This window comes from Prevotella sp. P4-51, assembly GCF_002251455.1.
In the GTDB taxonomy this organism is placed as follows: Bacteria; Bacteroidota; Bacteroidia; order Bacteroidales; family Bacteroidaceae; genus Prevotella.
This window is the reverse complement of record NZ_NPJM01000056.1, coordinates 1-57,230: the sequence shown is the minus strand read 5'-3', so window position 1 is coordinate 57,230 and position 57,230 is coordinate 1. Positions and strand designations below refer to the sequence as shown.

52 protein-coding genes, 3 tRNA genes and 2 pseudogenes are annotated in these 57,230 nt (G+C 47.9%); 29 read left to right on the top strand and 28 right to left on the bottom strand.

Annotated elements, in window-relative coordinates; genetic code table 11:
* The 3 genes from nrdD to CIK94_RS09010 all read left to right on the top strand — a co-directional run.
* Nucleotides 1–2,082 (top strand): anaerobic ribonucleoside-triphosphate reductase (nrdD, locus tag CIK94_RS09020; RefSeq protein ID WP_254046181.1); only part of this gene is annotated, 2,082 nt, incomplete at its 5' end.
* Nucleotides 2,066–2,533 carry an anaerobic ribonucleoside-triphosphate reductase activating protein gene (gene nrdG, locus CIK94_RS09015; RefSeq protein WP_094386927.1) on the top strand — a complete coding sequence of 156 codons (468 nt, stop codon included), beginning with the start codon at nucleotides 2,066–2,068 and terminating at the stop codon, nucleotides 2,531–2,533. The genes nrdD and nrdG, both read left to right, overlap by 17 nt.
* Nucleotides 2,530–3,126, top strand: a complete 597-nt coding sequence (locus CIK94_RS09010; RefSeq protein WP_371591382.1) for a response regulator transcription factor — start codon at nucleotides 2,530–2,532, stop codon at nucleotides 3,124–3,126. Before nrdG ends, CIK94_RS09010 begins: the two co-directional genes overlap by 4 nt.
* Nucleotides 3,127–3,143: 17 nt before the next feature.
* Here CIK94_RS09010 and cls read toward each other — a convergent pair whose 3' ends face one another.
* From cls to CIK94_RS08990, 4 genes are read right to left on the bottom strand one after another with little or no spacing between them, the layout of a single operon-like run.
* The gene (gene cls, locus CIK94_RS09005; RefSeq protein ID WP_094422724.1) at nucleotides 3,144–4,409 is read right to left on the bottom strand and encodes a cardiolipin synthase; all 1,266 of its coding nucleotides are present in this window, start codon (nucleotides 4,407–4,409) and stop codon (nucleotides 3,144–3,146) included.
* 18 nt (nucleotides 4,410–4,427) lie between these two features.
* Complete coding sequence (locus tag CIK94_RS09000) at nucleotides 4,428–5,390, bottom strand: SIS domain-containing protein (protein WP_094422722.1); 963 nt, start codon at nucleotides 5,388–5,390, stop codon at nucleotides 4,428–4,430.
* Nucleotides 5,387–6,139, bottom strand: coding sequence for a 3-deoxy-8-phosphooctulonate synthase (gene kdsA, locus CIK94_RS08995; RefSeq protein WP_094422720.1), 753 nt, complete (start codon nucleotides 6,137–6,139; stop codon nucleotides 5,387–5,389). Before kdsA ends, CIK94_RS09000 begins: the two co-directional genes overlap by 4 nt.
* Before the next feature lie 57 nt (nucleotides 6,140–6,196).
* Nucleotides 6,197–8,599: a mechanosensitive ion channel family protein gene (locus CIK94_RS08990; RefSeq protein ID WP_094422718.1), complete on the bottom strand. Its 2,403-nt coding sequence runs from the start codon at nucleotides 8,597–8,599 to the stop codon at nucleotides 6,197–6,199.
* Nucleotides 8,600–8,697: 98 nt separating this feature from the next.
* Here CIK94_RS08990 and CIK94_RS08985 point away from each other — a divergent pair, with 98 nt between their 5' ends.
* Nucleotides 8,698–9,561, top strand: coding sequence for a hypothetical protein (locus CIK94_RS08985; protein ID WP_094386932.1), 864 nt, complete (start codon nucleotides 8,698–8,700; stop codon nucleotides 9,559–9,561).
* 8 nt (nucleotides 9,562–9,569) lie between these two features.
* On the opposite strand, the gene CIK94_RS08980 is transcribed toward CIK94_RS08985, so the two are convergent.
* From CIK94_RS08980 to CIK94_RS08960, 5 genes are read right to left on the bottom strand one after another with little or no spacing between them, the layout of a single operon-like run.
* Complete coding sequence (locus CIK94_RS08980; protein WP_094422716.1) at nucleotides 9,570–9,803, bottom strand: hypothetical protein; 234 nt, start codon at nucleotides 9,801–9,803, stop codon at nucleotides 9,570–9,572.
* Between the two features lie 27 nt (nucleotides 9,804–9,830).
* A complete protein-coding gene (locus CIK94_RS08975) occupies nucleotides 9,831–11,396 on the bottom strand; it encodes a peptide chain release factor 3 (protein WP_022310185.1) in 1,566 nt (521 codons plus the stop codon).
* Nucleotides 11,397–11,400: 4 nt separating this feature from the next.
* Nucleotides 11,401–12,258, bottom strand: coding sequence for a dTDP-4-dehydrorhamnose reductase (gene rfbD, locus CIK94_RS08970; RefSeq protein ID WP_094422714.1), 858 nt, complete (start codon nucleotides 12,256–12,258; stop codon nucleotides 11,401–11,403).
* A 2-nt stretch (nucleotides 12,259–12,260) separates the two neighbouring features.
* Nucleotides 12,261–12,809 carry a DUF4924 family protein gene (locus tag CIK94_RS08965; RefSeq protein ID WP_022310183.1) on the bottom strand — a complete coding sequence of 183 codons (549 nt, stop codon included), beginning with the start codon at nucleotides 12,807–12,809 and terminating at the stop codon, nucleotides 12,261–12,263.
* A 4-nt stretch (nucleotides 12,810–12,813) separates the two neighbouring features.
* Nucleotides 12,814–13,482: a LysE family translocator gene (locus CIK94_RS08960; RefSeq protein WP_022310182.1), complete on the bottom strand. Its 669-nt coding sequence runs from the start codon at nucleotides 13,480–13,482 to the stop codon at nucleotides 12,814–12,816.
* A gap of 157 nt (nucleotides 13,483–13,639) precedes the next feature.
* Here CIK94_RS08960 and CIK94_RS08955 point away from each other — a divergent pair, with 157 nt between their 5' ends.
* Nucleotides 13,640–14,617, top strand: coding sequence for an ROK family protein (locus CIK94_RS08955; RefSeq protein WP_022310181.1), 978 nt, complete (start codon nucleotides 13,640–13,642; stop codon nucleotides 14,615–14,617).
* Between the two features lie 94 nt (nucleotides 14,618–14,711).
* On the opposite strand, the gene CIK94_RS08950 is transcribed toward CIK94_RS08955, so the two are convergent.
* The 4 genes from CIK94_RS08950 to fmt form a co-directional block, all read right to left on the bottom strand.
* Entirely contained in the window at nucleotides 14,712–16,322 is a 1,611-nt protein-coding gene (locus CIK94_RS08950) for an endonuclease (RefSeq protein WP_094422711.1), read from the bottom strand.
* A gap of 188 nt (nucleotides 16,323–16,510) precedes the next feature.
* Nucleotides 16,511–18,316, bottom strand: coding sequence for a chloride channel protein (locus CIK94_RS08945; protein ID WP_022310179.1), 1,806 nt, complete (start codon nucleotides 18,314–18,316; stop codon nucleotides 16,511–16,513).
* 13 nt (nucleotides 18,317–18,329) lie between these two features.
* Nucleotides 18,330–18,899, bottom strand: a complete 570-nt coding sequence (locus tag CIK94_RS08940) for an L-threonylcarbamoyladenylate synthase (protein ID WP_022310178.1) — start codon at nucleotides 18,897–18,899, stop codon at nucleotides 18,330–18,332.
* A gap of 7 nt (nucleotides 18,900–18,906) precedes the next feature.
* Nucleotides 18,907–19,887, bottom strand: a complete 981-nt coding sequence (fmt, locus tag CIK94_RS08935) for a methionyl-tRNA formyltransferase (RefSeq protein WP_094422709.1) — start codon at nucleotides 19,885–19,887, stop codon at nucleotides 18,907–18,909.
* Nucleotides 19,888–20,160: 273 nt separating this feature from the next.
* Between fmt and CIK94_RS08930 the strand changes: the two genes are divergently transcribed.
* From CIK94_RS08930 to CIK94_RS08905, 6 genes are read left to right on the top strand one after another with little or no spacing between them, the layout of a single operon-like run.
* Nucleotides 20,161–21,642: an MATE family efflux transporter gene (locus CIK94_RS08930; RefSeq protein ID WP_158216553.1), complete on the top strand. Its 1,482-nt coding sequence runs from the start codon at nucleotides 20,161–20,163 to the stop codon at nucleotides 21,640–21,642.
* On the top strand, nucleotides 21,639–22,925 hold the full coding sequence (locus CIK94_RS08925; RefSeq protein WP_022310175.1) for a hypothetical protein: 1,287 nt from the start codon (nucleotides 21,639–21,641) through the stop codon (nucleotides 22,923–22,925). The genes CIK94_RS08930 and CIK94_RS08925 overlap by 4 nt, the downstream gene beginning before the upstream one ends.
* Before the next feature lie 5 nt (nucleotides 22,926–22,930).
* A complete protein-coding gene (locus CIK94_RS08920; RefSeq protein WP_094387012.1) occupies nucleotides 22,931–23,485 on the top strand; it encodes a putative colanic acid biosynthesis acetyltransferase in 555 nt (184 codons plus the stop codon).
* Between the two features lie 4 nt (nucleotides 23,486–23,489).
* Complete coding sequence (locus tag CIK94_RS08915; protein WP_094422704.1) at nucleotides 23,490–24,386, top strand: glycosyltransferase family 2 protein; 897 nt, start codon at nucleotides 23,490–23,492, stop codon at nucleotides 24,384–24,386.
* A gap of 20 nt (nucleotides 24,387–24,406) precedes the next feature.
* Entirely contained in the window at nucleotides 24,407–25,150 is a 744-nt protein-coding gene (locus CIK94_RS08910) for a glycosyltransferase family 2 protein (protein WP_094422702.1), read from the top strand.
* Between the two features lie 8 nt (nucleotides 25,151–25,158).
* A complete protein-coding gene (locus CIK94_RS08905) occupies nucleotides 25,159–26,247 on the top strand; it encodes a nucleotidyltransferase family protein (protein ID WP_094422699.1) in 1,089 nt (362 codons plus the stop codon).
* A gap of 1 nt (nucleotide 26,248) precedes the next feature.
* Here the strand turns inward: CIK94_RS08905 and CIK94_RS08900 are convergent, their stop codons facing one another.
* Nucleotides 26,249–27,031, bottom strand: coding sequence for an EFR1 family ferrodoxin (locus CIK94_RS08900; RefSeq protein ID WP_094386944.1), 783 nt, complete (start codon nucleotides 27,029–27,031; stop codon nucleotides 26,249–26,251).
* 107 nt (nucleotides 27,032–27,138) lie between these two features.
* On the opposite strand from CIK94_RS08900, the gene CIK94_RS08895 reads away from it, so the two are divergent.
* Complete coding sequence (locus CIK94_RS08895) at nucleotides 27,139–28,281, top strand: protein kinase (protein WP_094422697.1); 1,143 nt, start codon at nucleotides 27,139–27,141, stop codon at nucleotides 28,279–28,281.
* Between the two features lie 794 nt (nucleotides 28,282–29,075).
* Here the strand turns inward: CIK94_RS08895 and CIK94_RS08885 are convergent.
* From CIK94_RS08885 to CIK94_RS08875, 3 genes are read right to left on the bottom strand one after another with little or no spacing between them, the layout of a single operon-like run.
* Entirely contained in the window at nucleotides 29,076–29,951 is an 876-nt protein-coding gene (locus CIK94_RS08885) for a hypothetical protein (protein ID WP_144008165.1), read from the bottom strand.
* Nucleotide 29,952: 1 nt separating this feature from the next.
* Complete coding sequence (locus CIK94_RS08880) at nucleotides 29,953–30,918, bottom strand: hypothetical protein (protein WP_094422693.1); 966 nt, start codon at nucleotides 30,916–30,918, stop codon at nucleotides 29,953–29,955.
* A 9-nt stretch (nucleotides 30,919–30,927) separates the two neighbouring features.
* Nucleotides 30,928–31,395, bottom strand: a complete 468-nt coding sequence (locus CIK94_RS08875) for a hypothetical protein (protein WP_144008361.1) — start codon at nucleotides 31,393–31,395, stop codon at nucleotides 30,928–30,930.
* Nucleotides 31,396–31,762: 367 nt separating this feature from the next.
* Between CIK94_RS08875 and CIK94_RS14950 the strand changes: the two are divergent.
* Nucleotides 31,763–31,858 (top strand): annotated as a pseudogene (locus tag CIK94_RS14950) (transposase); the annotation flags it as partial.
* A 112-nt stretch (nucleotides 31,859–31,970) separates the two neighbouring features.
* Here CIK94_RS14950 and CIK94_RS08865 read toward each other — a convergent pair.
* The 4 genes from CIK94_RS08865 to sppA form a co-directional block, all read right to left on the bottom strand.
* Nucleotides 31,971–32,043: transfer RNA gene (locus tag CIK94_RS08865), tRNA-Phe, on the bottom strand.
* A gap of 138 nt (nucleotides 32,044–32,181) precedes the next feature.
* Nucleotides 32,182–33,294 (bottom strand): thiamine-phosphate kinase, encoded by a 1,113-nt coding sequence (thiL, locus tag CIK94_RS08860; RefSeq protein ID WP_022310168.1) that lies wholly within the window; start codon nucleotides 33,292–33,294, stop codon nucleotides 32,182–32,184.
* Nucleotides 33,295–33,363: 69 nt separating this feature from the next.
* Nucleotides 33,364–34,539, bottom strand: coding sequence for a tetraacyldisaccharide 4'-kinase (lpxK, locus tag CIK94_RS08855; RefSeq protein WP_094388781.1), 1,176 nt, complete (start codon nucleotides 34,537–34,539; stop codon nucleotides 33,364–33,366).
* Between the two features lie 2 nt (nucleotides 34,540–34,541).
* Nucleotides 34,542–36,320, bottom strand: coding sequence for a signal peptide peptidase SppA (gene sppA / locus CIK94_RS08850; protein WP_094388782.1), 1,779 nt, complete (start codon nucleotides 36,318–36,320; stop codon nucleotides 34,542–34,544).
* 124 nt (nucleotides 36,321–36,444) lie between these two features.
* Here sppA and CIK94_RS08845 point away from each other — a divergent pair, with 124 nt between their 5' ends.
* Nucleotides 36,445–37,176: an SDR family oxidoreductase gene (locus tag CIK94_RS08845; RefSeq protein ID WP_094422689.1), complete on the top strand. Its 732-nt coding sequence runs from the start codon at nucleotides 36,445–36,447 to the stop codon at nucleotides 37,174–37,176.
* 107 nt (nucleotides 37,177–37,283) lie between these two features.
* Nucleotides 37,284–38,645, top strand: coding sequence for an acetylxylan esterase AxeA1 (axeA1, locus tag CIK94_RS08840; protein ID WP_254046180.1), 1,362 nt, complete (start codon nucleotides 37,284–37,286; stop codon nucleotides 38,643–38,645).
* A 118-nt stretch (nucleotides 38,646–38,763) separates the two neighbouring features.
* Here the strand turns inward: axeA1 and CIK94_RS08835 are convergent, their stop codons facing one another.
* From CIK94_RS08835 to CIK94_RS08825, 3 genes are read right to left on the bottom strand one after another with little or no spacing between them, the layout of a single operon-like run.
* Nucleotides 38,764–39,282 carry a TlpA disulfide reductase family protein gene (locus CIK94_RS08835; protein ID WP_254046179.1) on the bottom strand — a complete coding sequence of 173 codons (519 nt, stop codon included), beginning with the start codon at nucleotides 39,280–39,282 and terminating at the stop codon, nucleotides 38,764–38,766.
* Nucleotides 39,282–40,220: a ribose-phosphate pyrophosphokinase gene (locus CIK94_RS08830; RefSeq protein WP_022310162.1), complete on the bottom strand. Its 939-nt coding sequence runs from the start codon at nucleotides 40,218–40,220 to the stop codon at nucleotides 39,282–39,284. The genes CIK94_RS08835 and CIK94_RS08830 overlap by 1 nt, the downstream gene beginning before the upstream one ends.
* A 36-nt stretch (nucleotides 40,221–40,256) precedes the next feature.
* A complete protein-coding gene (locus tag CIK94_RS08825) occupies nucleotides 40,257–40,865 on the bottom strand; it encodes a thiamine-phosphate pyrophosphorylase (RefSeq protein ID WP_022310161.1) in 609 nt (202 codons plus the stop codon).
* Between the two features lie 109 nt (nucleotides 40,866–40,974).
* Between CIK94_RS08825 and nspC the strand changes: the two genes are divergently transcribed.
* Nucleotides 40,975–42,141, top strand: a complete 1,167-nt coding sequence (gene nspC / locus CIK94_RS08820) for a carboxynorspermidine decarboxylase (protein ID WP_094422685.1) — start codon at nucleotides 40,975–40,977, stop codon at nucleotides 42,139–42,141.
* 58 nt (nucleotides 42,142–42,199) lie between these two features.
* On the opposite strand, the gene CIK94_RS08815 is transcribed toward nspC, so the two are convergent.
* Together CIK94_RS08815 and CIK94_RS08810 are read right to left on the bottom strand one after the other, a co-directional pair.
* Nucleotides 42,200–43,105: a LysR family transcriptional regulator gene (locus CIK94_RS08815; protein ID WP_094422683.1), complete on the bottom strand. Its 906-nt coding sequence runs from the start codon at nucleotides 43,103–43,105 to the stop codon at nucleotides 42,200–42,202.
* Between the two features lie 96 nt (nucleotides 43,106–43,201).
* Entirely contained in the window at nucleotides 43,202–47,200 is a 3,999-nt protein-coding gene (locus CIK94_RS08810) for a DUF4062 domain-containing protein (protein ID WP_158216552.1), read from the bottom strand.
* A gap of 304 nt (nucleotides 47,201–47,504) precedes the next feature.
* Here CIK94_RS08810 and CIK94_RS08805 point away from each other — a divergent pair, with 304 nt between their 5' ends.
* Both CIK94_RS08805 and groL read left to right on the top strand, forming a co-directional pair.
* Nucleotides 47,505–47,777 carry a co-chaperone GroES gene (locus tag CIK94_RS08805; RefSeq protein ID WP_022310156.1) on the top strand — a complete coding sequence of 91 codons (273 nt, stop codon included), beginning with the start codon at nucleotides 47,505–47,507 and terminating at the stop codon, nucleotides 47,775–47,777.
* Nucleotides 47,778–47,825: 48 nt separating this feature from the next.
* Complete coding sequence (gene groL / locus CIK94_RS08800) at nucleotides 47,826–49,445, top strand: chaperonin GroEL (RefSeq protein WP_022310155.1); 1,620 nt, start codon at nucleotides 47,826–47,828, stop codon at nucleotides 49,443–49,445.
* Between the two features lie 409 nt (nucleotides 49,446–49,854).
* Here the strand turns inward: groL and CIK94_RS08795 are convergent, their stop codons facing one another.
* On the bottom strand, nucleotides 49,855–51,075 hold the full coding sequence (locus CIK94_RS08795) for a site-specific integrase (RefSeq protein WP_094422679.1): 1,221 nt from the start codon (nucleotides 51,073–51,075) through the stop codon (nucleotides 49,855–49,857).
* A 45-nt stretch (nucleotides 51,076–51,120) separates the two neighbouring features.
* Nucleotides 51,121–51,282 carry a hypothetical protein gene (locus CIK94_RS14655; protein WP_216821940.1) on the bottom strand — a complete coding sequence of 54 codons (162 nt, stop codon included), beginning with the start codon at nucleotides 51,280–51,282 and terminating at the stop codon, nucleotides 51,121–51,123.
* Between the two features lie 399 nt (nucleotides 51,283–51,681).
* Here CIK94_RS14655 and CIK94_RS08785 point away from each other — a divergent pair.
* The 11 genes and pseudogenes from CIK94_RS08785 (at nucleotide 51,682) to CIK94_RS14940 (ending at nucleotide 56,676) form a co-directional block, all read left to right on the top strand.
* A tRNA-Ser gene (locus tag CIK94_RS08785) sits at nucleotides 51,682–51,769 on the top strand.
* 30 nt (nucleotides 51,770–51,799) lie between these two features.
* Nucleotides 51,800–51,871, top strand: a tRNA-Glu gene (locus CIK94_RS08780).
* Between the two features lie 683 nt (nucleotides 51,872–52,554).
* Nucleotides 52,555–52,827 (top strand): hypothetical protein, encoded by a 273-nt coding sequence (locus CIK94_RS08770; protein WP_094422673.1) that lies wholly within the window; start codon nucleotides 52,555–52,557, stop codon nucleotides 52,825–52,827.
* Nucleotides 52,828–52,836: 9 nt separating this feature from the next.
* On the top strand, nucleotides 52,837–53,550 hold the full coding sequence (locus CIK94_RS08765) for a hypothetical protein (protein ID WP_144008359.1): 714 nt from the start codon (nucleotides 52,837–52,839) through the stop codon (nucleotides 53,548–53,550).
* 140 nt (nucleotides 53,551–53,690) lie between these two features.
* A complete protein-coding gene (locus CIK94_RS08760) occupies nucleotides 53,691–54,083 on the top strand; it encodes a hypothetical protein (protein ID WP_216821939.1) in 393 nt (130 codons plus the stop codon).
* Between the two features lie 40 nt (nucleotides 54,084–54,123).
* The gene (locus tag CIK94_RS14425; protein ID WP_158216551.1) at nucleotides 54,124–54,261 is read left to right on the top strand and encodes a hypothetical protein; all 138 of its coding nucleotides are present in this window, start codon (nucleotides 54,124–54,126) and stop codon (nucleotides 54,259–54,261) included.
* A gap of 239 nt (nucleotides 54,262–54,500) precedes the next feature.
* Nucleotides 54,501–54,779 carry an IS66 family insertion sequence element accessory protein TnpB gene (gene tnpB, locus CIK94_RS08755; protein ID WP_094422726.1) on the top strand — a complete coding sequence of 93 codons (279 nt, stop codon included), beginning with the start codon at nucleotides 54,501–54,503 and terminating at the stop codon, nucleotides 54,777–54,779.
* A 270-nt stretch (nucleotides 54,780–55,049) separates the two neighbouring features.
* Nucleotides 55,050–55,220, top strand: coding sequence for a hypothetical protein (locus CIK94_RS14420; protein WP_158216549.1), 171 nt, complete (start codon nucleotides 55,050–55,052; stop codon nucleotides 55,218–55,220).
* Between the two features lie 180 nt (nucleotides 55,221–55,400).
* Nucleotides 55,401–56,369, top strand: a pseudogene (locus CIK94_RS14755) (transposase).
* Nucleotides 56,330–56,542: a transposase gene (locus CIK94_RS14945; RefSeq protein ID WP_371591650.1), complete on the top strand. Its 213-nt coding sequence runs from the start codon at nucleotides 56,330–56,332 to the stop codon at nucleotides 56,540–56,542. The pseudogene CIK94_RS14755 and the gene CIK94_RS14945 overlap by 40 nt, the downstream one beginning before the upstream one ends.
* Nucleotides 56,539–56,676 carry a transposase domain-containing protein gene (locus tag CIK94_RS14940; protein WP_094422667.1) on the top strand — a complete coding sequence of 46 codons (138 nt, stop codon included), beginning with the start codon at nucleotides 56,539–56,541 and terminating at the stop codon, nucleotides 56,674–56,676. Before CIK94_RS14945 ends, CIK94_RS14940 begins: the two co-directional genes overlap by 4 nt.
* Nucleotides 56,677–57,230 lie beyond the last annotated feature (554 nt).

The window sequence follows — 57,230 nt, the reverse complement described above, 5'->3', positions numbered from 1 at the left end:
AACATCACCATCACCAAGAGAGACGAGTGTAAAGACCGTTTCTCCATGGACAAAATTATGAACGCTATCATCAAGGCATTTGACTCCGTGAATGAGCCAATCGACCTTGGTAATGTTTCAAAACTTATCAGCCGTCTTAATATCTATAATAATATTAAGGTGGAAGATATTCAGAACCAGGTAGAAGAGGCTCTGATGGCAGAAGGTTTCTTCAAGGTAGCCAAGTCGTTTATGCTTTATCGTCAGCAGCATACTGAAGACCGCGAAACCTTGGAGCGCCTGAAGTTCTTGACCGATTATATGCAGGCTTCCAATGCCGCTACAGGTTCCAAGTATGATGCCAATGCCAATGTGGAGCACAAGAATATCGCTACACTTATCGGCGAATTGCCCAAGTCAAGTTTTATCAGACTTAATCGTAAACTTCTTACCGACCGCATCAAAAAGATGTACGGAAAGGAACTGTCGGACGAATATATAGACAAACTCACACACCACTTTATATATAAGAATGATGAGACATCGCTTGCCAACTATTGCGCATCCATCACCATGTACCCTTGGCTGATAGGTGGCACGTCGTCAATAGGCGGCAACTCTACCGCTCCCACCAACCTCAAGTCTTTCTGTGGTGGTTTCATCAATATGGTGTTTATGGTCAGCTCTATGCTCTCTGGCGCATGCGCTACACCGGAGTTCTTGATGTATATGAACTATTTCGTTGGACTGGAGTTCGGCCAGGACTACTACAAGCGAGCTGATGAGGTGGTTGATTTGTCGTTGAAGAAGCGCACTATTGACAAGGTGATAACCGACAGCTTTGAGCAGATAGTTTATTCTCTTAACCAGCCCACCGGCGCACGTAACTATCAGGCTGTTTTCTGGAATATTTCCTATTATGACAGGTACTATTTCGATAGTCTTTTTGGCAATTTCTATTTCCCCGATGGAAGCCTGCCCGATTGGGAAGGACTGTCATGGTTGCAGAAACGATTCATGAAGTGGTTCAACGAGGAGCGCACCAAGACGGTGCTTACCTTCCCTGTTGAGACCATGGCCATGCTTACCGAGAATGGTGAATGTAAGGACAAGGAGTGGGGAGAGTTTGCAGCTGAGATGTACTCCGAGGGTCACAGCTTCTTCACATATCTTAGCGACAATGCCGACAGCCTCAGTTCTTGCTGTCGTCTGCGTAACGAGATACAAGACAATGGGTTCAGCTATACGCTGGGAGCCGGTGGAGTTTCGACCGGTTCGAAGAGCGTGCTCACTATCAACCTGAATCGTTGCATACAGTATGCTGTCAATCACAATCTCGACTATAAGGAATACCTCTCTCATGTCATTGACCTCTGCCACAAGGTGCAGTTGGCTTATAACGAGAACCTCAAGGAACTTCAGAAGAATGGAATGCTTCCGCTGTTTGATGCAGGTTACATCAACTTGAGCCGTCAGTATCTCACCATCGGTGTCAATGGTCTGGTAGAGGCTGCCGAGTTTATGGGACTGAAGATTAATGACAATCCCCAGTATCTGGAGTTCGTTCAGACAGTCTTGGGACTGGTTGAGAAGTACAACAAGCAATACCGCAGCAAGGAAGTCATGTTCAACTGCGAGATGATACCTGCCGAGAATGTGGGTGTTAAGCATGCCAAGTGGGATAGGGAGGATGGCTATTTCGTTCCCCGTGATTGCTACAACTCTTATTTCTATGCGGTGGAAGATGATTCGCTGACTGTGATTGATAAGTTCAAACTCCATGGCGCTCCTTACATCGAACATCTTACTGGAGGTTCGGCTCTGCACATGAATCTTGAAGAGCATTTGAGCAAAGACCAATACCTGCAGTTGTTTAAGGTAGCTGCCAAGGAAGGCTGTAACTATTTCACCTTCAATATCCCCAATACCGTTTGTAATGACTGTGGACACATCGACAAGAGATACCTCAAAGAGTGTCCTGTCTGCAAGAGCAAGAATGTAGATTATCTTACGCGCATCATAGGTTATCTCAAGCGCGTAAGCAATTTCTCACAGGCCCGACAGGCTGAGGCAGAAAGAAGATACTATGCTAAAGTACGTTAATACAGGCATCGTTTTCCAAGAGATACCCGACGAGGTGACACTGGCAATTAATATCAGTAATTGCCCGTGCCACTGTCCTGGGTGTCACAGCAAGTTCCTTTGGGAGGATGTAGGTGCTCCATTGACGACAGAAGTGCTGGATGAGTTCATTGCCAGGTTCGGCAGCAACATTACCTGCATCTGTTTCATGGGTGGAGATTCTGACCCTTCCTATCTTAGCCAGCTTGCTGCCTATATCCACGCCAAATACCCTCATTACAGAGTAGCGTGGTATAGTGGGCGACTCCGTATCTCTTCCCAGGCATCCAAGAACGTCTTTGATTATATCAAGGTGGGCCCATACATAGCCCATCTTGGTTCTCTCAAGTGCAAGACCACCAACCAGCGTCTCTACAAACTGGATGCTGCGGGTGACATGCAGGATATAACCTATCGCTTCTGGTCACGATGATGATGGAGAAAGGACATAGACCGGCCATTGCCGTAATAGATGGTAATACGTTGGCAGCAATAGGATTGAAGACTATTCTCCAGCGTATTATGCCTATTATGGATGTCGAACTCTATGGCTCCTTCAATGAGTTTGAGGCTTCTGTCCCAGACAGGTATTTCCACTTCTTTGTTTCGGTCAATATCGTCCTTGCCCACCGCATGTTCTTCCTGGAGCATAGCCGCAAGACGATAGTGCTTACCACTTCCAGTGAAAGCCTTACGGGTTTTCATAGTATTAATGTCAATGTGTCAGAGGATATTCTGGTCAAGTCGCTGCTTATGCTGGAGCAGCATGCCCATTCTCGCGGACGCAACTTGCCTATGGATGTTCCTGCCGGTAATGCCGGAATACTTACCGATAGGGAGATAGAAGTTTTGGTATTGATTGTTGAGGGGTATATCAACAAGGAGATTGCCGACAAGTTGCATATTGGTTTGACCACAGTCATCTCTCATCGCAAGAACATCATGGACAAACTTGATGCGCGAAGCGTATCGGCCCTTACTATCTATGCTGTCACGCATGGATATGTAGATATCGCAAATATCTGATATTCCTTACTTTTTTCTTATAAGAATGGCGACAAGAGATGTCCTACCCATCCCCTGAACTTTTGCCACGGGGTGCGCCATTCATCCCATTTCTGTTCGTCCAGGAGAAAACAGTCCTTCTTGTTGTCTTCGAAGAGATTGTCCAATTCGCGGGTAGTATGGCTGTCCACGATTACAGCATTGGCTTCATAGTCCCAGCTCAGACTGCGTGCATTCAGATTGGCACTTCCCACGGTGCACACTTTCCCATCGACCATGATAATCTTGGTGTGATGGAACCCAGGCGTGTACATCCATATCCTGCAACCGTGTTTCATCAGTTTGTGGGCATTGTAGAAGCCACAATCTGGCGTCAGAGGGATGTCGCTGTGGGTAGAGAGCATTATCTCTACCTTTACACCACGCTTGATAGCATTCTTGAACGCTTTCTTGAGTTTCCTGTTCAATGTGAAGTAGGGGTTGATGAGCTTGATGCTGTCTTGGGCACAGTTGATGGCGTTCTCGTAGAAATATCTGATTATATCATTGCTTGTGCGAGGCTCGCGATTGATAATGCCCACAACCTTTTTCCCCCGACTCTCTGTGGTGTCTGGTTTCAGCCCTGTAAAGTAAGAGGTGTCGGTATAGTCACCGCGATAATACTGGGCACCATGGACATTCTGGCCAGTAGTCTTGTTCCACATCTTCAGGAAGATACGTTGCAGCGTATTTACCTCGTTGCCATCCAGACGGCAGTGCATGTCATGCCATGAGCCAACCTTTTCCGTTCCCTTGATGTAGTAGTCTGCCACATTCATACCGCCGATATACGCTATGCGTCCGTCGATGACCACAATTTTGCGGTGGTCGCGTGTCAAGACGTGGTTTATCCAGGGGAAGACGATGGGGTCAAACTTGTATATCTCTACACCTTTGGCGCGTATGGTGTCCAGATGGCGCTGCTTGAGTGGACGGTTGTTGGAAGAATTGCCAAAAGCGTCGAAAAGCGCTCTGACCTCAACACCGTGTTGGGCCTTCTCTTCGAGCAGATGGAACAGCTCGCGGGCAATCGAGTCATTTCTGAAGTTGAAATACTCCAGATGTATGGAGTGGCGGGCGTTCCTGATGGCTTGAAACATATCCTCAAACTTTTCCCGACCCGTAGCAAGCAAGGTTACGGAATTGTTGTGAGAGAAACTTACGCCCCTCTCCTTCAGTTTGTTTACGATAACAGAGTCTGATGTCTGTGCGTTGGCACAGACACAGACTAACAATACTATGATTGTTGTTATGATATGTTTCACCTTTGGTTTTGTAATGTATTAAATCATGCAACTGTAGTGGTCCACCACGCCCAGTAGTTTGTTTTCTTCGTTTACTACCAATACTGTATGCACCTTGTATTGATGCATGATGCGTTGTATCTCGGTTATCTTGGTTGATGGCAATACCGATTTGGGTGTTGTCGTCATGATGTCTTTCACCTTCTTGTCAAAGAACTTCTCACGCCATTTCTCCATAGCCCTGCGTATGTCTCCGTCGGTAATCAGACCGATAACCTTGTCGTTCTCTGTCGATACACCCAGACCCAATTTGCCTTTGCTCACCAGTATGATGGCGTCGCCAAGGTTCATGTCCTTGTCGATTACCGGCAAGTCGTGGCTTATCATGACGTCTTCAGCTGTGGTCAGCAGGCGTTTTCCCAACTCGCCACCTGGGTGGAACTGGGCGAAATCGCGAGGTTCGAAATGTCTTACCTCCATCAGAGCTACTGCCAGAGCGTCGCCCATTGCCAGTGCGGCGGTGGTGCTGCTTGTCGGGGCGAGGTTGAGCGGGCAAGCCTCCTTCTTCACCCACACCTTGATGTGGGCATTGCTGTATTTTGCGAGCAGCGAGTTCTCGTTGCCCGTCATCGAGATGATGGGTATGTTCATGTGCAGTACCATGGGGATGAAGCGGAGCAGTTCGTCGGTCTGTCCCGAGTTGCTCAGCGCCAGCACGATATCATCCGAAGTCATCACTCCCAAGTCGCCATGGAAAACATCCAATGGGTTGATGAAGAATGCGGGTGTTCCCGTTGACGACAGCGTTGCGGCAATCTTGGCTCCGATATGTCCGCTTTTGCCTACACCTGTCACGATGATTTTACCCTTGCAGTTGTAAATCATGTTGACAGCCTTGTCGAAATTCTCGTCCAGCTGTGGAATCAGTTCCAGCAGAGCCTGTGCCTCGTCTTCGAGACACTGCTTGGCGTATTGGCGTATTTGTGTGAGTTGTGTTGTCATAAGAGTTCTGTGATTAAGTTTTCCAGTTTGTCCAATGGTAACATGTTCGGTCCATCGCTGAGTCCCTTGTCCGGATTTGGGTGTACCTCAAAGAAGTAGCCATTGGCGCCGAAGGCCTTGGCTGCCTTGGCCATGGCGGGTATGAACTGTCGGTCGCCGCCCGTTGTGCCATTGGCAGCGCCTGGGCGCTGCACGCTGTGTGTGCAGTCCATGACCACCGTGGGCACTATCTCCTTCATGTCGGGGATGTTTCTGAAGTCTACCACAAGGTTGTTGTAGCCAAAGCAGTTTCCTCTTTCGGTGAGCCATACCTCGGTGGCTCCCGAATCCAGCGCCTTCTCCACGGGGTAGCGCATGTCCTTTCCGCTCAGGAATTGTGCTTTCTTGATGTTTATGATCTTACCTGTCTTGGCGGCAGATGTCAGCAGGTCGGTCTGGCGGCAGAGAAAAGCCGGTATCTGTATGACGTCCACTACTTCGCCTACAGGTTGCGCTTGCCAGCTTTCGTGTATGTCGGTGAGGATTCGCAGTCCGTATTTGGTCTTGATGTCATTGAGCATGGTCAGCCCCTTCTCCAGTCCCGGCCCTCTGAACGAGCGGATGGAGGTGCGGTTGGCCTTGTCAAATGATGCCTTGAAGATAATCTCTGTCGAGAGTCTCTTGTTGATACTTACTAACTTCTCTGCTACTGTTTCCAATAGTTCCATGTTCTCGATGACGCATGGACCGGCAATGAATAGTGGTTGCATAGCTTGCTTATGTTTAGTTGACTATATTCTTTTATAATTGTTGGGAGAGATACCGCATCAGGCATCGTCTCCGTTGGATATGATATGTATGTCGCGCTGTGGGAACGGAATTTCTATGTTGTGCTCAGTCAGTACATTATAGATAGTTTCCATGATTTCGCCCTTGGCGTAGGTGGTGGTCAGCACGGGAACCCACACGATGAGCTTGAAGTCGATGCTGTTGTCGCCGAAGTTGGCAAATACCATCTTGGCAGGTCTTGTGGCATCCTTGCACTTCAGCTTGTTCACCGCGTTGCATACCAGGTCGCGCACCGTATTGACATTGGTGCCATAGGCCACTCCGAATGGTATGCTTGCCACCTCATAGCCGTGGTTTCTTGTCAGGTTCTTGTAGTTCTTGGTAAAGAGCTGGGAGTTCTGGAAGGCAATCACGCTGCCGTCGGTTGTGTCCATGAGTGTAGAGGTGTAGGATATCGAACTCACCGTGCCTCTTATGCCGTCACATTCGATGAGGTCGCCCACCTTGATGCGTCCCGCCATGAGAGATATGCCGTAGTAGATGTTCTCAATGATGTCCTTCATCGCGAAACCGATACCGGTAGACAGACCTCCTGAGATGACCACGAGCCAGGTGCTGTTCACGTGGAAGATACTCAATACCAGCATCAGCCATACGCCCCATACCACAACCTGCAGCACGTTCTTTGCCATGACGTTCTTGCTCGCGGCGGTCGTGGGGTCGGTCTTCTCGAAGTGGAGCTTTAGGAAATCCTTGCTTGTCTTGTTGACATACGCGAAGACAATATACAGGATGGACGCCATGAAGATGCCGAGGATGCTTATTCTTATGTTGTCGGAGTCTATGAAGTTGTTGGTATAGATACGCATGGTCGTATCACTCAGATTGAAGATGTCGGCAGCCCAATAGATGGAGAATATCACCGACACCACGCCCATTACCGGCAGGAGTACCGTATAGACAAGCCTATAAGCCCATTTCTGCGTGATGGGTTTGGCCAGGATGCCGTTGCGTTCGGCGTACGCCTTGATGATGCCCTTCAGACAGGTGATGGTCAGGATGCAGGTAAGCTGCATTATCCACCATATCAGCATCTCAACGCTCAACAGGGTGTAGCCTATCCATGAACAGATGGTAGCACCCACGAATACGATGAGCGAAAGATAGGTATAATAGACATCGGTCTTGGGGATGTTGTGACCATGTCGCTTGATGACATTCCACTGCCACAGGGTGCAGGCCAGCAGAACGGGTGGGAAGATAAGATTGGTGAATATGTTGGGAATCAGTACTATGCGGAAGCTGATGATGATGAAGTCGATGACAATCAGAGGAGCATAGATGCGGAAACCGCTCTTTATCTGCTTGGTGCTCAGACGGATAAGCAGCGAGATGAGTATCACGCCCAACAGCCAGGCATATTCTACCAGCAGATTGCAGGCCATAATCAGGAAGTTCTGGTCGGCTGCCAGTCTGATGATGGCCAGCACGATGGCAAAGGTTACTACCGTTGCAGCCATGGTGATACACGTGCGCTTGCCGATAAACGTTTCGTGTGTGGCACTGATGTTGTCTGTCTTCAGCAGACGTGTCACCCTCTGCATGAGGCGTTGTGATCTGAACAGGCGGGTTATCGCTACCCTGAACAGCAGCACGTTGAGCGAGATGGAAATGATACCGCCAAACAGGATGATTACCAGCAGACCAAACATAAGCCTGCTGTCCCATTGCGACTTGCGCTTGGCCTGCGGCTTGTATTTCTCCGAGAGCGTTTCGGTTGTCTCGCTCACGTTGGTACTGATATGCCTGAGTATGGTGAAGTAGTTGTCACCGGCATTGTTGAATATGCTGGCCTGTATGTCACCATAACGCTTGATGGCGTAGTCGTTCAGACTGCTCAGCTGTCTCTCAGTGTTGTGATAATACTTGATGTACATACTCATCTGTTCGTTGTTGCTTTTCAGCGTTCTGAGTATGTTGATAGACAGGGTGAGGCAGACATTGCGGTCTATGGCGGCGTGCTCGCTCAGCGTGCGGTCGCTCATCTGGCTCAGTACATTTACCAAGGAGTCAAACCGCGCTATCTCGCTCGTGGAGCGCTGCAAATAGTTTTCAAAGGGAATAACCGACTTCTTGAACGCATGATACATCTCTGTAGCTTCATGACAGGCGTAGGTCAAGTCAAATAAATATCCCGACTTCTGCGAGTATAGCATCAGCGAATTCTGGCTGCACTGGTTGATGATTGAATACATGTTCATAGTCATCTGGTCCTGCTGCTCTTTCAGGTATCCCGTCTGGCGTTCCAGTTCTATTCTGTAGCCAGTGAGCTCCTGACGTAGGATGGCCAGAGTGTGCGACAGGTCCTTTTCCTTTAAGACGGCCATTGAGGGCATTGCCACTGTGAGCAGCAGTAGCAGCATGAATATCTTTGTTTTCATATTATCTCTCATTATACATGCAAATTTACTCAAAAGAATCGAATTGTGTAAGGATATTTTTATTAATTTTGTACTATTAAACCAAAAATAGGATAGTAATGATAATTATTGCTGATTGCGGAGGTACAAAGAGTGATTGGGCGCTTGTCTGCGACGACAGAACGGTCGTACGTATGCAGACTGGGGGCATCAATCCCATCCATCAGAGTGAGGATGATATCGTAAAGCAGCTTGATGCTGTGGCTCAAGAGGTTACCCGCAGACGGGCCGTCGTTTCCACGCTCGATATCTACTTCTATGGTGCTGGCTGCAATGCCGTGGGCACAGGCATCGTCAGTGCTATCCTTGCCCGGGTCTTTGCCCCGTTTGCTCCTGGGCTCCACGTGTGGTCCGACCTTCTTGGCGCCGCCCGTTCCCTGTGCCAGCACGCCGAGGGTATTGCCTGTATTCTCGGTACCGGCTCCAATTCGTGTCTCTATGATGGCGAGAGCATCGCTGCCAATACCCCTCCTTTGGGTTACATCTTGGGCGACGAAGGCAGTGGGGCCGATTTGGGCAAACATTTCCTGCACGACTTGCTTAAAGGCCAGCTTCCCGAGCAGCTTCGTGACGAGTTCTACTCCTCTTGCCAGCTTTCCTATCCCCAGGTTATCCAGCGCATCTACCAGCAGCCGCGAGCCAACAGTTTCTTGGCATCTCTTGCTCCGCTTATCCATCGTCACCTGGACAATCAGCATGTGTACGACATGGTTCTTGAGCGTTTCCGCTCGTTTGTGCGTTACAACCTGAAGCCCTACCGTCGCCCCGACCTTCCCGTGAGTTTTGTGGGTAGCGTGGCTTATTATTTCCGCGACCTGTTGGCTGAGGCCATAGAGCGCGAGGGGCTGAAGATGGGTACCGTGGCCCGTACGCCTATGGCAGGATTGCTGGCCTATCACGGGGTGGATGCGGCAGATGTATAGGCATCTCTTTACATCTTCTTTTTCAGTGCATATAAGTTGACTTCAAAGTTTGATTTGTGGAGTTCAAGGTTTGATTTCATGGTTTCATACTGCGAATTACCTATTTCCAACTTCGCAATTACTCTCAGGCAGGTCAGGGCTAAGTATGGCCAGCAGGCTGTGTATGCCACCCTCATGGCCGGAAGAGTGAAGATGGGCTTGGGGGAATAAAAAACAATCGCAATGCCCATGGGGATGAACATTGCGATTGGCTGTTGGTATCTAAGGGATTAGAACTCGCTGGTGAAGTGGAACTTGATGTGCTCGAAGTCCTGCTGGGCCATTGACAGCACGTAGCCGCTGTCTGCCAAGAACACGTCGCGACCCTCAGAGTCTTTGGCCATATACTGGTATTTGCGCTTCTTGAAGTTCTCATACTCCTTCTCGTCATCGCTTTCTATCCAGCAGGCCTTGTAGAGATGCACGGGCTCCCAACGGCACTTGGCATTGTACTCGTTTTCCAGTCGATACTGGATTACCTCAAACTGCAGCTGACCTACGGTTCCCACAATGCGGCGGTTGTTGAACTGATTGACAAACAACTGGGCCACACCTTCGTCCATGAGCTGCTCCAGACCTTTGTAGAACTGCTTGGACTTCATGGGGTCGTCGTTCTCGATGTATTTGAACAGTTCGGGAGAGAAGCTGGGGAGTCCTCTGAAGTGGATAAGCTCGCCCTCGGTCAGCGTGTCGCCTATCTTGAAGATTCCGTTGTCGGGGAGTCCGACGATATCGCCTGGGTAGGCCTCGTCGATTGTCGACTTGCGCTGTGCCATGAACTGCGTAGGTGATGAGAACCTCACGGTCTTTCCCAGACGTACGTGGGTATAGGGCTGGTTGCGCTGGAACTTGCCCGAACAGACCTTGCAGAAGGCGATACACGAACGGTGGTTGGGGTCGATGTTGGCTGTAATCTTGAAGATGAAGCCTGTGAATTTGGGCTCGGTGGGCTCGACCATACGTTCTTCGGCCTTGGTGGGGCGTGGGCTCGGTGCTATCTGTACAAAGCAGTCGAGCAGCTCCTGTACACCGAAGTTGTTTAAGGCACTGCCGAAGAAGACGGGTGCAACATCGCCGCTACGGTAGGTCTCAACATCGAACTCGGGATATACGCCATCGACGAGGTCAAGGTCGTCGCGCAGCTGGCTTGCTCCGCGTTCGCCGACATGCTGGTCGAGTTCGCTGCTGGCCACATCTACGGCAATCTTCTCTGTAACCCTCTGCTTGTTGGGGGTAAACAGGTTGAGCTGCTGCTCAAAGATATTGTATACACCCTTGAATCTCAGTCCCTGGCCAATGGGCCATGACAGTGGGCGCACATGTATCTGCAGTTCCTTCTCCAACTCGTCGAGCAGGTCGAAGGGGTCGCGGCCCTCACGGTCCATCTTGTTGACAAAGATGATAACCGGCGTGTTGCGCATGCGACACACCTCCATCAGCTTGCGTGTCTGGGTCTCCACACCTTTGGCAGAGTCGACCACGATAATGGCAGAGTCTACGGCTGTAAGCGTGCGGTAGGTATCTTCGGCAAAGTCCTGGTGACCAGGGGTGTCAAGGATATTTACCTTGTAGTCCTGATAGTCAAACTCCATGACCGATGTAGAGACCGAGATTCCTCTCTGCTTCTCTATATCCATCCAGTCTGATGTGGCAGTCTTTCTTATCTTGTTGCTTTTTACAGCTCCAGCCACCTGAATCTGTCCTCCGAAGAGCAGGAACTTCTCTGTCAGCGTGGTCTTACCGGCATCCGGGTGTGAGATGATGGCAAAGGTCCTTCTACGTTCTATTTCGTTCATTCTATTATGTTGTTTGCTGTTTTTTGATACATTCCTCCAGGCTTTCCTCCCAGTAGGGTATGTCTATATTGTAAGTATTCTTAATCTTGGTCTTGTCCAGCACGCTGTAGTGCGGACGGTGGGCTGGGGTGGGGTATTCCTCGGTGTGCAGCGGGCTTACCTTGCATCCCTGGATGCCGGCTATGCGGTGGATGGCTTTGGTAAAGTCGTACCAGCTGATGACTCCCTCGTTGCTGAAGTGGTAGATGCCCGGGATGATGCCCTGGTTGATGGCTGTCATGATGGTGGCTGCCAAATCGCGGGCGTAGGTGGGAGTGCCTATCTGGTCGAAGATTACGCCAAGACGGTCTTTGGTCTGTCCCAGTTTAATCATTGTCTTGACAAAATTGTTGCCAAAGGTGGAGTAGAGCCAGGCGGTGCGGATAATCATCGTGCGGTGGCAACGGGTCATGCATGCCTCTTCGCCGGCGAGCTTGGTGCGTCCATACACGCTGTCCGGGCAAGTCGTGTCGGTCTCGGTATATGGCGTATGCTTGGTTCCGTCGAATACGTAGTCGGTGGAAATCTGTACCAGGAAACCCTTGCGGCTCTCGATGGCCTCTGCCAGATAGGCAGGAGCCTTGGCATTGAGAAGAGTACAAAGTTCCTCGTTGCTCTCTGCGCGGTCAACAGCGGTGTAGGCTGCACAGTTGACGATTCCGTCTATCTCATGTTCGTTGACAAATGCACTGATGGCCTTGGCATCCGTAATGTCGAGGTCGGCTACATCGGTGTTGAAGAATGTGTGTTGGCTGTTGGCTTGCTGCAGGAGCTGCATCTCGTTGCCCAACTGTCCGTTGCATCCTGTGATAAGTATATTCATAATCAGTCGTCTTCGAATTTGAGTCCTTCGGTATTGTCCTTGATGTAATAGTCTGAAAGCAGACCCACCAGCGTGGTAATCTCCTTGATGGCCTTTTCGGTCTCGGGTGAGATGGCCTTCTTCTGCAGGCGCAGCATCATGATGCCATAGAGGGCATCGAGACATGTCTCGATTTCGTTGATATCCTTATCGCCCTTGTTGCGCAATTCCACAATAAAGGGCAATGCCTTGTAATATGCTGCATTGTAGAATGGGAATTTGGAAGACTGTAACAAGCGGTGATGGAGGTCGCAAACATCCTTGAGTAACACCTCGTTAATCTGCAAGTGACCGTATTCGCGCTTACCCTCTTCATTCATCATCCTGATGAGATTGCCTATCCAGTCAAGCTCTTCCTCCTTTTGCTCTTCGGTGAAGTCAAACTTGTTGATATACTCACGTTTGATGACAGGCAACGAACAGCCGTAAACACGGATGAGGTCTTCCATCTGCCACATATACAGAAGATATTCGGCTATCGAATTCTTCCTTAATTCTTTTGCAACAAACATTTTCTCAGTAACTGATTGTATAGAGGTTGAAGACAGTACCGATGAGTACCAGTAAAGAGAAGGCAATCACCAGACTTCCTATTACCTTATTAATTATAAGAATACCATTGTCGTCGAACTTTCCTCTTATCTTGTTGATGAGCCAGGACAGACCAAACCACCATATCAGGGCTCCAATCACAATGCTGATATAGCCCAATGACATTTCGAATGGATGGTTGGGGATAACGAAGGCAAACTGGGCAAATGTGCCCATGAAAAGGAATATGATAAGAGGATTGGAAAGGGTTACGAAGAAAGCCGTGATGGCATTGTGTGTCAGAGACCCTTTCTTGGTGCCGCCCCGGTGGATGTTGCGGGTTGGGTTGGCCTTGAAACAATAGACACCGAAGAGCAGCAGTATAGCGCTACCGCTAATCTGAAGCCAGAACTTATTGGTAGGATTGGTTATCAGGTCCATGATAAAACTCATACCAAAGCCCGTTAGCATAGCATAGATGATGTCGCTCATGGCGGCACCTATGCCTGTGACAAATCCATACCAACGCCCTTTGTTGAGGGTGCGCTGGATACACAGGACTCCTACGGGGCCCATAGGCGCCGATGCAATGATACCAATCAGGACTCCTTTGAGTATCATCCCTAATATGTCTATTTGAAACGGAAACGGCATAGCGGATGCAAAGTTAATAAATTAACTTGAAAGAAAACGCTATAACTTGGAAAAATGTCCTCTGAGGCTAAAAAACTGATGCTTTTCTTGTGGTTTTATGGAAAATATATTTACCTTTGTCATTAGAACAAAATCAATAACTAAAGATAATTATAAAATGGACGTACAGAATGAAATGAAACCGTATGTAATCGGTTTGGACCTGGGTGGAACCAACTCAGTATTTGGAATTGTCGACAGCCGTGGTGATATCAAGGTGACCACAGCTATCAAGACGCAGGCTTATGATGATGTCAACGACTATGTCAAGGCTGCTGTTGAGGCTCTCCAGATCATTATAGATCAGGTGGGTGGTATCGGCAAGATCAAGGCTATGGGTATAGGTGCTCCTAATGGTAACTATTATAATGGTACTATCGAGTTTGCGCCTAACCTGAAGTGGGGTCGCACGGGCGTCGTGCCATTGGCCAAGCTCTTCTCTGATGCTCTGGGTATCCCTGTAGCCCTTACCAATGATGCCAATGCGGCTGCCATCGGTGAGATGACTTACGGTGTGGCTCGCGGTATGAAGAACTTTATCGTTATTACCCTCGGTACTGGCGTTGGCTCGGGTATCGTAGTCAATGGTCAGCTGGTTTATGGCTGTGATGGCTTTGCCGGTGAGCTCGGTCATACCATTGTACGCCTCGACGGTCGTCCTTGCGGTTGTGGTCGTCGCGGCTGTCTGGAGACTTACTGCTCTGCCACGGGTGTCGCTCGTTCTGCACGCGAGTTCTTGGAGACACGCGATGATGAATCGCTGTTGCGTGAGCTCAATCCCGAAGATATCACTTCTCTCGATGTGGCTATTGCCGCTGGCAAGGGTGACAAGTTGGCTAAGGAGATTTTCGACTTCACCGGTGAAATTCTTGGTGAGGCTTGTGCCAACTTTGCTGCATTCTCTTCTCCTGAGGCTTTTATCTTCTTCGGTGGTCTTACCAAGGCTGGTGCCCTGCTGATGGATCCTATCGTGAAGAGCTACAACGACCATATCCTCAACATCTTCAAGGGTAAGGCCAAGTTCCTGGTTAGCGGCCTCGATGGTTCTGCTGCCGCCGTTCTTGGAGCTTCTGCTGTAGGATGGGATATCGTGTAATGGAATAAGGGTTGTCATCGTATTGACAACATCCAACATAAAAATAGCCCGGGTTGAAATCTCAACTCGGGCTATTTTTATGATAGGCTGCGTGTCAGTTGACTACAACTTTCTTGCCATTGAGTATGTAGATGCCTTTGGGCAAACCTGTAAGTGCTACCGAACGCTCGACATTGCGGCGCACGGCAATACCTGTGATAGAGTATACCGTTACTCTTGTAGGTTGCCACGTGGTGGGTGTGTCAATGCCGTCGGTTACTGTGCGGCGGTAGAGCATCAGGTCTTTCTGGCTGCCTGTGTAGCAGGCGAAGCGTGGACTGTTGGCATTGAACTGTATCTCGCGTGAGGTCCAGTTGTTATTGGTGATATGGCTGTAACCGGCCTCTACGCTGATAGACCATTTCGTCTTGTTGTCGGATGCTGTAGTAGCGGTGTAGAGCTTATTGTCATTGCTGGTCTGTGAAAGATATACTTTGCCCATAACGTCGTAGATGGTGTAGGCGCCCTTGGTTCCGCCAAGAAGCAGCTGGTGGGGCTTGCCCTTTTCGTCTACGGTAGTTGTGATGGTCTCGTCGGATCCGATAATTACGTCGGCAGAAGTATAGAAGTTCTTGCCATCGGTAAGGTCTGACAGTGCGCATGATTTTACCTTGTCGTTGCCTGGGAATACCAAGATATAATACGAACCGGCATTAATCTCTGTCTCAGACTTGACTAACGTAAAGACAACGCCATTAGGATTGGGGTCTGGGTCCGGATTAGGATCTGGGTCAGGGTTGGGATCTGGGTCAGGGTTGGGATCTGGGTCCGGGTCAGGATTGGGGTCAGGATCGGGGTTAGGGTCTGGGTCAGTACCTGGATCGGTGCTGTTGTCATAGTTGTCATAGCTGAAAGCGACATTCTGCTTTCCGCCCCAGATATATTCCTCCAGTCCAGGATAATCGACGAAGGGATTGCGGTTTTGCTGGCAGCCATACACGGCATTGTTGCGGTCTATCTCTTTCTTGCTTACGGGGTCTTGCTTCGCCCAGCGCAGCAGCATCTTGATAAACCATGACTTGTAGGCAGGGTATTTGTTACCGGCAAATACCGCAGTGTTGGACCATGACGAAATCTTGTTTTCGTAGCAAGTGGCCATATAGAAATAGATACGTGCAAAGTCGCCTTTGTATTCGTCGTTGGGCTCGAATACAGTACCCGAATAGCCTTCGGTAGAGCAAGGACCTACTTTGCAGAAACCGCCGTTTGAACTGTAAGTTGGCTTTTGGGTTTCACCAAAGGGAAGGTTGCCTCTTCGATTGTTGACATAACCATCGGTGGGAACCACATGGACAATGTCTGATTTCATAGGCGAGGCTTTGCCGAACCAACTTTGTGGTACCGAGTGTTCACGGTTCCAGCAGTCGCCTTCTTTCTTGTACCCTCCGGCATTGTCTCTGAAAGTGTAGTTGGTGGTACAAGAGTACATGTCCCACAGTTTACCGTCGGCACGTTTGTCGGTCTTTTCATAGTAGGTCAGCAAACCATCGTAGCTTATGGTTCTGTGATTGCTAATAATGGAGTAGAGTGCTGTTTTCAGTGCGGCACCTTTCTTACCAGTGGCAGTCTGGTAGTAAGTTCCACTGTTGTTGGGCCCCTGTGCAAAGGCGTGGAGCACCAGGGCCAACATGGTGGTGACCAATGTAATTTTTCTAAACCTTAACATTCTCTTTTTTGATTAAACGTAAAACTCTGCAAAGTTAGCAATAAAGTAATTATTATCGGCCAGACTTTGTAATTATTTTTCCGTTATTGCCCTATATATTATAAATAGGTGTAAAAATAGGGCCTTTTATCGTAAAAGACCCTATGATGATGTTGGGGGATGGGAAGGTTTTGTATATCTTTGGTTTCTTATTCTGCCGAGAAGTCTGCAACCATTTTGCGATATAGCGAATACATTCGCGTGCGGTCGATGTAGCCTACCAGACGGTTATTGACATCGACTACAGGGAGATACTGGGCATTGGTGTTTTCAAATTTATGCATGGCCTCGTCCATTGGGTCGTTTTCGCCAATCTTGGCAGGACAGTCGGACATAAGTTGCTCTACTCTGAACCGATTGTACAGCTCTGTTCTGAAGATGATATGTCGGTTGCGTGTCATGTTGACTTCTCCCAGTAGGGTTCCGCCTTTGTCCAACACGGGAAGGAAACTGGTATGGCTGTCGCTGTATGCTCTCACCAGTTTGCTGAGTGGCATGTCGGGCGTGACAGATGTGTACTCGCGTTCGATAAGACTGTCAAGTCTCATCAGGGTAAGGATTGATTTATCGGTATGGTGGGTGAGCAGTTTTCCCTGTCGTGCCAATCGCATGGCATAGATGCTGTGTGGCTCAAAGATGCTGATGGTAAGGGTGGAAACTACACTCACAATGATAAGTGGCATGAAGAGCTGGTAGCCACCGGTAAGTTCGGCGATAAGGAATATTCCCGTAAGCGGGGCGTGCATCACTCCTGCCATCACTCCTGCCATACCCAATAGCGTGAAGTTCTTCTCGGGAGCGTAGGGGCCCAGTTGATACATGTTCCATATTCGCGCAAAGAAGAAGCCGCTGAATCCGCCGATAAACAGGGATGGCGCAAAGGTACCACCGCAGCCGCCACCGCCATTGGTGGCTGATGTGGCAAAGACCTTGGTCAGCAATACCAATCCGACATAAACGACCAGCAGGTCGCCATGTCCATAGAAGAGAGAGTTGTCCATGACGTGATTCCACTCTTCGGGTGTGCTTCCGTTAAGCAGTGTGTTGATGGCGCTGTATCCTTCTCCATAGAGTGATGGGAAAAGGAAGATGAGCGGACTTAGCACCATACCACCAGCAAGCAATCTCAGGTATGGCCGTTTGGCAAGTTGGGCAAAGCAGTTCTCGCATGCGGTCATTGTACGCATAAAGTAGAGACTTATCAGTCCGCAGAACATGCCAAGGAGTATGTCGGAGGGGACGCGGTCCAGTCCCCACATGCTGTCAAGATGGAAATTGAAGAGGGCACTGCCTCCCATAAAAATATAGGAGAAGCAAGTGGCGGTTACGCATGAGGTGAGGATTGGCAGCAACGACGCCATAGACAGGTCAACCATCAATACTTCAAGGGTGAAAACCAGTCCGGCAATAGGGGCCTTGAAGATTCCGGCAATGGCAGCAGCTGCGCCACATCCGACGAGAAGGATAAGGTTCTTTTTCTCAAGATGGAACATCTGTCCAAGATTGCTGCCGATGGCAGAACCGGTAAGTACAATAGGCGCCTCGGCTCCTACCGAACCGCCAAAGCCGATGGTGATAGCCGACGCCACCACCGATGACCAGCAGTTGTGTGACTTCAGGTGGCTGTTCTTGGTCGATATGGCGTAGAGTACACGCGTGATACCGTGAGAGATATTGTCTTTGACGATGTACTTGATAAACAGCGAGGTAAGGTATATACCTATGACAGGGAAAAGCAAGTATAGCCAGTTGTAGCTGGTAATTGTAAATCCAGTGGTAAGCAAGTGCTGGATTTCCTTGATTATACTATGCAGGATAAAAGCGGCGATGGCAGCAAAGAGACCGATAAAGAATGACAGAATCAATGTGCTCTGTCTATCGGATAAGTGCTGTTTGTTCCACTTTACCAACTTGGATATTATCGTTTTGTCTGATTCTGTAGCTACGTTTGTCATCGTCCGTGATTGCTTATTTTCTTATGATTTTAACCTCTCCGTCCAATGCGAGTTTGATGATGCTCGAAGGTGTATGAGGCTTGTGCTCTTGTCGGCGTGAGAAGCAAACATAATCGACGGCGTCGAGTATCTCTTGTGATATGTCGCAATAGTTTGCGGCGGCTGGCTGTCCGCTTATGTTGGCGCTGGTGCTTACCAAGGCCTTCTGGAAACGGAAGCACAGTTCTTTGGAAAACTCTTCGCGAGTGATGCGCATAGCGATGGAACCGTCTTCGGCTATAAGATTGGGAGCCAGGTTCACAGCACCGTCAAGGATTACGGTGGTAGGCTTGTCTGCCAGTTCAAACAGGTCCCATGCCACAGCTGGCACTTCACGTACATAGCGTTGCAATCGGGCGTCTGAGTCGACAAGGCATATCATGGCCTTGGAGTCGTCACGTTGCTTGATTTTATACACCTTGGCCACCGCTTCTGCATTGGTGGCGTCGCAGCCTATGCCCCACACGGTATCCGTAGGATAGAGTATTACACCTCCACGGCGCAGCACCTCAACTGCATTCTTTATATCTTCTGCTTGTTTCATAATTATTTTACTTTGTACAATGATAGTCCTCGATGGTACGCATGCCGTTAAGAAAATCGTTTGCATTCATACGCTTCTTGCCGGAAATCTGCAGGTTGATAATCTCCAGCCATTCGTCGGCGCAGGCGATGAACATCTGTTTGCCTTCGACCATGATTGTTCCCGCCTTTTGTCCAGTACTTCTTCCTGTCTTCGCTGTCTTGAATACTTTGAGCACCAGTTTGTTCTTGGCAGACGCCTCAACCGATTGCTCCAACGATGACCATGCTCCGGGATAGGGCGATAGTCCTCGGATGAAGTCATATACTTGCTTGGCTGATTGATTCCAATTTATCTCACATGTTTCTTTGAATATCTTGGGTGCCGGTTTCAGACAGTCGTTGTCTTCTTGGGCAACGGAGGGCACGTCTCCGTCACACTCGATGACCTTGTCTATCGTCTCTTTGCACAGTTGGGCACCAAGACGCATCAGGCCGTCATAGACATATTCAACGTCAGCATCATCAGGTATGTCAAAGGTCTTCTTGTCGATGATTCTACCTGTATCAATGTCCTTGTCCAAGAAGAAAGTTGTTACACCGGTCTGAGTCTCTCCATTGATTACCGCCCAGTTGATAGGGGCTGCGCCGCGGTATTGCGGCAAGAGGGCAGCATGCACGTTGAAGGTGCCAAATCTGGGCATCCCCCATACCACTTCGGGCAGCATGCGGAAGGCAACGACAGCCTGGATGTCGGCGTTGAAACTGCGAAGCTGTTCGATGAATGACTCGTCTTTCATTTTGACCGGTTGGAGCACGGGGATGCTGTGTTCCAATGCATATCTTTTAACTGGCGAAGCCTGTAGCGTGTCTTGATGACGGCCTACAGGCTTGTCGGGCTGGGTTACTACTGCTACCACATTATATCCTCCCTCTACCAATGTCTGCAATGACTCTACTGCAAATTCGGGAGTACCCATAAATACTATTCTGAGTGTACTTTTATCCATTGTAGTCCTTTGTTTGAGGGCAAAGTTATAAAATTAAACTTAAATAGTTAACGAAAAGACTATGAAAAATCAAGGAAATGTGATTTTTTGTCGTTTATAAATTGTACCTTTGTATGCGATAGCCGACAGATAGATGGGGTTGGGATTGTGCAAGCAATCAATGCAAGCGCCTGTCTTGTGTCGCACAAGCATGAACATGCCTTGATTATGACTGAGTCAACCCTACATAACAACCAACGAATAGCTAAGAATACACTCGCATTGAGCGCGCGTATGTTTTTGACTATTGCGGTGGGAATATATTCCAGCCGACTCATTCTTGAAGCCTTGGGCGTGGTCGACTATGGTATTTACAGCGTTGTGGGAGGCGTTGTGACATTCTTTGTCTTCATCAATGCTTCTTTGGTCAATGCCGCTCAGCGTTTCCTCAACTTTTATATGGGCAAGGGCGATGACATGATGCTTCGCCGTGTGTTTGCTACCAGCAGGTATATCTTTGCTTTGTTGGCGTTATTGATATTTGTGTTGGGTGAGATTGTCGGTGTCGTTTTTGTCAATTATGTGCTTGATATCCCCGAGAGCAGATTGCTGGCAGCCAATATTGTCTGCCAACTTACGATAGTTGCCGCTGTCATCGACGTGTTGAGCCTGCCTTACAATGCGCTCATCATCTCATACGAGCGTATGGTCGTCTTTGCGTATATCTCTGTGGTGCAGTCGTTAGCCGTCCTTGCGACGGCTTTTGTCCTGTTGGCTTGGGGCGGAGACCGCCTCGTAGCCTATGCCGTATCGCTATGTCTGATACAAGTCGGGGTGCGCGTGTATTACGGGTATTTCTGCAAGAAGCATTTCTCTATATTGATGACGCGTGAGCCGAGGGATAAGTCTCTGCTCGTCGAGATGTTGGGATTTTCCGGCTGGTCGCTCACGGGAGCCTTTGCTTATGTGGCGCATACCCAGGGCATCCCCATACTCTTCAATCTGTTTTTCGGCCCTGTCGTCAATGCGGCCAATGCGCTCGTCCAGCAGATCAATGCTTCACTTTCCACTTTTGGTGCAAACTTTATGATGGCTGCCAAGCCTCAGATTACCAAGTATTATGCAGAAGAGAACCGTGGAGCGATGGCCCAGCTGGTCTATTACAGTTCCAAACTCTCGGTGGGTATCATGCTGATGGTTTCATTGCCATTTCTGATTATGCCCGACTATCTGCTTGGAATATGGTTGGTGGAGGTGCCCGCCACCACTTCGGCCTTGCTGCAGATGATGCTTTGGGCCACACTGGTCAATGCACTTGCCGCGCCAGTCAACACTGCTATCCAAGCCACAGGCACCGTGAAGCGCTATCAGGTGGCAGAGGCCATAACCCTGCTTTTGGTGCTTCCCGTTGCCCTAATAGTGTTGTATATGGGAGCAGCTCCGCAAAGCGCCTATTTGGTTTTGGCGATAGTCTTTGGAATGACCCAGATGGTGCGCGTCTTCTTCTTGCATCGGATGGTGGGTGTGAGCTATCGCGATTATATCACCAAGGTACTGACGGGGGCAGTTGTGCTGACAGCAGCGTCTTATGTCATTGTCAGCGTCATCCATCTGTATGTCGGCGACTCGCTCCTTGGGCTTGTAGCCGTTGTGTTGGCTATTGCCCTGGTGGTCCCCGCGCTTTTTATGTTGGTCTGTGTCAACAGGCAAGAGCGTAGCAGGCTGTTTGCAATGATTGCCGACAGGTTTAACCATAACAAGGAGGGTGGGAGATGATGAATTTTGTTTCCATAGTCATCCTCTGTATACTCGACCAGATTCGTTTTGAATTCGTTGGAAACGTCTCTGCCTTTGATATCTTTGTGATTTTCTATTTCTGGCTTTATGTGATGAAGAACCGCGGATTAGGTGTCTTCCAGCATGATGCCGAGATAATGAGACTCTCCAAGTGTTTCGCAGCCTTGTTGGTTGTCCAGATTGTCAGCGAGACACTTGTGGACAACTCTTTGCAGAATGCTGCCAGGGGAGTGGCCGTCACGGCGATGTGTTATCTGAAGTTCTTGTTTGTCTTGGGCTTGTTTTTCAAGAATAGGTCCAACATAGTCTTCTTCCTGGTGGGCACGTTGATAGCTAATATCTTGTTTTTCAGAGTCAACGATTTCTTCGGACTTGGAGAGATGGATGTTGATTTTCAGGATGTCAAGTCTGGCGAGGGAATAGCCATGGCTTATTTCAAGTTCAAGATAAGCCCACTCATCAACAGCGCTGCTGTCCTGCTGTCGGTTTGGTTGGGATTCAAAAACCTTAAGGCGTCAATCGTGTTTATCGTCCTCGGAGCGATTTCCATTGTGCTCGGTGCGCGAGGCAATGGACTTATACTCCTTGTCAGTGGCTTGATACCCCTGTTTCTGTACGAGCGCATAAGGTGGAACAAGAAGAAGGTATTTGTGGGAGCCGCTTTGGTCCTTGCTGTTGGTGCCTATTCCTACAAGATGTATGTCGACAGCGTGTTGTCGGGCAAGATATATGGAGGCAATGCTCACACGCAGATAGCCAAGATGGACAATCCATACAATGTGCTGGAGTTGCTCAAGATAGGACGTACCGAGCCCTTCGTAGGACTCAATGCCTTTGCCGACTCTCCTTGGGTGGGATGGGGCGCATGGGCGCGCGACCCAGGTATGTATTATAATACGATGTTGCTGGAGATACAGGGCGCCCGCATAGATAAGCGCAAGCTGAATATAGATGTCATACCTACCCATTCGGTCATAGTGGGTTATGGCGTATACAATGGTGTCTTGGCCATGCTGCTGTCTGTCCTGATTATTGCATTCTTCATCCGATGTGGCGTCATTGCCTTGCGTCGCCAGAGCATATTCAGTTTTGTGCTGACCAGCAGCCTAATCGGATTGATATGGGATAGCCTGTTCTCGCCCATATCTTCGATGAGATTCCAGTTTGTTCTCTATTTTGCTTGTATCTATTATATCTATAAGATGATGCAATATCCGGATTTGGCCTACCGTTACGGGTATATTGAGAAAGATAATCAATGAAGAAGATGGAAGAAATAAAGCATGTAGATCTCTCACATTACAATGAGGTTAAGCCCCACCACAAGAAACAGCTTCTGTGGCGTTTGGTCAATATGACTTTGTTCAGATGCTTGGCTTTGCCTTGCTTCAATCTGTTGCGCATTTGGCTGTTGAGGCTTTTTGGTGCGCGCGTGTCGTGTACGGCCGACATCTATCCATCGTGCAAAATCTGGGCACCATGGAATCTGCAGGTCGGAGACCACAGCTGTCTGGCCCCTCGTGTCGAGATATATAATAAGGATGTGGTGACCATCGCCGACAATGTCGTGATATCCCAGGGAAGTCAACTCTTTACCGCATCCCATGACATCAGCCAATCGACCAATCCATTGATAACCGCCCCCATCAGGATAGAACATTCCGTGTGGGTGGCTGCGGGGTGTTTTATCGGTAAAGGGGTGACCATCGGCGAGGGTGCCGTAGTGGGAGCTCGGGCCTGTGTGTTCAGAGATGTCGAGGCATGGACTGTAGTAGGTGGCAATCCTGCCCGATTTATCAAGAAACGTGTATTAAACAGCTGACTCTATGCAAGATATATCCGTAATCATCCTTACGCTCAACGAAGAGCGGCATATCGCAAGGGTAATGCAGAATGCCCAGAAGTTTGCCCGTACGGTGTATGTCGTTGACAGTTTCAGTACAGACCGCACGGTAGAACTGGCCACGGAGATGGGAGCTGTAGCCGTGAGGCATGAGTTTCAGTCGCATGCCAAGCAGTTTCAATGGGCGTTGGACAATCTTCCTATTACCACTGAGTGGGTTTTGCGATTGGATGCCGACGAATATCTCACTGACAAACTGATAGACGAGATAGAACGCCGATTGCCTGCCACCCCTTCGGGAGTCAATGGCTATACCCTGAGATGTCTCTATAATTTCATGGGCCGTGAAATCAATCATGGCATCATTCCGTTGGTACTGTTGCGTCTGTTCAGGTATGGCAAGGCGAGAATAGAGGACAAGCTGATGGACGAACATATCTATCTCACGGAGGGTACGACGGCCGATATGACATATCCCTTCTACAATGCCAGCCTGATGACGCTTACCGAGTGGACGGCCAAGCATAACTGGTATGCCACGCGCGAAGCCATCGAACTGCTGACCATAGAGTGTCAGAAGCATAGCCCCCAACAGATTCTTAATATTGGCACCCATTCAGCCGGTGTGCGTGCCAAGAAACTCAAATACGCCCGTCTCCCATTGTTCTGGCGTGCTTTTGCCCTGTTTGTTTATCGTTATCTCTTCCGATTGGGTTTCCTCGATGGCAAGGAGGGATTTCTCTGGCATTTTCTGCAAGGATGGTGGTATCGTACTCTTGCCGATGCCAAAGTCTATGAGGTCAAGAAGCGTTGCGGCAATGACCCCAAAGCCATTGAGGAAGAAATCAAGCGCATATCCATATCCAAGTTGAAAGTATAAACCTATCCAAAGTCGTCAGGATGAAAGTTACCATCATAACCACTTGTCTCAATCGTGTCCACACTATAGGTAGGGCGATAGAGAGCGTAATCCGTCAGGATTATGCCGACATCGAGTATATCGTGGTCGATGGAGGGTCTACCGATGGTACACTCGATGTCATCAACCGGTATAGAGACCATATTTCCCATCTGGTTAGCGAGCCCGACCACGGCATGTACGAGGCCATTAACAAAGGGTTACGCCTGGCCACGGGCGATGTCATAGGACTGGTCCATTCAGATGATGTACTCTATGACAGCACTGTCATTTCGCAAGTGGCCGAGGCGATGGCCGTTTCGGCTGCCGATATGGTTTATGGTGATGGCTTGTTTGTCAGAGGCGACAGAGTGATACGCAACTGGATAAGCGGAACCAATAGGCGGTGGAAGTTGCGCGCGGGGTGGCTGCCGTTGCATCCCACTTGTTATGTGCGTAGCGATGTTTTTGCCCGCTATGGTGCCTACAACGAACATTATCAGATTGCTGCTGATACCGATTGGTTGTTCCGCAATCTTTATGTCAATCGTATTCATACGGTTTATCTTCGTCGCTATATCGTAAAGATGGATATGGGCGGATTGTCGACCGACAGTTCGCGCCGGCGCCAGATGTGGCGTGAAGATACGGCCATCTACCAGTCGTTTCACTTGTCGGGAAAAGTTATGAAGGTGATGAAGATGATGTGGAAACTGCCACAGTTTATGGCATTTCTCAAAAGATAAGACCGCGTATGGAAGAAAAACTGATACATAAAGAACTGTTGAGGCTTGTGCGAAGTGCTCTGTGGCATAACGAAGAACTGCCGGTCTCTTATGATGAAGAACTGCTGAGCCCCGTTTTTCGGGCTTCGCGGCAACAGGCCGTGTCGGCACTCGTAGCTCAGGCCTTGCTTTCCAATAATGTGCGTACCAATGACGAGGGGGCGATGGAGATTATGTCTATCCTCATGGGGCATAAGCGCCACGCTGCCACCAGAGATGCTCATGTGGCAATGATAGGCCAAATCCTCTCAGAGGCGCAGATACCTTATCTGGTTTTCAAGGGTCAAATTGCAGCACGCTATTATCCTCAGGTCAGTCTGCGCAGTACGGGCGACATTGATTTCTATGTGCCTCTGTCTCATTATGAGTCAGCCAAACGCTTGATGGCAGACAAGTTGAACGTTCCAGTGGTGGACGACCAGTTGGACAAGCATGCAGAATTCTCGTATCAGAAGACCCGCTTCGAACTTCATCATCGTATAGAGACCTTTGGCTTTGCCGGTCATCAGCATCGTTTTGACCGATGGATAGCCGACGAGGCAACATCGCCCCATACATTGCCGATAAATGATGTCGATGTCCATACGTTGTCGGCAGTAATGGATATTCTGGTTGTTTTCAAACACCTGTTCAACCATCTGCTGGTCGAAGGGGTAGGCTTGCGGCAAATCTGCGATTTGGCCCTGATGCTGGATAGGAATAAGGGTAATTATGATGTAGACCTACTTGCCGCCCGCCTCCGGCAGATGGGTTATTATCGTGGCTTCAGGGCTGTCGGCGCATTGATGGTCGACAGCATAGGGTTACCGCGCGACAGTTTTCCATTCACGCTCACAAAGGCCGACAGCCGGTGGGGGCGGCAGATTATGCGTGAGGTAATGGCTGGTGGTACTTTCGGCAAGTATGGCCGTGAGAACAAGACAGCCAGTCTGCGCAAAAGCATCGAGACGGCATGGATGGCCATGCGCCATTGTCTCGGGTTCTTGCCGTTGGCACCCGTAGACATCATGTTTCTTATTCCCAGGCGCATTGGCATTTCATTCAAGAAATACCTCTGACTTACTTGTTCTTGTCGTAATAGTATTGTCCCTTTTTCTGTGTCTGCCGACCAAATTCGATAGCGTGGGTAGGGCAGTGGTGATAGCAGGAGAAACAGGTAAGACATTGGCCATTGTGTTTCCATGAGGGCATCTTGCCTTTTCCGCCTTCGATATCATTGACCGGGCATACGGATGCACACATTCCGCACTGTAGGCAACGGTCTGCTTCTACGTGGAAACGCTTGTCGGTTATCAGGCGATTGACAAAGAAACTGCCTATAGGCCCACTGAAGAATGACGGCACGGGACCTTTGATGACTTTCCGTATGTCCTGCTTCTTGGGGAGGATGACATCGCTGACAAAGACTTCCAACTCTTCGGCTGCTTTCTGTTTCTTGGCCTTTTCTTTTTCTACCTTATCTACATCCATGAATGGCAGACCCACATACGATTCGGGCATGATGAGCGAGAGTGCGGCATCGACAGTCAGCCCGTGATGCTTCAGGTCGTTTTCGAATATCTCGACAGCCTTGCCGATGCTGTCGCCAGCTGTATATATAATATAGGTATATACTTTGTCGGTATGAATGAACTGGCATTGGGATAGGAAGCGTCGCACCAATAGCGGCGGACGCCATCCGTGGACAGGAATGATAAAACCTATGCTTTCACCCGGATTGACGGTGTAGGTCATGTCGGTAGAAAGTTCATCGGGGATGAACTTCAACTCTTCGTTTAAGCGTGCTGCAACATGCTTTGCGGCCCATTTTGTATTGCCTGTGCCTGAAAAATAGAATATCATACGGCAAAATTAGGAATAATATAAAAAAATACAAAACAAAATGGGGCTTATCTCTAAAACATTTCGTAAATTTGTAGCCATAGATAACGTATTTAGAATTTGGTAGCATGAGCAAATTTGATTTATCTAATATAAAATATGTAGAGATACCCTCAAAGGGAATCTTCCGTTTACTTCGTTTTACCATAGATGACAAAACATATATTGCCAAGACCTTAAAGGAGGAATATGTCGAGCGCCGCCAGTATGTAGCCCTGCTCAAGAAAGAGTATGAGGCTGTGGCCAAGTTGCACAGTACCTATCTTCCAGTCTATTATGAACTGATAGATGACACCCGTTTGGGGCGGTGTATCGTGGAAGAGTATATAGAAGGGCGCTCCATAACCGACTATTTGGCAGAACAACATACGGAAGAGGAACAGGAGCGGGTGGCGCGACAACTGATAGATGCACTACAGAGCATCCATCAGCGCTTTATGGTCCACCGCAATCTGAAGCCGTCGAACATCCTTATTACGAAGCAGGGCGACAATGTCAAACTGTTAGACCTGCGTCCTCCGTTTGCCGATGAAATTCAGGCCCCGTTTACATCTACCCGTTTTCAGGCTCCTGAGCAGAAAGACGAGACCGTGGCGGTAGACACCCGGTCGGACATCTACTCATTGGGACTGGTGTTGCGGCAGATGACATTGCCCGACAACTTCGTGCCGGTCATTGCCAAGTGTTGCAGTCTGGGCAGAACAGACAGATATATGTATGCCGAAGACGTGGCAACGGCCCTTGACAGTCGTCCGTCGGTAGATTTCTCTCGAGGTCTCAAGTGGGCTGCGTTGGTGGCAGGTGCCGCAGTGATAGTGGGTGCTATCGTCTATATCGCCCAGAGTGGCATCAGCTTCGGTTCGGATGAAACGCCCGAAGAGGCCACCTCCTACATCTTGCCCGACACGGTAGCGGCAGATACCGCCAAGCAGGTAGCCGAAGCCGATACGCTGTCTGCCGTCGTTCCATCGGGCTGCAATGTTGATAGTGTCAAGCAGGTTATCGCGGCCAGGCTGGAAAGCATATATCGTCCCTATCAGGGTGACTCTATTGGCACACACAGCCGTCAGCAGATAAGTGCGCAGGTGCGCAACTGTTATTATGGCATCATGCGTCGTCTGGGTACGGTCACTCCCGAGGAACGCGCCGTAATCGACCAGTACTTTGCCAAGTATCGTAGCAACAAGGACGCGCAATTGAAGACAGAATAGCATCAAGGATGATGATTATATCCAAGGGATAGGCCGTAACAGAATGGCTTATCCCTTTTTGGCTTCTGTAGAGAGGGATAGTGACTTCAAGTTCATAAGTGACGCATTTCATGTATTCGACCAACAGTGTCAGGATGAGCTGTTCTGGAGGCATGGTCGGTGACTTGGCCGACGCGTACCGTCCGAAACGGATGCGCGTATCGGACGGTACGGATGTGCGTGGCGTCCGATGCGGATGTGAGTATCGTCCGATACGAGCCGCCAATGATGGTCACGGCGGCTCTGAAGGGGCTTAGAAAGTCGGTAGGGATGAACTCCTGACTGATGGCAATGACTGCGCCAGGCAAGCGGGCTACCATCTGCATGCCCAGTCTTAATTCTAGAAAAAGGCAAAGTCCAAACGGCCTCCTGGGGTCAAATACTCCTGGGCTGGTAGTGTGCCACTTTCTTTTGAAGACACTAAGTGTGGCACTATAATATATGGTGAGTCTGGTAACGGGAAAAAAGAAGAAAGCAGTTAAGTAAAACTTAACTGCTTTCTTTCGTGGTACCACCAGGAATCGAACCGTGGACACAAGGATTTTCAGTCCTTATTGTATATCCCTGCAAATGATTGAGTTCTAATAGCAAAACACAAAAGAGCAGTCTCGTAGTTGAAACATTTTAGAAAACAACAGGCTTGCTTCCTTGGTTATTTACTCTTGTTTATTATCCCTGCTGCATGGCAGAAAAGGCTCTTTGTAGAGTCAATCAGTGGCAAACCATCCCTGCTTAGGCTGTAATGTAGAGGAAAACTATTCATCTTCTTCGCCTATTTCTAAATAATTTCCATATTTATCAAAATAATTGAAATTCAATGTTAAGAGATTGTCTTCTCTCATTTGTAAACTTTTTGCAATAGGCATATTCAAGAGTTCTAATGGCGACATCAAAGCATGCTTAAAAGCATAATCTCTTCTTATAGGGTCTCTTAGACGTTCTGTTGCCTGTGGGCTTAACCAACAATTAATATGTACAGTAGGAGGCATAGTATTGTCTACTACTATCTCTAATGCCCAACTTGTGCTGTCACATATTTGGTTTTTTCCATTATAAGTATTAAGGGCTTGCTTAATCTGCTTAGATAAAGTTTGAGCAATTTTTTTAGGATTAAAAGCCTTTTCTTTCTGCTCATTTGTCATAGGCGGAACACCAAATTTTATGCTACGCACTATATCTCTTATAGTACGATAGTCCCTATATCTTCCATAGCTTGAAACAATAACCGTATAGCCATCTTTATTGAAACAGAATATTTCACCTTTGAGTAAATGACTTCCATCATCGCCCTCATATTTAACTCCACTGATAGTGTTGTAATCAAAGTTTGTTTCCTTGCCGTGGCTTATATCATTAAAAGCAAAGCTGTGCTTGCCCACAATCTCCATTGCTTCTTTGGGTGTCTTAATCCAAGGGAATGCTTCCACATAGATGCTTTGGTCATTTGGCATGGGAGCTTTATATTCAATGTAATAATGTAGTCCGTCTGTACTTTTTTCCACTTCTGAAGTACCTATAGGCAGGTCTATAAGGAAGATGTCGGATTGCACCTGTTTTAATTGCCAATTTTCTGTACAACCTGTTAATAATATTCCTAAGAGGGGTAAAAGTATAATTAGTTTTGATTTCATGTTATTCATCTTTTGATTGTTTTTGGCTATAAAGCCATTTGTTAGAATATGATTTTGTTAAATTAATTATGAGGAGAATAGGTGCTATGGCACACAACAATGCTGAAAGAGTATAATTATCCTCATCGTTACAAAATAATGATACAAAAGGGCAAATTATTGATGTCAGAAGAAATGGAAGCACAGTCTTTATCAGGTCTTTCTTCATGTGAATACTATCAGCGGAGTAATTCTGAAATAAAGATATTTTTTGCAGCAATGGCAATAGGAGGATTTTCTCACCTGTAACAGGCTTTTTGCTCCATAATAAATAGGTATAGTAAACAAACGCAATGAAAAACCAGGGTAAGTAAAAAAGCCCCAAAACGTTCATCGCATCATCATATTTAAATCCAATACCGCATACAATAAAGAAAAATGCCATTACACAAGTTGCACAGATTTTTACTGCATACTTACCCATAATGTTCCAAAGTGATGCTTGTTGAAAATTGGAAATAACTTGTCCTTTTATCTGTTCATTGTCTTGTTTTTTTTGTACGTCTATCAATGATATCGTAAAGAATAGAACAAATGTTAGAACCATAGCCATATATTCTGCCGTAGGGTCAGAACTTGAAGAACCAAGTAGCATAAAACTTGACAAGAAATAAAGTATAGACTTTACTGCCCTTTTCCACTTCTTCGAGCGTAGAGGTCCACTTTTGAAAATATACACAGCCCATCCAAACATAAGAATGGATGATAGTGCATACCTCTTGAAAAACTCGAATGTGTAATCAAGTTCATTGTAGGTGCTTTGTACCTTTAATGCAATGCAAACAGCCAAAGCCATGTCTGCTAAAGATAGTGCCACTAAAAGCCAAGCTCCAAATGTTTTCAACTTTCCTCGCTTGTAATTGAGAGGTTTCTCATGCCCAATAAACATTATGAGCAAGAAGAAAAATGCTGTGATAATTGATGCCATATTTATTTGTTAATTTATATTTTTATCATTTTTGTCATCCCACTTTACATAAATAACAACTCCTAATGCAGCAAGACATAAAAATGCAATAAAGACATAGTATGCCCATTGATACAATAGCATAATTGTGTATAATGCTAATGTGGCAATGGTAATTATTGTATAGATAGGATTGTCCTTAATGTCTAACAAAAAGCACTTTATTATTTGTCCCAACATTACCTTTAATGGGGTCTCATTTTTAATATCTAAATATTTAAGCCTTTTGCTTTTCCTAATCCATAAATAAAATAGGAAAGCAGTGACAATGAACATACTAAGCCACCAAGGAGTTGGAGTAATGTCGTCATATTCCCCTCTCCATCTTTGGGCAAACAAATCAGATGAAAGCATTGCGAATGTAGCTGTCAGCAAGGCTTTCTGCAATAAAGGTTGCTGCTTGGGCAACGCCTTGTGTTTCAATACGATTTTTCTCATAGACATATTATTTTGCTGTTTTCGTAAGGGCATAAAAAATAGGTGCAGGCAATCCTTTATTTGAAATTCGGAGGTATCGCCAAACACCCATGCAACCCAAATAAGGAAAAGCCCACACCTTACGGCATGAGCATTCACCTACTTACTACAGGTTACATATTCTTCTAATTGGCGATTTTCCGAATATTCTTAGTAAGAAGCAAACACTTCTTTAATATGTCTTATAAATAGTCTCTCTTATATCATTGGCAAATCATTTTATTGATTACTGACTACAAAGTTACTCATTTTTCATGAGGAAACCTCTTATCATCCGTGATTTTTAGACTTTTATACATATAAAGCCCCCTGGTTTATCGGGTGAGCCTCGTTTAATGCTAAAATCAAAGCTTTCAGAACACAGTTCAGAGGCGTCGGGGATGTTAGGTTCTTCATGTATAGACTGGCAACACTTTATTCATAATTGTCCATTGCCACCAACCGGGAAAATCCGCTGACCCACTATAATATATGGTGAGTCTGGTAACGGGAAAAAAGAAGAAAGCAGTTAAGTAAAACTTAACTGCTTTCTTTCGTGGTACCACCAGGATTCGAACCGGGGACACAAGGATTTTCAGTCCTTTGCTCTACCAACTGAGCTATGGCACCATCGTTGTTTCTTGTTTGCGTGTGCAAAGGTACAACATTTTCTGGAACTACAAGCATAATGCCTAAGAAAATAATGCCGAATTTCACTTTGTTAACAGTTGTTGTGTGAAAAACGGCGTTATAGGGCTTAAATGTGAATTAATGTTTAAGCGGGTTCCACCCCTGGGCTGTAAGTTCAAACTCATTTCCATCTCTTGTAATGAGCATTTTTCCCAGGCTTTCTTTAGTAATGTAGCCTATCTGCTTGATGTTGTCCATTCCATTCAGCTTCTCGTGGTCGCCAATGGGAACAGTGAACAACAGTTCGTAGTCTTCACCACCATTGAGTGCGCAGGTCGTCACGTTCATATTCAGTTCTTCAGCCATGACTGCAGTCTGGTAGTCGATAGGTATCTTGTTCTCATAGATACGACACCCGCAATGGCTCTGATTGCAGATGTGCAGTATCTCGCTGCTTAGTCCGTCGGAAATATCCATCATAGCTGTGGGGTGTATGTTGGCTTCGTGCAGTTGGGCCATGATGTCACCGCGGGCTTCGGGGCGCAACTGTCGGTCAATGATGTATTCTTTGCCGGCGAAATCGGGCTGATACATGCGCAGTGCCTCTTCCTCGCTGCTGAGGGCTTTTAGTGCATCTTTGTCACCGCTCTTTTCGGCTTTCTTTACCTTCTGTGACAGAGCATCGTATTGCTCGTAGAAGATGTTCTTCTCGCGCTCAAGCAGCTGCAAACCCATATAGGCGGCCCCCAGGTCACCACTCACGCAGATGATGTCGGTCTCTGAAGCCCCGTTGCGATAGACGATGTCCTTTTCCTGTGCTTCGCCGATGCAAGTGATGCTTATGGCAAGACCGGTGCGCGAAGAGGTGGTGTCTCCACCTATTATATCTACATTCCACTTGTCGCAGGCTTGTCTGAGGCCGGTGTAGAAGTCGTCGATGCTTTCTACATCGAAACGCTTGTCTACTGCCAGACTGACCAGCAGCTGTCGCGGACTGCCATTCATGGCAAAGACATCGCTGAGGTTGACCATGGCAGCCTTGTAGCCTAACTGCTGCATGGTAATGTAGGTCAGGTCAAAATGGACGCCTTCCATCAGCATGTCTGTTGTGGTCAGTACTCTGGTGTCGGGATAATTGAGTACGGCGCAGTCGTCGCCTACACCGTAGATTGTTGAATCGTTTTTGGGCTTGATGTCTTTGGTGAGTCTGTCGATAAGTCCAAACTCACCCAGTTTTGAAATATCAGTCATTATTGTTTATGAACGTTTAATCATTAGTTATAGTAGTCCTGTGCCGGGAAGTGGCATTGCGTACGCGAATCAATTGTTCTTAAAACTTATGGTCCGTGGCTTGTTGACGGGCTTGCTGCTGTTTTTGGCAGGCTGCTCGTTTTTGGCCTTGAGCAACTTGGCATTACGGGAGCTCTTGCGTACGTAACTCAGAATCTTATGGTTGAATTTCTCTCCTTGTCCGAGCATAAAAGTGACATGGATAGGGAGTACATAGATATTCGACTTGATTTCCTCGCTGAGTCCCTCTATCTCTGTCAGGCGGGTTGCATCCTTCTCGGTGGTTACAATCACCTTGTCGCCGTCTACCTCCTGATAGCACTGGTTGATATACTCGATATCCTTGTCTGTGAAGGCGTGGTGGTCGCCGAAGGTAATAGGGATTATGCTGTTGCAGAGCGGAGACAGGTCTGTGACAATCTGTTTGGGAGATGCAATGCCTGTGAGCAAGACAATCTTCTTGTTGGCTATCTCCTTCAGGCTTAGGCTTTTGCCGTTGTATATTCCCTTCAGGTTGTCATAGTCGATGGTGGTGAAGTAGAGTTCCTGGAATGGGAACAGATTCATAACCTTGGTCAGCACCCTGTATTCCATTGGCTTCAGGTCCTTCGGACATTTGGTGACAATCACGATGTCTGCTCTCTTCTTCTCGGTGGCTGGCTCTCTGAGTCGGCCTGCAGGAAGCAGACGGTCGTAGATGATGAGTCGGTGGTAGTCGACCAACAGAATGTTGATGCCCGGCTTCACATAGCGGTGCTGGTAGGCATCGTCAAGGAGGATGGCTCCGGTGTCGCGTGTCTCCTTGTCGTTGATGATATGTGCTATTCCTCGTGTGCGTTTGGCATCTACAGCAATGTGTATAGAGTCAAACTTCATCTTCATCTGATACGGTTCGTCGCCGATGTCACTCATGGTAGAGTGGGCGTTGGCCAGTTGGTAGCCTTTGGTCTTGCGCTTGTATCCACGTGACAATACGGTGACGGGCACGTAGTCTTGCAGCAGACGTATCAAGTATTCCACATGTGGTGTCTTACCGGAACCGCCTACGGTGATATTGCCTACGGAGATAACCGGCGTGTTAAACGACTGTGATTTCAATACGCCGGTATCAAACAGCAGATTGCGGAATTTCACCCCTAAGCCGTAGAGCCAGCTTAGCGGTGAAAGCCATTCGTTGATTTTGATAAAATCTCCTTCGGTTCTCATTGTTATCTCAGATTCATGTAAAAGGGCATGCGGGCTTGGATGACATCTATCTTGTTCAGGCTCTTGAGGAGCTTGAATGGCTCATAGTATTCGCCAAGTCCAGCACGCATCTGCTCGTCAAGATAGTTGCCTTCCTGTACGTCGGTAAGCAGAGCCGCAAGGAAGTCGGGCTCGCCGGGATAGCTGCTTGTATAGTATTGGTCCAGTTTGGCGAGCTTTGCAGCTTTGGCAATGGCTTGGTCTATTCCGCCCAATTCGTCTACCAGTTTCAGACCTATTGCATCCTGACCGAGATAGACATGGCCCTGTGCAATCTCATTCACTTGCTCGACCTTCATCTTTCTGCCGTCCGCTACGCGTTTGAGGAAGAGGGAATAGCCGCGATTGATATAACTCTGCAGTATGGCCTGCTCGTCTGCATTCATCGGGCGGGCGCTGCTGCCGAATGTAGAGTTCTTGTTGGTCTTTACCTCGTCAAACTTTATGCCCAACTTCTGTGTGAGCAGTTGGCTTCGGTCTGGGATGACGCCGAAGATTCCGATACTTCCGGTGAGTGTGGTCGGCTCAGCCACAATCCAGTTGGCGTTGCAGCTCATGTAGTAGCCACCCGATGCGGCCATTCCACCCATAGATACTACCACTGGTTTTTTCTTCTTGAGCATCTCTATCTGGTGCCACATCTGCTCAGAGGCATAAGCACTTCCGCCGCCAGAGTTGATGCGCAATACAACGGCTTTGACATCTTCGTCGTCGGCAAGTTTCTGCAGGTCTTTGCACACGTCGGTGGCTACGATGTAGTCGTCGTTGCCCAACAGGCCTCCTGATGCCTCAAGTGGGGTGTTGACAATGTTGCCGTAGGCATAATAAACGGCAATCTCTTCTCCATCGGTAGAAGATTCCTTGACATTGCCCATATCCGCAACGGAAATCTGGTTGATAGACTCGTCGCTGTCTATCTTCAGCATGCTCTTGACTACGCCCTTCACTTGGTCAGTATAGAGCAGGCCGTCGATGAGCTTGCGGTTAATCAGTGTTTTCTGGTCATCAAAGAGCAACATGTTGTCTGCGTATTCATTGAGCTTGTCCACGCTTATACTTCTGCTCGTTGACACCGCCTTGCACATATTGCCCCAGAGACCATCGATATATCTCTTGACTTGTTCGCGGTTGGCGTCGCTCATCTTGTCTTCGGTGTACATTTCTGTGGCACTCTTGTATTTGCCTACCTTTACCACCTGCATCTTGACGCCAAACTTGGCAAGCAGATCTTTGACAAACATAGGCTCTGCAGCGATGCCATGCCAGTCCAGACTGCCTTGGGGATTGAGATATACTTTGTTGGCAACCGATGCCAGATAATATGTACCTTGTGTATAGGTTTCGCCATAAGCAACAATCCACTTACCGCTTTTGCGGAAATCGGCCAGAGCCTGTCGAAGTTCCTGGAGCGAGGCAAAGTCGGTGCTGAACAAGCCGGCTTCCAGATAAATGCCTTTGACATCTTTGTTGTCTTTGGCTTTCTTAATGGCGGCTAAGGTGTTCTCCAGACCAGGATTGCTGGTGGCATTTCTTGTCAGCTTGTTGAGGACATTATCTTGGCTGCGTTCTTTCATCACGCCAGAGAGATTGATGACCAGGACAGAGTTTTCCTTTACATTCTTTGTCGCTTCGCTTGATGCAATCATTCCCACCAAGCTCATAGTGGCAATAACGCCGGTAATGAGGAAGAAAAGCATAATGCCCACTACCGTAGCCAATACTTGTTTTATAAAACTATTCATATTTATGTGTGATATACCTATTATAATATATAAATATAATGCAAAAATAGTAGAAATCGCGTGAAAAAACAAATAATCTGCAGTTTTTCTCTGTTTTCCATCTATTTTTCGTAATTTTGTTACGATGAAAAAGGCAATAATAGTAGGAGCTTCATCGGGTATTGGCCGTGAAGTGGCATGCCGTCTTATCCGTGATGGATGGCAAGTGGGGCTTATGGCGCGTAGAGAACAGCCTCTTGTCTCTCTTCGCGAAATGGCTGATGACCGTGTTGACTATGCGCTGTGCGATGTCACCATGCCTGATGCGCCTGACCGTCTTTTGGCACTTATAGACCGCCTCGGTGGTGTCGACCTGTACTTCCATGCGGCTGGTATCGGCTCGCAGAACCTTGATTTGGAGTCGCAGATAGAGATGAATACCGTCAATACCAATGCGGTGGGATTTTGCCGGCTTGTCAATGTTGCCTTTCAGTATATGAAAACGCATGGGGGAGGGCATATTGCCATTATCTCTTCGATAGCTGGTGTGAAAGGACTTGCTCCGGCGCCTTCCTACAGTGCGACCAAAGCCTTTCAGAATACCTATATCCAGGCTTTGGAGCAGTTGGCTTATTCCCAGCGACTCCCCATTCGGTTTACTGACATCCGTCCTGGTTTTGTTGACACTGCGCTCATTGCCGGTTCTGGCTTTCCCATGAAGATGAAGTCTGAAGTGGTGGCCCGCCACATCGTCCGCAGCATATACCGTCGGCGCCATGTGGTGGTTATCGATTGGCGTTATCGCCTTTTGGTGTTTTTCTGGCGCCTTGTGCCCAATTGCCTTTGGCGGCATCTTCCGCTTGGGCATCGTTATTAGGGTGTGGGCGAGGAGCGTAATATCCATGAAAATTAAGAATAAAAAGATAATCTAACAAAACAATGAAAAGAGTTTATTTATTCATTCTCATCGCTTTATGTGCGATAATGGTCAAGGCTCAATCTACGAGCCGTTCGTTTGTAGTGCCGGTGAGCGAGGATGGCAAGGCCACCCTCAGTTGTTTCCTTCCTTCTGCTGAGAAGGCCACCGGTCGTGCCGTGGTAGTCTGCCCTGGTGGAGCCTACTGGATTGTGGCTATGCAGCATGAAGGCACCGACTGGGCAGAGTATTTCAATCAGCAGGGAATAGCCTGCTTTGTGTTGAAGTATCGTTTGCCACATGGTAACCGCCAGCTTCCCATCGGCGATGCTATGGCTGCCATGAAGATGGTGCGCGATAGTGCTGATGTATGGCATGTCAATCCCTATGATGTCGGAATTATGGGTTCTTCGGCTGGCGGACATCTTGCTTCGACTATCTCTACCCATGCCGATTTCGCCCATCGTCCCAATTTCTCCATCCTTTTCTATCCCGTCATCTCGATGGACGAGAAGAAAGGTCATGCCGGTTCGGCTAAAAACCTGTTGGGAAAGGAATGGCATAATCCAGAGCTCGTCAAGGAATTCAGCAATCAGCTCCATGTGCAGCGTCATCTTCCTCCGCCCGCCATTCTCTTGTTGGCCAATGACGATGTGAGCGTTCCTCCTGTGACCAATGCCGTGGCTTATTATTCTGCCATGCGTTCCAAGGGTGGCAAATGCGCACTTTATATTTATCCCTCTGGTGGACATGGGTTTGGATTTAATTCCAAGTTCAAGTATCACGATGAGATGCTTGGCAATCTTACCTCATGGCTCAACCAGTTGCCCAGTCATCGCCGCGATGCCGTCCGAGTAGCTTGTATCGGTAATAGCATCACCGACGGTTCGGGTATTGATATGCGCTCTCAGTTTGGCTATCCTGCCCAAATGCAGAATTTGCTTGGCGAAGGCTATCATGTGGAGAATTATGGCGTCGGCGCCCGTACCATGCTCAACAAGGGTGACCATCCTTATATGAAGGAGCAGGCATGGCGTGAGGCTCTTGATTTCAATCCCAATATTGCCATCATTAAGTTGGGTACCAATGATTCCAAAGCCCATAACTGGCAATATGGAAAGGAGTATGCCCATGATATGCAGCAGATGATAGACAGTCTGAAGCGTCTGCCTTCTTCTCCTAAGATTTATCTGATGCTTCCCTTGGTTGCTTCCAACAAGATGGTCAATCCGAATGACATCAATAATACGGTGATTGAAAACGAGATTATCCCCATTATCCGCAAGTTGGCCAAGAAGAACAAGTGTGAGATTATAGACATTCGCGAGCGTATGACTTCTAAGCCGGAGTTTATGTTGAGCGATGGCGTACATCCATCAGCCAAAGGTGCGGCCGAGATGGCTAAAGCCATAGCCGAAATTATCAAATAGCACGGACTGGACAACAAAGAGAAAAGGAGACAATCGCCGAATGTGGTGAATGTCTCCTTTTTCTCTTTGTATATTTTGCGTTATGGCTATTATCATGGATACAGCCATACTCCGCTTTTTATAGTTGGGTGTCGATAAAGCGTCTCAACTCATCGCCTCTCAGTCCTTGGGCCAGAATCTCGCCTTTGCTGTTGACGATGATTGTGTGTGGAATACTTTCAATGTTATACATTCTTGCCAGAGTGTCATCCCATTGTCTGAGGTCCGAGTATTGTGGCCAGGGCAATTGCAGCTGTTCGATGCCTTCAGTCCACTTCTTGTATTCGCCGTCAAGCGAGATGCCGACAAATCCCAGCCCATTGTCCTTATAGTCGTTGTATATCTCTATCAGGTTGGGCGCCTCCATACGGCAAGGACCACACCAGGATGCCCAGAAGTCTATTACGGTAAGTTTGTTCTTGCTTATCTCGTCATAGAGGTTGGCGGTGTTGCGCTGCAGGTCATAGAGTTGTACGTTGGCTATCGTGTCTTTCGCTACACTGCTTTCGACAGGAGCCTTAGACGCATTGGAGTGACAACCGCCCATAAACAAGACGGTTGCCACTCCAATAAGTAGTGTCTTATAAGTTATCTTCATTATAACAGATACTGTGAAGAGATGCTTTCGTTTTCAACCACACGACGTATGGTCTCTGCAAACATATCAGCTACAGACAGCTGCTTTACCTTGGAGCAGCGGTTGGTGTAGGGGATAGAGTCTGTAAATACAATCTCTTCCAGTTCGGACTGCTGTACGCGGTCGCTGGCGGGGCCGCTCATTACGCAGTGTGAAGCACAGGCTCTCACGCTGGCTGCGCCGGCTTCCTTCATGATGTTGGCAGCCTTGGTAATGGTACCTGCGGTGTCAACCATATCGTCAACGATGATGACATTTTTGTCTTTCACATCACCGATAATCTGCATACTTTCTACCACATTGGCTCTTGCGCGGGTCTTGTTGCACAGCACCAGTGGACAGCCCAGATATTTGGCATACGAGTTGGCGCGCTTTGAGCCACCTACGTCGGGAGAGGCGATAACCATGTCCTTGAGTTTCAAGCTCTGCAGGTAGGGGAGGATGACGCCAGATGCGTAGAGGTGGTCTACGGGTACGTCGAAGAATCCCTGAATCTGGTCGGCGTGTAAATCCATTGTAATGACGCGGTCTACACCGGCACAACTCAGCAGGTCGGCCACAAGTTTGGCGCCAATGCTTACGCGTGGCTTGTCTTTGCGGTCCTGACGTGCCCATCCGAAGTAGGGAATTACCGCATTGATGTGTCTTGCCGATGCGCGCTTGGCTGCGTCTATCATCAACAACAACTCCATCAGATTGTCAGAGTTGGGGAATGTACTCTGCACCAGGAATACATCACGACCACGGATAGACTCTTCGTACGATACAGCAAACTCGCCGTCAGAGAATTTGGTAATGATAAGGTTACCCAACTGGCAATTCAGACTTGCGCAGATTTTTTCTGCAAGGTATCTCGTGTTTGTTCCCGAGAACACCAAAAAAGAGTTTTTCTCACTCATTTTTATGCGTTATTTTAATTATACAAGTGGTTTTTATCAGTTCGTTGCTTTGCGTAAACGCTGAAAGTGACCAATCAGCTCTTTGAAATCAATCTGGTTGTGTATGTCAAATCTGTTCCACAGGTCTCCGCATATCACTACACCGCCGAAACCTAAGGCTTTGGCAATGCGAATCCTTTCCAGACTCATTCCTCCCAAGGCATATACTTTCTTGTCTATCAACCCGGCTTTGGCCGCATCCTCCAATTGATTAAGATTGAAGTTGGATTTCTCTTCCGGGAATTCCATACAGTCGAAGACATTCTTCAGAAAGACGTAGTTGCTTTCCTTCTTCATCTGTCGCAACATGCTCAGGTCTGAACATGTACGCCCCAGCTGACCCTTGAAACCTTTGGGGGCAATGTCGGCAGGGTTGTCTATATGTATACCGCCCAGACGGTACTCATTATTCAAATAATAATGCTCGTGGACGGTTATCTTCTTATAAAAATCTTTAGGGAGTAATGTGAGCAGACGCTCAGAATACATGGGCGATGAACCTGGCTTGAAAAGGTGCAAATTGTCCATACCTTCATCAAAGAGGCTGGCTAGTATTTTGTCTTCTTCCACAAAAAAAGTGGACTTGGTCATTATGACTAGTTTCATCTGCATTCGTTTTTACGATGCAAATGTATGAAAAAACCATTAAATCTGCAATTATAATCAAATAAAAAATTATCTTTGCACCAAAATATAGACTTAGGTTAAGACAGTGATGAAGGTAAATAGACTGACATATGGTGAAATCCATCGCCCAATGTATATTCTGGAGGAAGAGAGACTGCGTAGAAATCTGGCGCTGATACAGCGTGTGGCTTCCGAAGCCGACGTGGAGATTATATTGGCGTTCAAAGCCTACGCTCTGTGGAAGACTTTCCCTATATTCCGTGAATATATCTCTTCGACTACAGCCAGTTCTTTGGGCGAAGCTATGCTGGCTTTTCATGAGTTCGGAGCGCGTGCGCATACTTATTCGCCTGCATATACCGATTATGAAATCGATGATATCGCCCGTTGCTCCAGCCATCTTACCTTCAATTCTCTTTCTCAGTACTCCCGTTATCATGAGTGGGTCAGGGAGATAGACTCTACCATCCAGCTGGGACTTCGTGTCAACCCCGAGTATTCCGAGGTGGGTACTGCCCTCTATAATCCTTGTGCGCCAGGCACCCGGTTTGGTGTTATGGCCGACGCACTTCCTGCCACTCTTCCGTCCGATATCCGTGGCTTCCATTGTCATTGCCATTGTGAGAGCGGATCTGATGTCTTTGAGCGCACCTTGGTGCATATCGAGGAGAAATTCGCCAAGTGGTTCCCGCAGATTGAGTGGATTAACTTCGGTGGTGGCCATCTTATGACCTGCGCCGACTATGATGTCGACAGGCTTATACGTTTGCTTCAAGGCTTCCATGCCCGCTATCCCCATCTTCATGTCATACTTGAGCCGGGTAGCGCTTTCGGTTGGCAGACAGGACCATTGGTGTCACAAGTGGTAGATGTGGTTGAGAATAGGGGCATCCGTACAGCCATTGTCAATGTCAGCTTTACCTGCCATATGCCCGACTGTCTCGAGATGCCTTACCAACCTGAAATACGTGGAGCTCATTCCTTGCCCATGGATGCCGACGCATCCCTTCCTCATGTTTATCGTATCGGAGGAAACAGTTGTCTGTCGGGCGATTTTATGGGAATGTGGCAGTTTGACCATGAACTGCAAGTAGGCGAGAATGTTATCTTTGAGGATATGCTGCATTATACCACAGTCAAGACCTGTATGTTCAATGGCATCAGCCATCCGTCGATAGCCCTGTTGCATACCGACAATGAATTGGAAGTGCTGCGCCAGTTCACCTACGAAGACTATCGGAATCGTATGGATTAAGTCTGCTTTCCTTTACAGTCATCTATATATAATAAGGTATAACCCTGCTCAATGTGATTTATCCATTGGGCAGGGCTATTTCTTTCCACAGAGTTGCGGGGGTGTGTAGCATATTGATAAACTCGCGTGCGGCATTCTTCGTATATCCGTTCTTCATGGTGTGGATACATCCTTCCATGTCGGCTTCGGGCAGGTCTATTGGAATGGCGCAGACGCCGCTCTCGCCGATGACGGTCGACGCCGCCAGCACGGTCACATAATTGGTCTGTTTGACGAGCTTGAACAGGAGGTTCACGTTGTTGATTTCCGATTTGATTTTGAAGGTGATGTCATTGCCTTCGATCACCTTCTCAAAAGCGTTGCGAGCCTGCAAGCCTATCGCGGGCAGCGCCAATCCATATTTCTGCAATTCTTCCAGCGTCACTTTCGACTGGCGGGCCAGTGGGTGAAACTCATTGACTATTGCCGAAGCGCGCGTATGAAACAAGACCTCGCTGTCGATGCGGTTGTCGGTCTTTAGGGGCTTGAACGCCAGGACCAGATCCAGGTCATGGTGCTGCAGTTTCTCCATAAGCACAGCCATGGAGTCATAGCATACATTGAGCTTGACATTGGGATATTTCTTCAGAAACTCAGCCATGGTCTCGGCCATGATATTGCTGAACGAGAAGGTCACTCCTACATTCAATTCGCCCACAAGCATGTGCTTGAGTTCCTGCACAAGAGTTATGCAGTTTTCGGCAGCATTGATGCTTTCTTGGGCATGGGGCATAAGCAGCCGCCCTGCCTCGGTGAGCTGCACCTCGTGGCTGTTGCGTACAAAGAGAGGTTGGTCAAATTCGCGTTCGAGATTGAGAATCTGTTGCGACAGCGTGCTTTGGGTAATAAACAGCTCCTTGGCAGCCGAAGAGAAGTTCAGAGTCTCGGCAAGTTTCAGAAAGTATTTGAGTTGTCTCAGTTCCATATTCTCAATGCTAATAATATGTTGCAAAATTACTCATTTTTTGCCAAACTCATCATTTCTGTGCCGGTTTTTCTTATTCCCCAGGGTGCCTTTGGACTATTGCGGCTTTATCAGACGGTTTTCTACCAGATGCTTCAGCGCTTGCTGCTTTACTTCCATGAAGGCATGTGCCATCTCCTCCCATTTGGACTGTTGTGCAGTGACGACAAACGATTCCATCTCGCTGAGCATGAGCGGGATGTGCTGTGGGTTGCGTGTCTCGATAATATTTCTGAGGGTAAGTGCCTCAAACTTGTCGTATGCCTCTATCATCCTGTCGCTGTTGTGCAGTCGTATATACAGTTTTGTCTTACACGACAGCAGACCTATATAGTTGTTGATGGCCTTGGGCGAGTTGGGGATGAGTGTCAGCACACGTTGCAGCATTTCCTCGCCCTCGTTGATTTCGGCGATGGCATCATCCACCTTTCCGCCGATAGACATCAGCAGCTCGGTCTGGCGTATACAACTTATCGCCACGTCTCTCATGTATTTCTCGTTGTCTGGATGCTCCTCGAGCAGACGCTTGTAGATGCCTTTGGCTGCGACTTGGTATTCCTTGGCCGCGGTAGAGTCGCCCATGGCGAGTTTAGCCATTGACAGATTTTCATAGATGCCAGCCAAGAAGTCCTGCTGTCCGATGCGGCTTCCTATCTGCGGCATAGACAGCAGCCTCGCCGACGTATCGCACACCTTGTTATAGTCCTTCTGCATCAGATAGATGGTCGTAAGATTGTAGGTACTCAGCGCCATATCGTCCACGAGTGTTCCCTCCTGCGATTGCTCAAAGAGCTGGGCAAACATCTCGTTGGCCTTGGCATAGCACTTTTCGGCTGCCTTGAAGTTATCATACAGCATCAGGAAGAGGCGACCGGTCTCGTCAATCGCAGCAGCATAGCGACGCTTCAGTTCTGCGATGTTGGGATAGAGACAGTAGGCTTCGCACAGTGCGTATTCATGCTGCTTGTTGTGATACATCATGTTTTGTTTGTCGCCCATTTGTTCGTAGTAGTAGGCCATGCAGCTGTTTGCCAACGAATAGCCCATCATGACCAACGGTGATGTTACACCTGTAGCTTGCATATGGTTTATGTCGAGGCTGAGTCTCTGCAACTCATGTAGTTCTTGCTCTTTGTCTCCACGATTTCTGTTTTCTTTCAGTTTCCATTCGGTATGGCTGCACATACGATAAAAGGCAATCTGCCGCTTGAGCGTGTCTTCTATCGACGGGTTCTTCTGGCTGTAGTAGTGGTTCAGACTCTCAGGGAAACTACGGGAGAGGCTGTCGGGCTCGTGCCCGTCTTGTTCACAGGGGATAGTGCAGTTTCCATTGAAGAGGGGATTGTCGGGATAGGCGTTGAGCAGGGTCTGCTCGTAGTCATCAGCCTGTTGGCGTAGGATGGCAGCGGCGAAATCGTCATGCTGCTCCAGCATTTCAGCATGTTTCCTCAGCGGCGCAATCATAAAGTATAGATGGTACATCCATTGCGGAGCCGACAGGTAATCATCAACAAACTGTGCCCTGTTTTCCGCTTCTGGCTCGTTTACTCCTGGGATGGAGAGATATATCTCGCTCAACTCGCGCAGGTAAGTAATCATCTGCACCTGTTGCATTTCCAGCACCAGGCGGTCCATCAGGTCGTTGCCCTTCGCAGCCCACCCCAGGGTATGCTCGTTGGGGTTCTTGCTTTCGATGCGTGTCTTTACCAGAATAGCCATGCCGCATATCTCGTAGTAGTCTGGATTGTCCAGCTCGTTGTAGCACTCTGACAGCAGATGGTTTGACAGATGTGCGGCATTCTCATATTGTCCCGTCTGGTAGAGCGACTCCATATAGAGAACTACCAAGGTATAGTAGTCGCGGCGTGCCTCCTGGTCCAGTTTGCCACTGTCTATCTTGGGTATAACCCATGAGGCGACCGTGGCCGCAGCGGTGTAGTGCCGGCAGCCCATGTGGGTTCTTATAATCTGGGTGGCAAGCGCTATCGTCTCCTTGGGCTTTCGCTCTGCTGCCAGTTCCATCCATGCTTTTACCACTTGTGACTTTCTGAATGTCAGGTCTGCCAGCGCATAGACGCTCTTATCGCGCAGATGACCGCGGTCGTTGACAAGAATGTAGTCCATTACGGCGGCAGTGGCATATTTTACCGCAAGATAGGGTATCTCGTTGCCAATGATGTTGTTGTCAATCTCGTTTTTAGAGATGTCGCTCAGATGAGTGATGAGTGCGGCGAAGTAGGGAGCGAGCAGCTCTCCGGCTTGGATGTATATCTCGCTTCTGAAATTACTGTAAGCAAAGTCTATCGTGCCGCTCTCTTCATCGATTGCCAGCAGGCTTCCCATGTGTCGTTTGAGTTCGGCAAATTTCAGGTTGTCCCATTTCTCGCCCATCAGTGCCTTCAGGTCTTGCGGGCGGATTCCGAATTCGGTGATGGCGATGAAGCGCAGCACGTCCAAGACAAACTGCCTGTCTACGAATGTGGCAGCCGACTCTACGCAAGTCATGAATAGCTGCTCGGGATATATAGGCGCCTGTGCGATGATGTCTATCAGAGAGTTTTGTATCTTGAGTTCGGCATCCTCTTCTTGGCGTTTGCGCTGTTGGGCAAAGTAGTTGCCGTCGAGCAAGACCAGCTGTCTGGTCATCATCACGCTCCATAGCGGTATACCGGAAGGCTTTACTTTCCCATCTTGTTTGTTCAGCAGAGTTTCCATCACGGCGGGTTGCAGTTGTTTGCCTACCCGCAGCAGTCGTGTCTCGACGAGCTGTCGCGCAGTGTCCGTGCTCAACGGAGGCAATAGATAAATGTTGTCGCACAGATGCTCGAAACGAGGGGCTTGTTCGCTGTCGGCAGTACATATTATCAGTGTGTCGTCAGCGAAGAGCCGAGGGTCAAACCATTTGTGGTAGTTGTCCAGCAGGTGTATGTCGTCGATGATGAGCAGTTTGCGCCGGCTGTCAGCCGCAGTGGCTTCTTCCAGTTTGTTGGCCAGCAACCCCAATTCGTATTGGGATTCAGCGCCGAAACGTTGCGTGGCACCGGTACGCTCATCAGCCAACCAGTATTTCAGAGGCATTTCCACTTTGCCATGATTGCCTTGACGGTCGGCAAAGTAGATGTAGGGCAGAAATCGGTCGTCCTTGCACAACTGCCGATACCAGTGGGAGAGTAGGGCAGTCTTGCCCAGACCATAATGACTTGTCAGCATGATGGCTTTAGCTTGGGTGGTGGCTGCCACATCGGTAAGGTTGGCGACGAAGTCTTCGCGCCCGCAGAAGTTGGCGTCATGGTGGTCTATGATGGTATCAAAGCGCGCGGCAGTCGAGTCGTATTCATTCTCGGGGTTTCCCTCTTCGCTCTCACACTCATAGAGTTCTATCTCCTGGACAATCGCTTGGGTGAGGAAGTCCACCAGTCCATCCATGCCGCACAGGCGGTTGCCGTCCCATTGACAATCATACTGGCACACATTGCGCTTGAGCTGGTGGCTCGACATGGTTTCGATGATGTGCTTCTTGAGTCTGGCCAGATGGCTTTGCGCGTTTTCGTCGTTCTGTATATATATAAATAGGTGTTCCTTGTCCATGTGCTCATATACCGCAGGGTTGCGGAAGCAGAACAGACTGCGATGCAGATTGTCACTGTCTATGAGCGAACCGAAGAGCATTTCCAGCTCTGTCACACTGCGGGCTTCGGCAGTGTCTTGGTTGATGAACTGCTTTTCATGGTCACTCATGCCGTCGATGATGCAGTCCCAACTCTCTTGCGACGGAACCCAACCGTATCTGTCGCCTAAGAGTCCTATGAAGAACGGTCTCGACTCGTTGATGCTGTCTATGCACTCGCGCAGCACATGGTTCTCGCGCTCGTTTTCGGCTATCTGCTGGGTACTTACGCCCCAGCGCAGGTCGATGAAGTCAACGTGGATGTGCTTGGGAGCCAACGCTTGTGCCACTGCTGGGTATACGCGGTTCATGATGGCGTCGCGCTCGGCATCCATATCGCAGAACGTGCTGCTGATAAAGATTTTGATGTTCTTATAGTTTTGGGCCATAGTCGTGAGAGTATAGGTGGTTAAGATATATATTCGCAAATTTACGGATAATATCGCGACTTGCCAACTTTTTCCCTCTTTTTCTTTGCGGGCAGGTGGTGCGGAGCAGGCAGTGATGCCTGGGAATACTGCCATTGCGGACGCCAAAATGTGACACAATTAGGAGCAATGCTGACAAGCTACCCATAAAAATGCAGTGAATTGTTATTTTTTTTGTCATGACTGACAGGATTGGCACAGTTTTGGCAGACAAGATGGCAGATTGATAAAATAAAAAATATAAATCTCTTAAAAATATTAGATTATGAAACTTAAACCATTAGCAGACAGAGTGCTGGTTCTTCCCGCACCAGCCGAGGAAAAAGTAGGTGGAATCATTATTCCCGATACAGCTAAAGAGAAGCCACAGCGTGGCAAGGTCGTAGCCGTAGGTCAGGGCACCAAGGATGATGCCATGATACTCAAGGCAGGTGATGTGGTACTTTATGGCAAGTATGCAGGTACCGAAATCGAGTATGACGGCGAAAAGTATCTGATGATGCGCCAGAGCGACGTGCTCGCTGTTGTTGAGGAATAATTAGTATTTACCGTTTTCATTTATAACAATAAGAAAGGAAATAGAATCATGGCTAAAGATATCAAGTTCAATACAGATGCCCGTGACCTGCTCAAGCAGGGTGTTGACCAGTTGGCCAATGCAGTAAAGGTAACTCTCGGTCCTAAGGGTCGTAATGTAGTTATCGAGAAGAAGTTTGGTGCTCCCCAGATTACCAAGGACGGTGTTACCGTAGCCAAGGAGGTGGAGCTCGAGGACAAGTTCCAGAACACCGGTGCCCAGCTCGTTAAGAGCGTGGCTTCCAAGACTGGCGACGATGCTGGTGATGGTACCACTACTGCCACCATCCTTACTCAGGCTATCGTCAACGAGGGTCTGAAGAACGTTACCGCCGGTGCCAATCCTATGGATCTGAAGCGCGGTATCGACAAGGCTGTTGCCAAGGTGGTAGAGCACATCAAGGCCAATGCCGAGGTGGTTGGCGACAACTACGACAAGATTGAGCAGGTGGCTACCGTTTCTGCCAACAACGACCCTGAGATTGGCAAGCTGCTCGCCGATGCTATGCGTCAGGTCAGCAAGGACGGTGTAATCACTATCGAGGAGAGCAAGAGCCGTGACACCAATATCGGTGTCGTAGAGGGTATGCAGTTTGACCGCGGTTATCTCTCACCTTATTTCATGACAGATGCCGACAAGATGGAGTGTGTTATGGAGAATCCATATATCCTCATCTACGACAAGAAGATATCCAACCTCAAGGACTTCCTGCCTATCCTGCAGCCTGCTGCTGAGAGCGGCCGTCCATTGCTGGTTATCGCCGAGGATGTAGACTCTGAGGCTCTCACCACTCTGGTTGTCAACCGTCTGCGTGGTGGCTTGAAGATATGCGCTGTCAAGGCTCCTGGCTTTGGCGACCGTCGCAAGGCCATGCTCGAGGATATCGCCGTACTTACCGGTGGTGTAGTCATCAGCGAAGAGAAGGGACTCAAGCTCGAGCAGGCTACTCTCGAAATGCTGGGCTCTGCCGACAAGGTCAATGTAACCAAGGACAATACCACTATTGTCAATGGTCACGGTGCCAAGGAGAACATCAAGGACCGCGTGGCTCAGATCAAGAACGAGATTGCTGCCACCAAGAGTTCTTACGACAAGGAGAAGCTGCAGGAGCGTCTGGCCAAGTTGGCTGGTGGTGTAGCAGTGCTCTATGTGGGTGCCAACTCTGAGGTTGAGATGAAGGAGAAGAAGGACCGCGTTGACGACGCACTCTGCGCTACTCGTGCAGCCATCGAGGAAGGTGTCGTTGTCGGTGGTGGTACCACCTATATCCGTGCCCAGCAGGACCTCATGGATCTCAAGGGCGACAACGCCGATGAGCAGACTGGTATCAATATCGTATGCCGCGCCATCGAGGAGCCTCTGCGCCAGATTGTAGCCAACGCCGGTGGCGAGGGTGCTGTCGTAGTCAACAAGGTACGTGAGGGCGAGGGCGACTTCGGTTACAATGCCCGCAAGGACATCTATGAAGACCTGCGTGCTGCCGGTGTCATCGACCCTGCCAAGGTTGCTCGTGTAGCTCTTGAGAACGCGGCTTCTATCGCTGGTATGTTCCTTACCACCGAGTGCCTTATCGTCGACAAGCCCGATGAGAAGGCTCCAGTTATGCCCGCCCAGCCTGGCATGATGTAAACCAATAGATAAACGTATATATAGAAAGCGGTCAAGACCATTGTGCCTTGGCCGCTTTTTTCGTGGTTTGTCGTGGGCGTAGTCACGGGGCTGGCGGAGGTGGTCAACGTGCGGACGGAGGTGGTCAATGTGCGGGCGCTGCCCATCTCTTGCTTGGTGGCAATACGCAGCGGCAATTCTTCGCCGATGACATTAATCATGACTTCATGGTTTGAACCGCGTAATGCAAACTCTGAAACGGTGAAATCAAACCTTGAATTTGGCAATTCATGGTTCGCATTTACTTTGTATGTGGTTTAGAGAGCGTTGCAAGCCATTGTGTACCAATAGGATGAGGCTGCGTGCTTCGCATTGCTCACAACTGCCGACACGGGTGTGAGTGTATTGTATCGGTCTGTCGCCTGCCCGTTTATTTCCCCATGCTTATCCTGTGGATGATGCGGTTGTTGGCATCGTCTATGCGTGCGGTGTCGATGGAGTCGAGGTAGATTTGGGTGGTGCGGTAGGACTGGTGGCCCATGCCCTCGCTGATGATGGCGATGGAGATGTTCATATTGCGCGCAATGCTTGCCCACGAGTGTCGCGCCACATAGGTGGTGAGCGGAATCTTGAGTCCCGCAGCCACACCGATGCTCTTCAGCGCCCTGTTGATACACTCTTCACGGTTGCGGTATTGCTTGTACTCCGTGCCGTCTGTTCGGGTGATGATGGGCAGCAGATAAGGCGTGTTGCGGGTGAGGTGGACATATCTGTCTATGATGTCCTGCAGCGCCCGATGCCACGCGATGGTCAGGTGCTGGTTGGTTTTTCGTCGGCAGTAGCTCAGCATGCCATACTTCAGGTCTGCCTTGCGCAGGAAAGCCATATCCACAAACGACATGCCACGCATATAGAAACTGAACATAAACATATCGCGCGCCAGCGCTTGCGCGGGCTTTCCTGATAGGTCGAGCCGTTCGATGCGCCTTATCTGGCTCTCGGTGATGGCACGCTTTGTCGTCTTCACATACGACAGACGCACTTTGGCAAAGAGTTGACGGTCTTCCATCAGATGCTCGTCGATAGCCTTGCGTGTCAGCGTGTTGAGCGTGCGCAGATAAAATCTGATGGAGTTCTGCTTCAGTCCGCGATGGGTCAACCAGGCTTCGTATTGCTCCATCATTTCTTGCGTGAGTTCGGTGAACGTGAGTTCATTGTTGCTTCGGAATTCGCGGAAGCTGCGCAGAGTGTTGGTATAGGTCCTCGCGGTGCCGAAGCGCTTCATTTCCAGCTTCCTGTCTATCTGTTTCTGCATGAAGTCGAACACGGTGACACACTCCGGCAGATGCTCAAACGCCTGGAAGAGCATCTCGATGGTATAGTCCTTGGTCTCCAATTCCATCTGTCTGATGATTCGCTTCCGTTGTTCCATCTCCCAGATTACCGACGATTGTATCAGCCGCAGCTGACAGTCTCTTTCTCGATTGCCGGTGAGCGTGATGGAGGCTGTGCGACGGTTCCATTCGCAGGCACGGATGCGGTGTCTTGTCGTAATCCATCTCACGTTGCGCTTGTGAATGACCTGGTAACACAGAGTACCCTCCTTTTCATCTTTCGATGAAGTCCTGAATTTCAATTTAATAGTTGCCATAGTTGTTAGAGTTTATAACAGGCGTCGTAAGTGTAACGCCTCACTCTATAAAACGGCAGAGGTCTGCACAAAGTATTTGTCTGCCTCGGTGAATGTCTCTTCCGTCACCCGCGCGCGGTGCGTGGCGGGTGGGGGAGTATACTCCAGGAAGCGCAGGGTAAATGCGCTGGACGCAGAGATGGTCATAAATCTCGCAGAGTTAATCATAATACTTGCAGAGGTAATCATAATTCTCGCAGAGTTAATCATAATTCTTGCAGAGTTAGTCCCGAGGCTTGCAGAGTTAATCATAATTTTTGCAGAGTTAATCATAATTCTTGCAGAGATACCCTCTACGATTCCGTCGATGGTCATTTCTGCTTGCAAATGCGCTTTTGGGGCGTATGTATCCGATGCGGAGCTTTGGCAATGTAAATCGCCCAATGGCAATGTTAAAAATAAGTTTAATACAACTCTATGAAACTTAGCTAATTGTAGGCAGCAAGCCGCTGAAGCATTAAAAATATTCAAAAAAAGAATGGAAAATGTTTGGAAGTTTCAGAAATAGTTAGTACCTTTGCATCGCATTTGAGAACAATGCTCGGTTAAAGGAAACTTGAACCCCCAGGAAGGATGGGTGAGTGGCTGAAACCACCAGTTTGCTAAACTGACGTACGGGTTTACCGTACCGGGGGTTCGAATCCCCCTCCTTCCGCAGCAAGCGTTCTCCATGATGCGACCTAACGCTCGGTTCATCTAACGGTTAGGATACAAGATTCTCAATCTTGGCATAAGGGTTCGATTCCCTTACCGAGTACAAAAATCAGGCTTTGCCACTCAGGCAGAGCCTTTTTTCATGCTATACACTTTTGCTATTACAAAGAAAACCGACTATCATCACGATAACCGGTTTTAAAACAAACTACTTAAAAACTAATCTACTAAAACAAATTAAAGTAAATACTTTCACCATTCACATGGATTCCATATTTTTTGCAAAGATAAGGATAATTATTATAATAACAATGAAAAATGGTGGGAAAAATATAAAACATTTACATTTTTTATTGTTGTAGCGTCAAAAATGCACTTATTGCGCCGTAAAAGTTATCATTCGTAATATTGCCGTAATACAAATGTAACATCATCTTGTGTTTCGCCGACGCCCAAGACACCTTATAGAATCCTGATGGCGATGGCAGATGTGACGACGACCCATCCTGGCGTGGCAGAGGTTGCTGGCAGAAGGGTAGGGAACGGTCCCTTGTTTTTCGGCTCAGCTGCTTTTCTCGGTTGGTGCTGCTCGACGGTCATTGATGAAGTGTCGCCAGTCTGTACATCAAGCCCCACTTTTTTCCGATGCCCGTCTGCCCGTCTATATATATAATAATGTATAGGCAGTCGTGGCAGCCATCCCCCTGTCTGCCTGCTGTATAAAAATGCAGGAAACGAAAATATTTCTTTAGCATTTTTTCTTTAAGTGGAATAAAAGTGTTAACTTTGCCAAATGAGACTGCGCCGCTTGCGGCGTTTGTCGATACAGTTAGAGAAGACGGCAATATTTTATTGGAACGTAAGGTTATGACAATTGTGATTGTCTGGCTATATCTCAACTGGACTGATTTTTTTAATATTTATGTTATTGTGAACAAGGTCGTTGCACTATCGGCGTTATTCTCTGATACGGGGATTGCCGACAATGATAGCGCTCGTCTGCCGCTCCACAATAGAGTAGTGAACGACACGCTTTTCATCATCAATGACATAAAATAGAACGAGGAAATGACGCAGGATTGCTCTATCACTCTTTCTATAGCCGACGAAAACAGTGGTGTAACCTCCTGTTTTCCAAAGGGCATCCGCGTTACCGAAGCCGAGTTGTCATCGGGGTCGGGAATAGAAAATGTATCATCTTGCGACTCCCCCAGCATGGCTTCTGCGCCATTGTCAGAAGCTCCCTGGGGATATGTCCATATCCATAACAAACAGGTCGAACTCTTCAAGCGTCAGGTCGACGCCTACAATGCCGCCCACCCCGAGGCGCGGCACGAGTGTTTTGTCCACTATTCATACAAATACAAACCGAAAGCCAACGGCAAGGGTGTTGTCAAGAAACTCTTGCCCACTATCAATGGTCTGGTATTCCTGCAGGGCCATACGGCTGAACTGCAGCAGTTCCTCAGCACCTATCATCCTCAAACTCATCTCATTAAGAACTGTAGCACAGGACATCCTGCGGTTATCTCCCATCGCATGATGCAACCCTTCATGCAGGCCATTACCGGTCATCCCGACAATGTGACCTTCCTGCGCGACCCCTTTGTCAAGTTTGCCAAGGACCACGTCAAGCTGCGTGTCCTCACCGGTCTCTTCAAGGGATTGGAGGGCTACATCGTACGCATCGACCGTGACCGCCAGCTCGTCATGGAGTTTGCCGGCTACGCCGTAGCCATCCGCGGTGTCCACAACGAAGATTTTGAGGTTGTGGAAGGCTGAACTCACCCAACCCCTGTCTATATATATGATAACCTGAGTTCGGGATAAGAAAGTTTTTGAAAAAGTTGGTAATCCCAATAATTATTAGTACCTTTATGGTTGTAAATCAATTAATTGTAAAGTTAAAGGATACTATAGTTGTGGAGATTACCAAAGACAAAATTACAGAAATTTTCTGTATTATCGATGAGTTTTGTCAAGAATATGATAAAGAAATTGCCCGCATGTCCATTTGTGAGCAGGGCGGGCGTAAGCACCGCAATCGTAAATGGACTATGAGCTGGTCGGAAATCATGACAATACTCATCTGTTTTCATTTCAACACATTCCGCAACTTCAAACATAATTACCTGTTCTATGTCAAGATGCACTTGTGCGAACTGTTCCCCAAGCAGCTCTCATATAACCGCTTTGTTGAACTCGAGTCTAGAGTCGCGGTTGAGATGATGCTGTTCCTTCAACTGTCTTGCTTTGGCAGATGTACGGGTATAAGTTTCGTAAGCACTCAATTGCTTCCGAGGCATTTTGCATGAATCAAGTTACCTTTGCACTGCAAAACATAAAAATACGATTATGGCAAGCAGTGAAGATTTTAAAAGGATACTGGAACTTTACAATCAGGAGTCCAAGACAAGTGGTGTTTCGACAGTCGCCTTCTGCCAGAAGAACAGCATCGTTTATTCCCAGTTTGAGCGTTGGTACAAGAACTGACATAAGGTCAAGGTTCATGCGGTTGATATTGTTGATAGAGATGGTACAATCCCAGTGCAGGATACAAAATTGCAAGGCACTTGTGGCAATGCTGTTGAAGTTTCCGAGCCGCAAGATGCCCGATTGTCCAAGCCGACATTGTTTACAATACAGTTAAAGTCAACAAATGGTATGTGTTTCCAACAGCGAAACATAGACTACAATGGGTTGAAAGACCTGGTGGAGAAATTGGAGGTGCTATGCTCGCGATAAACGGAGGTGTAAGGCTGTGGTACATAGAAGGTATTACAAACATGAGATTTGGCAAGTACCGTCTGTTTTCAGAAGTCCAGACACTTGACATGGATCCATACAATGGTGATGCCTATATATTTATGTCGAAAGACCGTAGAGTTCTAAAGATTATAAGGTACAAGAATCACAAGCGAGTGCTTTATGACATAACCTATGAGAAGGGCTATAAGTTCATGAAACCCGTGATGAAGAACCATGAAGTAGTGTATGACTTGGACTTTTAATACTTGGTTGCCTTACTTGAATGTCCGACGGTAAACGAGTTGAGAGTACAATGTTAAATAATTGATAATCAATAAATTACTTGTATTATTATGCTGTTTTCTCGATATTTTTTAGTACCTTTGTGCTATGAAGAAGCAAGATCAGACAGTGGAAAATATGATAATGCAAGCTCATTATCTGGAGGCCTTGGAGATAGAGTCCAAGGTCCAAAAACCATTGGCTGAAAGGAAAGGCAGGACTTTATAAATACAATAACGGAGCTTAAGGCTATGATAAGTAGCCTTAAGTTTACGATTGATACGCTTCGTCAGACGATAAACTCGCAGAACGCTATGATAGCGTCGTTGCAGAAGTCAATGGATAGGCTTCAGAGTGCATACGACAAGGCTGTCAAGGAGCGTGATGACTTGAATGGCCGTATGAACAGAAGCAATCAGTAGACATTCGGCTCCAAGAGTCTGAAGCAGAGTGGCAGGGGCAAAGTTGTCAAGAACGACCGTGACGAGTGGTCCTTAAAAGATGACAATGACAATAATGCCTCTTCCGCTTCGTCATCTGCTGACGGTGAAATATACCAGACTAAGAAATCAGAAAATCTGAGTCGTTCAGGAAGAAATGGCATGAAGTACAACCGTATGAACGCTGCCAAGACCATTACTCTTGAGACATCCTTGGAAGGTGCGCCGGACGACATGAAGTTTATCGGTTACAAGGACATAGAGGAATACACCAAAAAGAGTTATGTGGAATGTACGGTTTTCAAGGTGGCGGTCTATGAGGACAAGTTCGGTGTGCGGCATGACTTTTATCAGCCCAAGGATGAAAAGGATACACGCCGCCCGAACTTGAACCTGGTTCCTTCGACGCACTGTACCCCTAAGTTCTTGGCGGATTTGGTGGTTGACCACTATATGCTGATGACTCCCATATACAGACAGTCCATACGCAATGTCCTTGACAAGCTGCAGATAAGCAGCAACACCAATAGGAATTGGCTGACACAAGGTGCGGAACTGCTCACTCCAATAGTCCGTCTTCTCAAGAAGAAGCTGCTAAAGGTGAAGCCCATTCTTGACATAGACGAGACATGAACAAAGGTCAGAATCAAGTTTAAGGGTGACAAGACCAAACTAGGCAGATACTTCAAGAAGTACGTGTGGGTTCTTGTGAACAAGGCGAAGCAGATAACCTACTTCTTCTATGACAATGACGAGAATGACAGCCGTGGCAAGAGACCGATACAGACATTTTTGGGGGATTTCTTGGGTACCATACAATCTGATGGCTATGTGGTGTACAAGGAACTTACCAAGGGCAATCCCGCTAACGAGCACATGATGTGCTGGGCGCATGTTCGTAATAAGTTTGAAGCGGTATTCAAGGCTTGCAAGGATATCGATGCTGACACTTTCGTCCAACTGATAGCCACGCTGTACCGCGTAGAAGCAGAATGCTTGCTGAACCATTATACACCACAGCAAATCAAAAAGCGAAGACAGCAAAAGGATGTGACCAAGATACTGGCCTTATCTATAAGAAGGCAAACGGGATGCTCACAAATTCCAATCGCTATCATTATAGTGACATGATGCGCAAGGCATTGGTTTATGTGGCATCCAATTGGGAAGACCTTATCAAGTATCGAAACGATGGCCGTTTTACAATAGACAATATGCTCGCAGAACGTGCTGTACGTCCATTTACGGTGAAAAGGAAAAACTCATTGTTTTTCAGTAGTGAGGATGCATATAGTCAGCCTTGAAATACCATACGCTCATTGAGACATGTAAAAATGTAGGTTTCAATGTGAAGGAGTATTTCACTTATGTATTCAGCAAACTTAAAGAGGGTGAGAAGGACTACGAAAAGCTTCTCCCCAGTGCTGTTGCACGGTAAATTCAAACAAACAAAAGTTAAAACAAAAATAATCAATGGCTCTCCAACCCCTGTTTATAAGGGGTTGGAAGCAATTGAGTGCTTACCTTGCAAGGTGCTGAATAAGAATCCTGTGTGTTGACTCTGTCATGTGTTGAAGAACATAAAGACAACGCTAAAGGATAAGTTTTATACTCTTCTTCCTGAATGTTGGGAAGATTATGAATAATAAAAATGAATTTAGAATTTAGTCAAATTAAGGTATAACCTCTACTGGCATTAGCTGGGGGAGGGCTAAAACTCGTATGTGTATCGGCAATATGAGGTTTCACCGAATACTTACTAATTATTAATTTGTAGTAAATTACGAAAAAATGTTAGAAACGTCAACAAAAAACAAACGAATAGCGGTGAATTCAGTACTATTGTATATAAGAATGATTGTTGTTATGGCGGTCAATCTGTATACTGTAAGAATAGTTTTGAAGGCGTTAGGTATGGAAGATTACGGCATATATAATGTCGTTGCTGGAGTTATAACAATGCTTTCATCGTTTTCTAGTGTGCTTGCTTCT

Coding starts and splice junctions, on each gene's coding strand:
- nrdG (WP_094386927.1), top strand. CDS start 2,066: ATGCTAAAGTACGTTAATACAGGCATCGTTTTCCAAGAGATACCCGAC.
- CIK94_RS09010 (WP_371591382.1), top strand. CDS start 2,530: ATGATGATGGAGAAAGGACATAGACCGGCCATTGCCGTAATAGATGGT.
- CIK94_RS09000 (WP_094422722.1), bottom strand. CDS start 5,390: ATGACAACACAACTCACACAAATACGCCAATACGCCAAGCAGTGTCTC.
- kdsA (WP_094422720.1), bottom strand. CDS start 6,139: ATGCAACCACTATTCATTGCCGGTCCATGCGTCATCGAGAACATGGAA.
- CIK94_RS08990 (WP_094422718.1), bottom strand. CDS start 8,599: ATGAAAACAAAGATATTCATGCTGCTACTGCTGCTCACAGTGGCAATG.
- CIK94_RS08985 (WP_094386932.1), top strand. CDS start 8,698: ATGATAATTATTGCTGATTGCGGAGGTACAAAGAGTGATTGGGCGCTT.
- CIK94_RS08980 (WP_094422716.1), bottom strand. CDS start 9,803: ATGTTCATCCCCATGGGCATTGCGATTGTTTTTTATTCCCCCAAGCCC.
- CIK94_RS08975 (WP_022310185.1), bottom strand. CDS start 11,396: ATGAACGAAATAGAACGTAGAAGGACCTTTGCCATCATCTCACACCCG.
- rfbD (WP_094422714.1), bottom strand. CDS start 12,258: ATGAATATACTTATCACAGGATGCAACGGACAGTTGGGCAACGAGATG.
- CIK94_RS08965 (WP_022310183.1), bottom strand. CDS start 12,809: ATGTTTGTTGCAAAAGAATTAAGGAAGAATTCGATAGCCGAATATCTT.
- CIK94_RS08960 (WP_022310182.1), bottom strand. CDS start 13,482: ATGCCGTTTCCGTTTCAAATAGACATATTAGGGATGATACTCAAAGGA.
- CIK94_RS08955 (WP_022310181.1), top strand. CDS start 13,640: ATGGACGTACAGAATGAAATGAAACCGTATGTAATCGGTTTGGACCTG.
- CIK94_RS08950 (WP_094422711.1), bottom strand. CDS start 16,322: ATGTTAAGGTTTAGAAAAATTACATTGGTCACCACCATGTTGGCCCTG.
- CIK94_RS08945 (WP_022310179.1), bottom strand. CDS start 18,316: ATGACAAACGTAGCTACAGAATCAGACAAAACGATAATATCCAAGTTG.
- CIK94_RS08940 (WP_022310178.1), bottom strand. CDS start 18,899: ATGAAACAAGCAGAAGATATAAAGAATGCAGTTGAGGTGCTGCGCCGT.
- fmt (WP_094422709.1), bottom strand. CDS start 19,887: ATGGATAAAAGTACACTCAGAATAGTATTTATGGGTACTCCCGAATTT.
- CIK94_RS08930 (WP_158216553.1), top strand. CDS start 20,161: ATGTTTTTGACTATTGCGGTGGGAATATATTCCAGCCGACTCATTCTT.
- CIK94_RS08925 (WP_022310175.1), top strand. CDS start 21,639: ATGATGAATTTTGTTTCCATAGTCATCCTCTGTATACTCGACCAGATT.
- CIK94_RS08920 (WP_094387012.1), top strand. CDS start 22,931: ATGGAAGAAATAAAGCATGTAGATCTCTCACATTACAATGAGGTTAAG.
- CIK94_RS08915 (WP_094422704.1), top strand. CDS start 23,490: ATGCAAGATATATCCGTAATCATCCTTACGCTCAACGAAGAGCGGCAT.
- CIK94_RS08910 (WP_094422702.1), top strand. CDS start 24,407: ATGAAAGTTACCATCATAACCACTTGTCTCAATCGTGTCCACACTATA.
- CIK94_RS08905 (WP_094422699.1), top strand. CDS start 25,159: ATGGAAGAAAAACTGATACATAAAGAACTGTTGAGGCTTGTGCGAAGT.
- CIK94_RS08900 (WP_094386944.1), bottom strand. CDS start 27,031: ATGATATTCTATTTTTCAGGCACAGGCAATACAAAATGGGCCGCAAAG.
- CIK94_RS08895 (WP_094422697.1), top strand. CDS start 27,139: ATGAGCAAATTTGATTTATCTAATATAAAATATGTAGAGATACCCTCA.
- CIK94_RS08885 (WP_144008165.1), bottom strand. CDS start 29,951: ATGAAATCAAAACTAATTATACTTTTACCCCTCTTAGGAATATTATTA.
- CIK94_RS08880 (WP_094422693.1), bottom strand. CDS start 30,918: ATGGCATCAATTATCACAGCATTTTTCTTCTTGCTCATAATGTTTATT.
- CIK94_RS08875 (WP_144008361.1), bottom strand. CDS start 31,395: ATGAGAAAAATCGTATTGAAACACAAGGCGTTGCCCAAGCAGCAACCT.
- thiL (WP_022310168.1), bottom strand. CDS start 33,294: ATGACTGATATTTCAAAACTGGGTGAGTTTGGACTTATCGACAGACTC.
- lpxK (WP_094388781.1), bottom strand. CDS start 34,539: ATGAGAACCGAAGGAGATTTTATCAAAATCAACGAATGGCTTTCACCG.
- sppA (WP_094388782.1), bottom strand. CDS start 36,320: ATGAATAGTTTTATAAAACAAGTATTGGCTACGGTAGTGGGCATTATG.
- CIK94_RS08845 (WP_094422689.1), top strand. CDS start 36,445: ATGAAAAAGGCAATAATAGTAGGAGCTTCATCGGGTATTGGCCGTGAA.
- axeA1 (WP_254046180.1), top strand. CDS start 37,284: ATGGTCAAGGCTCAATCTACGAGCCGTTCGTTTGTAGTGCCGGTGAGC.
- CIK94_RS08835 (WP_254046179.1), bottom strand. CDS start 39,282: ATGAAGATAACTTATAAGACACTACTTATTGGAGTGGCAACCGTCTTG.
- CIK94_RS08830 (WP_022310162.1), bottom strand. CDS start 40,220: ATGAGTGAGAAAAACTCTTTTTTGGTGTTCTCGGGAACAAACACGAGA.
- CIK94_RS08825 (WP_022310161.1), bottom strand. CDS start 40,865: ATGAAACTAGTCATAATGACCAAGTCCACTTTTTTTGTGGAAGAAGAC.
- nspC (WP_094422685.1), top strand. CDS start 40,975: ATGAAGGTAAATAGACTGACATATGGTGAAATCCATCGCCCAATGTAT.
- CIK94_RS08815 (WP_094422683.1), bottom strand. CDS start 43,105: ATGGAACTGAGACAACTCAAATACTTTCTGAAACTTGCCGAGACTCTG.
- CIK94_RS08810 (WP_158216552.1), bottom strand. CDS start 47,200: ATGGCCCAAAACTATAAGAACATCAAAATCTTTATCAGCAGCACGTTC.
- CIK94_RS08805 (WP_022310156.1), top strand. CDS start 47,505: ATGAAACTTAAACCATTAGCAGACAGAGTGCTGGTTCTTCCCGCACCA.
- groL (WP_022310155.1), top strand. CDS start 47,826: ATGGCTAAAGATATCAAGTTCAATACAGATGCCCGTGACCTGCTCAAG.
- CIK94_RS08795 (WP_094422679.1), bottom strand. CDS start 51,075: ATGGCAACTATTAAATTGAAATTCAGGACTTCATCGAAAGATGAAAAG.
- CIK94_RS14655 (WP_216821940.1), bottom strand. CDS start 51,282: ATGATTAACTCTGCGAGATTTATGACCATCTCTGCGTCCAGCGCATTT.
- CIK94_RS08765 (WP_144008359.1), top strand. CDS start 52,837: ATGACGCAGGATTGCTCTATCACTCTTTCTATAGCCGACGAAAACAGT.
- CIK94_RS14425 (WP_158216551.1), top strand. CDS start 54,124: ATGGCAAGCAGTGAAGATTTTAAAAGGATACTGGAACTTTACAATCAG.
- tnpB (WP_094422726.1), top strand. CDS start 54,501: ATGCTCGCGATAAACGGAGGTGTAAGGCTGTGGTACATAGAAGGTATT.
- CIK94_RS14420 (WP_158216549.1), top strand. CDS start 55,050: ATGATAAGTAGCCTTAAGTTTACGATTGATACGCTTCGTCAGACGATA.
- CIK94_RS14945 (WP_371591650.1), top strand. CDS start 56,330: ATGCTCACAAATTCCAATCGCTATCATTATAGTGACATGATGCGCAAG.